Source organism: Rhodococcus sp. AD45-ID, from assembly GCF_003023755.1.
Taxonomy (GTDB): Bacteria; Actinomycetota; Actinomycetes; order Mycobacteriales; family Mycobacteriaceae; genus Rhodococcus_F; species Rhodococcus_F globerula.
The window spans coordinates 796,098-853,768 of sequence record NZ_PYHL01000002.1 but is presented as its reverse complement, the minus strand read 5'-3'; the positions used below and the strand labels follow the sequence as shown (position 1 = coordinate 853,768).

Here is a 57,671-nt window from a genome sequence, read left to right as displayed (position 1 = left end):
AGCCGGCGGGACCACGACGCTGGCATCGTTCTCCCTAACGAACCGCTGGGAGAGTTGCGAGTACGAGAAGTGGCGGTGACGGATCAGTTCGTGGGTACAGGACCGCGAGATTCCGGTGATGTAGAAACTGACCGTCGCATGTTCGAGGACAGACGAATGCCCGACTTCTAGGAGATGTCGAATGTATCCGGCGTTCGTGGCTGTGCGCGGGTTGGGCTTGGACCAACTCTGATAGCAGGCGCGGCCGGCGAATTCCGCAAGTGCCTCACCGCCGTCGGCATCGGTTTCCCAGTCGATGTCGTCCGGCGGGAAGAACTCGGACTTTGCCACCATCTGCACTTTCAGTGACACCGTGTGCGGCACTACATACTCCTCGAGTCCACCGGACACTTCCGGCTGTCAGGCCAACCGGACGCTTCCGGCCTTGCTGCGCGGCAACTCTATAGGCAGAAACCACCTGGGAAGCCCTGACGCCAAACGGCACCTTGACTGACGTCACTTTTGACGTCACAGTGGTGTCATGGATATTTCGGAGTACACCGCAAAGCTGCACGATGACCTCGTCACGGCGGCCGAACTCGGCGACGACCACACCCGTCGCATCGCGGCGTCACTCGCGGCCGCCATGGAACCGTCGATACGCCTCGTTCTGCTGGCCGCGGCAACCGAGCTCGCCAAGGAAATCGGGGCCGAGATCGAGGACCGCGACGTCAAGGTCCATCTCGACGGCAACAACATTCTGGTCGACGTCCAGAAAGCATCGAAGGATTCCGGGGCCGAGGAGCCCGCCAAGGAAAACGTCTACTCGTTCGACGACGTCAGCGGCGACATCAGCCGGGTCACCCTGCGCATGATGGAGCAGATCAAGGCCCGCGCCGAGGAAGCCGCAAATCAGAACGGCGTCTCCTTGAATTCGTGGGTGTCGCAAGCCGTACAAGGCGCTTTGCGGGATCAGATGCGTAAGAACGGCATGGACTGATCTAATTGCGTCCGAGCAAGTCCACGAAGTTGTTGCCGTCAGGCATGTAAGGAGTAAGACGTATGGCCGTTTCGGGCGTCAAGGAATTCGAGATCAAGGCCGATCCGGCCACGGTCATGGCAGCGGTTGCAGCGGTGGACCGGTTGCCCGAATGGTCGTCTGCGCACAAGAAGATCACGATCGAGACCACACATGACGACGGTCGGCCGCATCGCGTCCGGATGGCCGTGTCGATTCTCGGCATCAACGACGAGCAAGTTGTGGACTACACCTTCGACGGTGACGAGAAGGTGAGCTGGACCCTCGTCGAGAGTGGACAGCAGAACCAGCAGGACGGCTCGTACACCCTGACCCCGACCGACGGCGGAACGAAGATCAGTTTCGAACTGACCATCGACCCCAAGATTCCGCTGCCGGGATTCCTGGTGAAGAAAGCCCAGAAGACGGCGCTGGAGACCGCCAGCAAGGGACTGACGAAGTTCGTCGAAAACTTCTGACAGTCAGCACTATTCGCGCGCAACCCTCGCCTCCCGCAAGCTCGGACGCGAGGGTTGCCGCATTTCACGAACCCCCCGGACCTCCGCACTCGACGGAAAGTCCTTGGTGAAGTTCATGATTCACTGCCGCGACGGATAGTCGCGGGGTAACGTCGGCCTCGTGTCCGACGCGGCAGCACCTCCTCGCACCCCCGCCACCGTGCGTGTACTCGTCTTCAGCGACGACGCCCATACGCGCGAACAGGTCCGCCTCGCCCTCGGCGAGCGCCCCCATCCTGATCTCCCACCGATCGAATACGTCGAGGTGGCCACAGCACCGGTGGTGATCGATCGACTCGACCGCGGCGGCATCGACCTCGCCATTCTCGACGGCGAGGCAAGCCCGGCCGGGGGCATGGGCGTCGCGAAGCAACTCAAAGACGAGATCGCGAACTGCCCGCCGATCGTGATTCTGACCGGTCGACCCGACGACGCCTGGCTCGCGTCGTGGTCACGCGCGGAAGCTGCCGTTTCCCAACCACTCGACCCGATCGAACTGGCGTCGGCCGTCATTCGTTTGCTCCGCGTTCGCCTGAACCTCTGATCGGCCGGCGCCTACACAGTTCCCTTGCGGCGGCGAGCACTTCGGCATCTCGGGAGCAAAACTCCACAGTTCGAAAATCAGCCCCAATGTCGGAGGCACCACCTAGGGTAAGTGTCACAGGTCACACGATCGGCGAGATGCTGGCAGTATCGATCTGGCAGGGACAGCAGGGCCTTCTGGGGCAGCGTCATTCACGGGGCGTCACGCTAAACGGAGAGAGGTTCGGTGCGACATGAACGCGTATGTGCCAATTCTCGTTCTGGGTGCCATTGCGATGGCCTTTGCCGTGGTGTCAGTCGTTCTTGCCTCCGTCGTCGGGCCTCGCCGGTACAACCGCGCGAAACTCGAAGCCTACGAATGTGGCATCGAACCGGCGCCCCGCGCCGCCGGTGGCGGACGGTTTCCCGTCAAGTTCTATCTGACGGCCATGCTGTTCATCATCTTCGACATCGAAATCGTCTTCCTCTATCCCTGGGCAGTCCATTTCGATTCGCTCGGTTTGTTCGGACTCGCGGCCATGGGTTTGTTCATCGTCAACGTCTCGGTTGCGTATGCCTACGAGTGGAGACGAGGCGGTCTGAGTTGGGACTGACCTGATTTCCCCGCAGTTGCAAACACAGCAGCTGCGCACACAGCGATTGCACACGCATCCGACGGCAACTCTCACGACGGAAACGAGTCGAATATGGGTCTTGAAGAAAAGCTTCCGAGCGGTTTTCTCCTGACAACTGTCGAGGGCCTGGCCGGCTACTTCCGTAAGGGATCGCTGTGGCCGGCAACCTTCGGACTTGCGTGCTGCGCCATCGAGATGATGTCGACTACGTCCGGCCGATTCGACTTGGCGCGCTTCGGCATGGAAGCCTTCCGCGCGTCACCCCGGCAGGCAGACCTGATGATCGTCGCCGGACGGGTCAGTCAAAAGATGGCGCCGGTCCTGCGGCAGGTCTACGACCAGATGGCCGAACCCAAATGGGTGCTCTCCATGGGTGTCTGCGCGTCGTCGGGCGGAATGTTCAACAACTACGCGATAGTCCAGGGTGTCGATCACATCGTGCCGGTCGACATCTACCTGCCTGGATGCCCGCCACGTCCGGAGATGCTGCTCAACGCAATTATCGAACTGCACAAAAAGATTCAGGACATGCCACTCGGTGTCAACCGCGAAGAAGCACGCGCCGCTGCCGAGCGCGCCGCACTGGCGTCCACTCCCCTGATCGACATCAAGGGACTGCTGCGATGACCGATGAATCCTCCGACCGCCGCGGAATGTTCGGCGCACGCGGCAGTGGCGACACATCCGGGTACAACCGGTTGGCCCGCCCTGCCGCCGCACCGGATGCTGCGACGCGGCCATATGGCGGATACTTCGACGAGATAGCGGACGGATTGTCGGCTGCACTGTCGGACAACGGAACTGCCTTCGACGACGCGGTCGAGAAGGTGGTGATCTTCCGCGACGAGTTGACGTTGCACATCGAACGTTCGCACCTACCCCAGGTGGCCCGGCGTCTTCGCGACGAACCGGACTTGCGGTTCGAATTGTGTCTCGGCGTCAACGGCGTTCACTACCCACAGGATGCCGGACGCGAACTGCACGCGGTGTACCCCTTCTCGTCGATCACCCACAATCGTCGTATCCGGTTGGAGGTGTCGGTACCGGATTCCGATCCGCACATTCCCTCGCTGGTGGGCACCTACCCGGCCAACGACTGGCACGAACGCGAAACCTACGACTTCTTCGGCATCATCTTCGACGGCCATCCTTCGCTCACTCGCATCGAGATGCCGGACGACTGGCAGGGCCACCCCCAGCGCAAGGACTACCCACTGGGCGGAATCCCCGTCGAATACAAGGGAGCACACATCCCGCCACCCGACGAGCGCAGGTCGTACATCTGATGAACAACATGGCTGACACACCATCACAGGAGACGGTCTACACCGCCTCGGGTCAGGACTGGGACCAGATAGTCGCCGCGGCGGCAGCGGGCCGATCCGATGCCGGTGCCGAACGCATCGTCGTCAACATGGGGCCACAGCACCCGTCGACGCACGGCGTGCTCCGTCTCATTCTCGAGATCGAGGGCGAGACGGTAATCGAGGCGCGATGCGGAATCGGCTACCTGCACACCGGAATCGAGAAGAACCTCGAATACCGGAACTGGACTCAGGGCGTCACTTTTGTCACCCGTATGGATTATCTGTCTCCGTTCTTCAACGAAACCGCGTACTGCCTGGGCGTCGAGAAGCTACTCGGTATCACCGATGACGTCCCGGAACGCGCCACCGTTGTGCGCGTGATGTTGATGGAACTCAACCGGATCTCCTCACACCTTGTTGCGCTGGCTACTGGCGGTATGGAGTTGGGCGCTGTCACTGCCATGCTGTTCGGGTTCCGCGAGCGCGAACTGATACTCGACGTCTTCGAGACCACCACCGGTCTTCGGATGAATCATGCGTTCATCCGTCCAGGCGGACTGGCTCAGGATCTACCCGCAGGTTCGATTCCGAAGATCCGCGAACTGTTGAAGGTTCTGCCGAATCGTCTGCGCGACATGGAGTTGATGCTCACCGACAACACGATCTGGAAGGCGCGAACCAGCGGCATCGGATACCTGGACCTCACCGGATGCATGGCGCTCGGCATCACCGGTCCGGTACTTCGGGCCACCGGCCTCCCCCACGATCAGCGTCGAGCGCAGCCCTACTGCGGTTACGAAAACTACGAGTTCGACGTCATCACACACACCGGGTCCGATTGTTACGGAAGGTACTTCATTCGGGTGGAGGAGATGAAGGAGTCCTTGAAGATCGTCGAACAATGCCTCGACAAGCTGGCCCCGGGACCGATCATGGTCGACGATCGGAAAATTGCGTGGCCTGCAGATCTCCAGGTAGGTGATGACGGACTCGGCAATTCGCAGAAGCACGTCGGCAAGATCATGGAGTCGTCGATGGAAGGCCTCATCCACCACTTCAAATTGGTGACCGAGGGTATCCGAGTTCCGGCCGGTCAGGTGTACGTGGCCGTGGAATCGCCACGCGGAGAACTCGGCGTTCACATGGTGTCCGACGGCGGCACCCGTCCATACCGAGTGCATTTCCGGGATCCGTCGTTCACGAACCTCCAAGCGGTAGCTGCGATGTGTGAGGGAGGCATGGTGTCCGATGTGATCGCGTCGGTGGCCAGCATCGATCCAGTCATGGGCGGAGTGGACCGATGACAGACTCCACGAAAAACGGTGGCACCCGCGTCTTCCTCGAACTCGGTCCACGGCCCGAAGAACCCACCCAGTTGGTGCGACCAGGCGCTCGAAGCAGCTACCCTGCCGACGTCCTGGCACAACTCGACGCCGATGCCGAGGCCGTCATTGCGCGATACCGTGACGATTCGGCAGGCGAAGGCGCGATTACCAGCAGATCCGCGCTGCTGCCACTACTGCATCTTGTCCAATCCGAGGACGGCTACATCACGCCGGCCGGAATCGACTTCTGCTCAGGCAAACTCGGCTTGACCGGTGCCGAAGTCGCGGCAGTGTCCACCTTCTACTCCATGTATCGGCGCGGACCGACGGGCGAGTACCTGGTAGGCGTCTGCACCAACACTCTGTGCGCGATCATGGGCGGCGATGCCATCTTCGAGGCGCTCGAGGAGCACCTCGAATCGGCGGGCTCGCGTGACGAGGCGTCACATTCGATTTCCACGTCGGACGGCAAGATCACGCTCGAACACATCGAGTGCAATGCCGCCTGCGACTACGCACCGGTGGTGATGGTGAATTGGGAGTTCTTCGACAACCAGACGCCCGAGTCTGCACGCACGTTGGTCGATGCACTCCGTAGCGGCGACCGTGTCACCCCCAGTCGCGGTGCCACGCTGTGTTCTTTCCGCGAAACCGCCCGCACCCTGGCCGGATTCGCGGATTCCCGCGCCGAAGCTGCCGAGGCCCAGACCAGCGGCGCCGCAAGTCTCGCGGGACTGAGAGTGGTCGCGGCGCACTCCACCGACAATCCCAGTTCCGGCGAAGGGAAATGACATGGCACTTGCGCCTGTACTGAGCCGGTACTGGGACGAACCCCATTCGTGGACTCTCGACGCCTATCTTCGGCACGACGGTTATCAGGGGTTACGCAAGGCACTCGCGGGCACCGCCGACGACGTGATTGCCACCATCAAGGACGCGGGTCTGCGTGGCCGTGGTGGCGCCGGATTCCCTACCGGTTTGAAGTGGAGTTTCATCCCGCAGGGCGACAACAAGCCGCATTACCTCGTGGTCAATGCCGACGAGTCGGAACCCGGCACGTGTAAAGACATACCGTTGATGATGGCAACTCCTCACACGTTGGTCGAGGGAGTCATCATCGCGGCGTACGCAATTCGCGCGGCCAAGGCGTTCATCTACGTGCGCGGCGAGGTTGTCCCGGTGCTACGACGCCTACAGACTGCGGTTTCGGAGGCCTACGCGGCCGGTTACCTGGGATCCGATATCCAGGGTTCCGGCTTCGATCTCGATCTGGTGGTGCACGCCGGCGCTGGCGCGTACATCTGCGGCGAGGAGACCGCGCTGCTCGATTCATTGGAAGGGCGGCGCGGGCAACCGCGATTGCGGCCGCCGTTTCCGGCGGTGGCGGGCTTGTACGCGTGCCCGACAGTGGTCAACAACGTCGAATCGATTGCGAGCGTGCCGGCCATCATCCAGAACGGCCCCGAATGGTTCAAGTCGATGGGTACGGAAAAATCGCCCGGATTCACGCTGTACTCGTTGTCCGGTCATGTCACGAGTCCCGGGCAGTACGAGGCGCCTCTCGGCATAACGTTGCGCGAACTGCTTGGTTACGCCGGCGGCGTCCGGGCCGGCCACACTCTCAAGTTCTGGACACCCGGCGGATCGTCGACACCGATCTTCACCGACGAACACCTGGACGTTCCACTCGATTACGAGGGTGTCGGCGCCGCCGGATCCATGCTGGGCACCAAGGCTCTGCAGATCTTCGACGACACGACGTGCATCGTGCGGGCGGTGCTGCGGTGGACGGAGTTCTATGCCCATGAATCGTGCGGCAAATGCACTCCCTGTCGCGAAGGCACGTACTGGCTCGTGCAGATTCTGCGTCGCCTCGAAAGTGGAGGCGGAACCGAGTCCGACCTGACAAAACTGCTCGACATCTCCGACACCATTCTCGGAAAGTCCTTCTGTGCCTTGGGCGACGGGGCGACCAGCCCGATCATGTCGTCGCTGAAGTACTTCCGCGACGAGTACCTGATGCATTTCGATCAAGACGGCTGCCCGTTCGATCCCGCGCGGTCCGTTCTGGCGACAGGAGCGTACACCTCATGACTGCAGCGGCTGATGTCGAAACCGGTGACGTAATCCCGTCGGACCTCGTCACCCTCACCATCGACGGCACCACGGTCCAGGTTCCCAAGGGCACGTTGATCATTCGCGCCGCAGAGATGATCGGTACTGTCATTCCCCGATTCTGCGATCACCCCCTTCTCGATCCCGTGGGCGCGTGCCGACAATGCATCGTCGAGGTCGAGGGCCAACGCAAGCCGCTTGCGTCCTGCACCACGACGGTCGCGGACGGAATGGTTGTCAACACCCAGGTCACCTCGCCCGTCGCCGAGAAGGCGCAGCGCGGAGTGATGGAGCTGCTCCTGATCAATCACCCTCTCGACTGCCCGGTGTGCGACAAGGGCGGCGAGTGCCCGCTGCAAAATCAAGCGATGTCGACGGGCCGGACCGAATCCAGGTTCGGCGAGGAGAAGCGGACGTATCCCAAGCCGATTCCCCTCTCGTCGGAGGTTCTGCTCGATCGGGAACGGTGTGTACTGTGCGCGCGGTGTACCCGGTTCTCGCAGCAGATCGCAGGTGACCCGTTCATCGACCTCCTCGAGCGCGGTGCATTGCAGCAGGTCGGGATCTACGCCAACGAACCCTTCGAGTCGTACTTCTCCGGAAACACCATTCAGGTGTGCCCCGTCGGCGCTCTCACCAATACGTCGTACCGCTTTCGCGCTCGTCCCTTCGACCTGGTGTCCAGCCCCAGCGTCTGCGAACACTGCGCTGACGGGTGCGCCCAACGGACCGATCATCGCCGCGGGAAGGTACTGCGGCGCCTCGCCGGCGACGACCCGGACGTCAACGAGGAGTGGAACTGCGACAAGGGGCGATTCGCCTTCTCATATGCAACACAACGCGACCGGATCACCACTCCATTGATCCGCGACCGCGAGGGCGCACTGGTTCCCGCGTCGTGGCCGTTCGCCCTTGACATGGTGGCCCGGAAGTTTGCCGAATCACGGGGCAATGCGGGCGTACTGGTGGGTGGACGGTCCACCATGGAAGACGCGTACGCATACAGCAAGTTTGCACGTATCGCATTGGGCACCAATAATATCGACTTCAGGATTCGCGCCCAGTCCCAGGAGGAATCCGAATTTCTCGGCGCTCACGTCGCCGGCCGATCACTCGATGAATCTGTCACCTACGCAGACCTCGAAGCTGCCCCGGTCGCACTTCTGGTGGCACTCGAACCGGAAGAGGAATCGCCCATCGTCTTCCTTCGCCTCCGCAAGGCTGCGCGGACACAGCAGACTCGGGTTCTGTCTCTCGCTCCTTTTACAACCCGAGGTCTACAGAAAATGGCCGGCACACTTCTGCAGGCGTCACCAGGGGGCGAACCTGTCCTTCTGGATTCACTGAGTGATCCCGACGGCGAAGTCGGCCGGCTGCTGCGTCAGCCTGGTGCGGTCATTCTGGTCGGCGAAAGACTTGGCGCCATCGACGGCGGACTCTCGGCGGCACAGCGATTGGCCGAAACCACCGGTGCACGGCTCGCGTGGATTCCGCGTCGCGCCGGAGATAGGGCCGCCGTCGAAGTCGGCGCTGTGCCGGGACTGCTCCCCGGGGGCAGACCGGTATCCGACCCTGCTGCTCGCGAAGATATTTCCTCGACCTGGTCGGCGGAACTACCCACCGAGCATGGACTGAGTGCAACACAGATGTTGGGATCGGACTCAGCGCTGGGCGCTCTGCTGATCGGTGGGGTCGATCTTGCCGACATGCCGGATCCCGACGCTGCCCGCGCCGCCGTTCAATCCGCCGGCTTTGTCGTCAGCCTCGAGATTCGGCATAGCAGCGTCACCGAACTGGCCGATGTTGTGTTCCCGGTGGCGGCCATCGCCGAGAAACCTGGCACATTCATCGACTGGGAGGGCCGCGAGCGTCCCTTCGAGACTGCCCTGCGGACCACCGGTGTGATGCCTGATCAACGAGTCCTCCAGGCGATTGCGACCGAGATGGGCATCAGCCTTGGACTTCCCGACGCTGCCACCGCGCACGCCGAGATCCTCGCGCTCGGAACGTGGTCGGGCAAGCGGGTACCCGCTCCCCGCTCCCCCGCGTCGGCGCGTCCCGAACCACAACCCGGCGAAGCCGTCCTGTCGAGTTGGCACCTACTTCTCGACCGAGGACGACTACAGGACGGTGATCCCAACCTGGCCGGAACAGCCCACGAACCGGTTGTGCGGCTGTGCGCGAGCACTGCCACGGAGATCGGAGCAATCGAAGGTCAGCCTGTGTCGGTCAGCTCGGGCCGGGGAACTATCACGCTGCCACTGGCCATCACGGATCTGCCGCCGCGAGTTGTCTGGCTCCCCCTCAATTCGACCGGCAGCGAAGTCAATCGAACGCTGGGAGTATCCCCAGGCGACATAGTCACGATCTCCAATCAGGTGCCGCAATGAGCACTGTCACGTTTATCGCTGAACCCGTGGATCTTTCGGCGTTCGGGCACGATCCACTGTGGCTGGTGATCGCCAAGGCGCTCGTCATCTTCGTGTTCCTGTTGCTCACGACGCTGATCGCGATCTACGTCGAGCGCAAGGTCATGGCCCGAATGCAGATGCGTGTCGGCCCCAACCGGGTTGGCCCGCGCGGATTGCTGCAAAGCCTGGCAGATGGCGTGAAACTGGCTCTCAAGGAAGGCATCACACCCTCCGGCGTCGACAAACCGATTTACATGTTGGCTCCGATCATTGCCGTCGTTCCCGCGTTCATGGCATTTGCGGTAGTCCCCTTCGGCCCCGAAGTGTCGATCTTCGGGACGTGGTCGCCGCTGCAACTCACAGACCTTCCCGTCGGTGTTCTGTACATCCTCGCCGTCACCTCCGTCGGGGTGTACGGAATCGTTCTTGCCGGGTGGTCGTCCGGATCGACCTATCCGCTGCTCGGCGCTCTTCGATCCACGGCGCAGGTCATCTCGTACGAAGTGGCGATGGGCTTGTCGTTTGCCGCCGTATTCCTTTACGCCGGAACCATGTCCACGTCCGGGATCGTCAGCGCCCAGGAAGGATCCTGGTACGTCTTCCTGCTCCTTCCCTCGTTCCTCATCTACGTAGTTGCCATGGTCGGCGAAACAAACCGCGCGCCATTCGACCTTCCCGAAGCCGAAGGCGAACTGGTAGGCGGATTCCATACCGAGTACTCGTCACTCAAGTTCGCGATGTTCATGCTCGCGGAATACGTGAACATGGTGACGGTCTCGGCCCTGGCCACGACACTCTTCCTCGGCGGCTGGCACGCGCCGTTCCCGTTCAATCTCTGGGACGGCGCAAATTCGGGGTGGTGGCCGGTGCTGTGGTTCATCGGCAAGGTCTGGTTCTTCCTCTTCATCTTCATCTGGCTCCGCAGCACGCTGCCCCGGTTGCGCTACGACCAGTTCATGAATCTCGGGTGGAAAATCCTCATCCCGGCAGCATTGGTGTGGGTCATGGCAATCGCCTCGGTACGCGCCTTCCGCAACGCGGGGTACAACACCTGGCTGGTGCTGCTGTGCGTCGGTGTGGTTCTGGGCGGCACGCTTGTTCTTGCAGTCGGTGGTCTCTACCGGGGCCGTCGACGCGACGTCGAGCAACCACCTGCCGCAACCGCAACCGCGCCTTTCGATCCCACGCCGTTCGATCCCATGGCCGGCGGCTTCCCTGTGCCGCCGATGCCTGGTCAGACGGTTTCTGCATTCAGCCGAACCGGCGTTACACCCACCGAGACAGCTGCACCCACCGAAACATCGGAGGACTCCCATGCCTGAATTCCTCGGACCCCTTGCCGGATTCGGCGTCACGCTTTCAACCATGTTCAAGAAGCCGGAAACCGAGTTCTATCCGGAAGAGAAGCGGCCGACGGCGCCGGGTTATCACGGTCGCCACCAACTCAATCGGTATGCCGACGGTCTCGAGAAGTGCATCGGCTGCGAGCTCTGCGCGTGGGCGTGCCCCGCCGACGCGATCTACGTCGAAGGCGCGGACAACACCGAAGACGAGCGATACTCCCCCGGTGAACGGTACGGCCAGGTGTACCAGATCAACTACTTGCGGTGCATCGGTTGCGGATTGTGTGTGGAGGCGTGCCCCACCCGTGCGCTGACCATGACCAACGAATACGAGATGGCCGACGACAATCGCGCCGGTTTGATCTACGAGAAGGACCGCTTGCTCGCACCCCTGAAGCCCGACATGGATGCGCCTCCGCACGCATTGCGCCCGGGAACCACGCAGGACGACTACTACCGCGGCGACATCGCGGCGGCCGGCCAGGAGCCGGAACAATGATCAGCGCGATCACCGCGGAGGTTCTCGCACAGGGAACGCTGACGTCGACGTCGACGGGTGAGGCCGTGCAGTTCTGGATTCTCGGCACTCTCGCCGTGATCAGCGCGCTCGGAGTTGTTGCGGCCCCGAAAGCTGTGTATTCGGCGCTGTTCCTGGCGATGACCATGATCATCCTGGCCGTGTTCTACATAGTTCAAGGTGCCTTGTTCCTCGGAGTTGTTCAGGTTGTCGTGTACACGGGTGCGGTGATGATGCTGTTCCTGTTCGTGCTGATGCTGGTAGGCGTCGACTCCTCGGACTCGCTGGTCGAAACTCTGCGGGGACAACGCGTCAGCGCGTTCGTGATCGGTCTCGGCTTTGGTCTGCTGCTGATCGGCGGACTCGGCAACGCATCGATCTCGGGATTCACCGGGTTCACCAACCTCGAGCAGGGCAACATCGACGCGCTCGCCGATCTGATCTTCATTCGCTACGTCTGGGCCTTCGAATTGACCGGCGCACTGCTTATCACGGCCACACTGGGCGCGATGATGCTGGCGCACCGGGAGAAGATCGAGGCGTCGATGAGTCAACGCGAACTCTCGCAGCAGCGATTCAAGTATTTGGGCAGCGACGAGCACAATCCCGAAAAGGGCTCGGCCACACCGCTGCCCAGTCCCGGCGTCTATGCCCGGAACAACGCTGTCGACATACCGGCGCGGCTGCCCGACGGCTCGCCGTCGGACATCTCGGTCTCGAGCGCCCTCACGCCGCGCATGCAGGATCCGACAAGCAGAGAGGAGAACAACCGATGAATCCCGAGAACTATCTCTACCTGTCGGTTCTGCTGTTCACCATCGGCGCGGCCGGAGTTCTCCTACGACGCAACGCCATTGTCGTGTTCATGTGCATCGAACTGATGCTCAACGCCGCCAACCTCGCGTTTGTCACGTTCGCGCGGATGCACGGCAACCTCGACGGCCAGATCTTTGCGTTCTTCACGATGGTTGTGGCCGCCGCGGAAGTGGTTGTGGGCCTGGCAATCATCATGATTATCTTCCGATCTCGGCGTTCTGTATCCGTCGACGACGTAGACCTGCTGAAGTACTGATATGTCAGGAGGAATCACGTCCGCCATCTGGTTACTGCCTGCCCTGCCGCTGTGCGGCGCTGCCGTCCTACTCCTTGCCGGTCGTCGCACCAACACCTGGGGGCATCTGTTCGCGTGCGTCATGGCGTTGGCGTCGTTTGCCGTGGGAGTGGCGTTCTTCGTCAGCATGCTCGGCCGCGACACCGCCGATCGGAGCATCAACGAGCACCTGTTCAGCTGGGTGCCCGTTGACAGTCTGCAGGTCCAGTTCGGCCTCGAACTCGACCAACTCTCCATGTGCTTTGTTCTCCTCATCACCGGTGTCGGCTCGCTGATCCACATCTACTCGGTCGGATACATGGACCACGACCCCGAGCGCCGCAAGTTCTTTGCCTACCTCAATCTGTTCCTGGCGGCGATGCTGCTTCTGGTCCTCGCCGACAACTTCCTCGGCCTGTACGTCGGCTGGGAAGGCGTCGGATTGGCGTCGTACCTGCTCATCGGGTTCTGGCAGCACAAGCCGACGGCAGCGACCGCGGCAAAAAAGGCGTTTGTGGTCAACCGAGTCGGCGACATCGGCCTGATGATCGCAATGATGGTGATGTTCAACACTTTCGGATCGCTGTCGTTCACCACAGTTTTCGGCAACGCCTCAGGCGCAAGTGAAGGGGTTCTGACGGCCATCGGTCTCATGTTGTTGCTCGCGGCGTGCGCGAAGTCCGCGCAGGTGCCGTTGCAGTCCTGGCTGGGCGACGCGATGGAAGGCCCGACACCGGTGTCGGCGCTGATCCATGCGGCAACGATGGTCACTGCGGGTGTCTACCTCATCGTGCGTTCCAACCCGATCTTCAACCTGGCACCCGACGCCCAAACAGTGGTGGTGATCGTCGGAGCGGTCACGCTCCTGTTCGGCGCGATCATCGGCTGCGCGAAGGACGACATCAAGAAAGCTCTCGCCGCGTCGACCATGAGCCAGATCGGGTACATGGTGCTCGCAGCCGGTTTGGGGCCCGCCGGATACGCGTTCGCGATCCTGCATCTCATCACCCACGGATTCTTCAAAGCCGGTCTCTTCCTCGGCGCCGGTTCGGTGATGCACGCAATGAACGACGAAACCGACATGCGACGCTACGGCGGACTGCGAGCATTCATGCCGTTGACGTTTGTCACGTTCGGGCTCGGATACCTTGCCATCATCGGTGTTCCGCCGTTTGCGGGCTTCTTCTCCAAGGACAAGATCATCGAAGTTGCCATCGGCGACGGCGGGGTCAAGGGCATAGTCCTCGGCCTGGTCACGTTGCTGGGTGCCGCACTCACCGCGTTCTACATGACCCGCGTGATGCTCATGACCTTCTTCGGGAAACCTCGATGGGACAGCCAGAATCCACACGAATCCCCTTCCGTGATGACGTCTCCGATGATTGTGCTCGCGGTGGGATCCGTCGGCGCCGGCATGCTGCTGACCATCGGGTCCAGCTTGCAGAACTGGCTCGAACCCGTTGTCGGCGCCCATCACGTGGAGCCGCCGATACCCGCGTGGACCATCACCCTGATGGCACTGGTCGTAGTCGCGCTCGGCGTCGGAGTTGCCTACCGCGAGTACGCAACTCGGGAAATCCCGGTGGAGGCGCCGACTGCCGTGTCCGCGCTGACCGTCGCCGCCCGTCGTGATCTGTACGGCGACGCATTCAACGAAGCGGTGTTCATGAAGCCCGGCCAACAGCTCACCCAGACGTTGGAGGTGGTCGACACCAAAGGCATCGACGGTGCGGTCGACGGCTTCGCCGGGGCGGTCAGCGGACTTTCCGGCCTGGTCCGCAAGCTGCAGACAGGCTTCGTCCGTTCCTACGCCTTGGTGATGTTCGTGGGTGCAGCGCTGGTGGTCGCGACGATGATGGCGGTGACACTGTGGTGAACGAATCTGTGACAAACGCCGGCTTCCCCGCTCTGACATTCCTGTGGCTACTCCCCCTGGTTGGCGCCGCCGTGGTGGTCGCACTTCCGGCCCGGATGTCTCACATCGCCAAATCCGTTGCTCTTGCGGTGTCGTTGGGTGTCCTCGCGATCGGTGTGGCCCTCGCCATCACGTTCGACCGCGGCGGACAGCAGTTCCAATTCGTCGAAAGGCACAGTTGGATACCCGCATTCGGGACCAGTTACAGCCTGGGACTGGACGGCATCGCGCTTGTTCTCGTTCTACTGACGGCAGTACTGGTGCCGCTGCTCTTGGTTGCCGGATGGAACGACGTCCCCGCGGTGCCGGCGGAGACCCCGGACGAACCGCCACGACGCTTGCCGCACACGTACTTCGCCTTGATCCTCGTAGTCGAATCGATGGTGCTGCTGTCGTTCAGCGCGCTCGACGTTCTGCTCTTCTACATTTTCTTCGAGGCAATGCTGATACCGATGTACTTCCTGATCGGTGGTTTCGGTGGTGCCAACCGGTCACGCGCCGCGGTCAAATTCCTGTTGTACAACCTGCTCGGCGGGTTGGTCATGCTCGCGGCAGTCGTTGGCCTCTACGTGGTGACCGCCCGCGCGGAGAGCCCATTCACCTCAGGAACTTTCGACTTCCAAGCCATCGCCGCAGCAGCTGCGAACGGCGACCTGGGTGTCGGGCCAGGTGTACTCAACGCACTGTTCCTCGGCTTCATGTTTGCGTTTGCGGTCAAGGCCCCACTCTGGCCGCTGCACAGTTGGCTGCCGGATTCGGCGGTGGAATCCACGCCGTCGACAGCTGTTCTGATGATGGCCGTCGTCGACAAGGTGGGTACCTTCGCGATGATTCGCTACTGTCTGCAACTGTTTCCGGAGTCGTCCGCGACGTTTGCGCCATGGATCATCACGCTCGCAGTGATCGGCATCGTCTACGGCGCGATTCTCGCGATCGGGCAGACCGACATCATGCGCCTGATCGCGTACACGTCGATTTCGCACTTCGGGTTCATCATTCTGGGGATCTTTGCGATGACCAGTCAGAGCCAGGCCGGTTCCGCTCTGTACATGGTCAACCACGGAATCTCGACGGCCGCACTGTTCCTGATCGCGGGTTTCCTTGTCTCGCAGCGTGGTACACGCGCCATCGCGGCGTACGGCGGTGTGCAGAAAGTTGCACCGGTTCTTGCCGGCACCTTCCTCGTTGCCGGACTTGCCACTCTCTCGCTTCCCGGCCTGGCGCCGTTCATCAGCGAATTCCTGGTCCTGATCGGCACATACACGCGCTATCACGTCGCTGCCATCATCGCGACCAGTGCGCTGGTCCTGTCTGCGATCTACATCCTGTGGCTCTACCAGCGGATCATGGGTGGTCCCGAGAAAGAAGGCTCCGACAAAATCCGCGATTTGGTTCGCCGCGAACTTGTTGTGGTGGCGCCGTTGATCGCGCTCCTGCTCTTCCTGGGCATCTACCCCAAACCGGCTCTCGACATCATTACCCCTGCGGTCAGCCACACCGTCGTCGATGAGGTGCCCACACCCGTGATCGCCGATGCCGATGCCGATGCCAGTACCGAGGAAGGTGCCCACAAATGAGTTCCTTCGACGGATTGGCCGTTCTCGCGGAGCCTGCATCCCATTCCACGAGTGTCGAATACAGCCTGCTGTCACCGATGCTGATCGTATTCGGTGTCGCGGTGGTGGGAGTGCTGGTCGAAGCGTTTGCACCTCGCTCGGTGCGCTACCCCGTCCAGTTGGTCCTCGGTATCGGCGGATTGGCTGCGGCATTTGTGGCTGTCGTCGCACTTGCGGGCACTCGATCACTGGCAATGGCGGGATCCGTTGCCGTCGACGGTCCAACCCTGTTCTTGCAAGGCACCATTCTGCTGGTTGCGATTCCGGCCGTGTTGCTGATAGCCGAGCGCGGATCAGGCGATACGGTGCCTGCCGAAAATCACGAGGACGCGCTGGGGAGTTTCACGCCTCAAGCGTCGAGCGTTCCCGGCAGCGTTGCCGAACAAGAAGCAACCAAAGCCGGTGTTGCACAAACAGAAGTGTTCCCACTGACGCTCTTTGCGGTGGGCGGAATGCTCCTCTTCCCCGCATCCAACGATCTCCTGACGATGTTTGTTGCGCTCGAAGTGTTCTCACTTCCGCTGTACTTGCTGTGCGGATTGGCGCGACGACGCCGTCTCCTGTCGCAGGAAGCGGCGATGAAATACTTTCTGCTCGGGGCATTCTCGTCGGCGTTCTTCGTGTTCGGCATTGCCCTGCTCTACGGCTATGCCGGCACGGTCACGCTCTCCGGTATCGCCGATGCGGCACGAATCGGAACGGAGAACGATTCCTTTTTGTGGCTCGGCACCGCCCTGCTGGCGGTAGGTCTGTTGTTCAAAGTCGGCGCAGTGCCCTTCCATTCGTGGATTCCCGACGTGTATCAGGGTGCACCGACCCCGATCACCAGTTTCATGACTACTGCCACCAAGATCGCCGGCTTCGGAGCCATCCTGCGAGTGTTCTACGTGGCCCTGCCCAACGAGTACGTGAATTGGCGTCCACTGATGTGGGGCGTTGCGATCGCCACGATGGTTGTCGGTTCCGTTGTCGCTCTCACGCAGACCGATATGAAGCGAATGCTGGCGTACTCGGCCATCGCACACACCGGATTCATCCTGACCGGGGTGGTCGCCGATTCGGATGCGGGTCTGTCTTCGACGATGTTCTACCTACTCGCCTACGGATTCAGCACGCTCGGCGCTTTTGCGGTGGTCACTCTGGTGCGTGACACTGACGGCGAAGTTGCCACACTGAATCGCTGGGCCGGATTGGGTAGGCGCTCACCGTTGATCGGAATCGTGTTTGCACTGTTCCTCCTAGCTTTTGCCGGAATTCCCTTGACCAGTGGATTCATCGGCAAGTTCGCGGTGTTCCAAGCCGCCGCGGAGGGCGGCGCGGCCCCACTCGTGATTGTCGGTGTCCTGTGCAGCGCGATTGCGGCGTACTTCTACGTGCGAGTCATCGTGTTGATGTTCTTCACCGATCCTGTTGACGACGCCCCGAGCGTCGTTGTTCCGAGTGCGCTCACCAGCACTGTCATCGGCCTCGGCGCCGGCGTGACACTGATCCTCGGAGTGCTGCCGCAACCGGCACTCGATCTTGCCGAGCGAGCAGCGGAGTTCATCCGTTAAGTCCCGATACGGTGGATCGATGACAGTGGAAAAGCTCATCGTGCGGAGTCCGTGGTTTGTTGCCTTCGCGATTGTTGCCGTCGCGCACCTGATCCTCAACGGCGCGGACGTGACGCCGTGGGATGGCATCACAAAAGTGATGCTTGCTCCGCTCCTTGCCGCCTGGGTTCTGGTGGATCACGGACCGAAAATTATCGCCGCCGCGCTTATCGCGTGCGCCTTCGGCGATCTGTTTCTTCTCTGGGACGGCACCTTCATCGTCGGAATGGCGGCCTTCGCGATCGGCCACCTCTGCTTCATCCGTTTCTTCATCTCGCGCGGAGCACTGCAAGGTATCCGTAAAAACCCGTGGGTTCTCCTCGCCTACACCGCCGCCGCCATCGCCCTTGTTGGTTACAACTGGTCCGGCCTCGGCGAACTCCAGATTCCCGTCCCGATCTACGCCGCAATCCTGGTCTGCACCGCGGCAACCTCATTGGCTTACAACAAGACTGCAGGATTGGGCGGAGCACTCTTTCTCTTCTCGGACGCCATTATTCTGTTGGGCCAAGCAGACAAGTGGCAGCCCGAACCCACCGACATCTGGATCATGGCGTCGTACATCCTCGCGCTGCTCCTCCTGACGGTTGGCATCCTCAGTCAGGAGAAAATGAGGCTCGGTACCATCACAAGATGACTGAACCGGCCCCCAGCCAGCGCACACCCAGCCAGTGGGAAGAAATCACCACTGCCGACCCATCACATTCCACGCGGTACATCGAACGCTTCCGGACCATGGCAGCGGAAGGCAATGACATTGTCGGTGAGGCTCGGCTGATCGACGCAATGCTCGGCCGCGGCGGCCGGGTTCTCGACGCAGGCTGTGGGCCGGGACGCCTGGGAGGTCACCTGCAGAAAGCCGCCCACGAGGTTGTCGGCGTCGATGTTGATCCGGTACTGATCGCCGCAGCGGAAGCGGACTACCCCGGACCCACGTGGCTCGTCGGCGATCTTGCGGAGTTGGATCTGCCCAGTCGTGGAGTTGCGGCCGATTTCGACGTCATCGTGTGCGCCGGCAATGTGGTGACCTTCCTCGCGCCGTCGACCCGACGGACCGTGCTGGCCGGGTTCGCCCGTCATATCTCCCCGACCGGACGCGTGGTCGTCGGTTTCGGCGCCGGCCGCGACTACGAATTCTCGGACTTCCTGGCCGACGCGTCAGCCAGCGGGCTTACGGTTGATCTGCTGCTCTCCACGTGGGACCTACGACCGTTCACCGACGATTCCGGCTTCCTGGTAGCGGTGTTCTCCCGCGCAGAATAGTCGGCTCTATCGCTGATAGCGAGCCAGTACCGCACGACGGCGACGATCGAGCATCGATCTTCTTTCGTCCGCCGAAATCCGTTCGACCCCGGGTAGTTCCTCCGCCAGCCCAGCAAACTTCACGACTCGCACGGTGGGCGTCGGCAGATCGTCACTGCCGGCGAGCCACCATCGGTACACGCAACGAGTGAAGCGGTTTCCGGCCGTGTCGAGCCAATTGGCCACTCCCGGATCACGATGTGCAAGAACGGCCCGAAAGACCCCACCGTCGAGCACTGCTTGGTGTCCGTTGAGCGACGTCTGGCGGAACGTGTAGTCCAGCGACTGGCCCCAGTAGTCGCCGAGATGGATATTCCAGAAATGGCAGTCCGGTGGTGTCACCTCGATGATGACGGCTTCGTCGTCGCCGATCTCGAAACTTCCTCCGCCGTAGGCGATGTACCCGGTATCGGAAGCGTAGGTCTCACTGACAGGTGGCTGTGTTCGCAGTACGTTGCGCTCACCGGCGCGGGCCGCATACATTGCTGCCCAGTAGTCCGAGAATCCGTCGACGAACTCACCGACTCTCGTCACCTGACTGGCGATCACCACGGGGTCCGGCACCGGACCCGTTCCTGAAAAGTCCAGCCGCTCGAGCGAAATATGATACGGCTCTTCATTTTCCCAGTCGTAGAAGTACTGACGGATCATCAGCTTCGTCGCAGCGGCGTCCATCGGCAGCCAGTTCCCGTCATGGCGCTCAGCACTGATGATCACCTCGAAGTCGCCGTTTGCATCCAAGGTGATTCCGCCGGGATTCGACATCGCGCCAAGGGTGCCGGCCGTCGCGGCTTTGAACGCTGCCGCAAAATCTCTGCGCTCGAGCGCGGCGCGGTCCAGGTTCTCGTACAGATTGACGGAGTCGTACAACGTCAGCCCAAGATATCGCGCGCACCCGCCGGTACCTGTCAGTCGATATGTACCGGCCGCATCGAGAGTTGCGTGACCGAACAAGCAATCCGGAGACTCTGTCGCATAACGCTTCGTATTGTCTTGGAGGTGACCGACTTCCGGGTATTGCGGGTCGGCACTGAACACCATCTGCTCCAGCCCCGCATTGAGAAGATTCAGCAAGTATCGGTATCCCGCCGAGCGCATCGTGGGATCGACTGCCACCGGGTCACGTGCCACAAGAGTGCCTGCGGACCGCAGGTCGTCACACATTTTTGCCCAGGCTGCATCCAACGCAGCATTATCGGCTTCGGAACGAGAGGAAACGTCCATCTTTGCTCATTTCTGTTTGTCAACAGTCACACTGATTGCCCAGCAGACAACGCAGCAACAGCCACCACCAGGACATGCTCGACATAGTCGTCGAAAGTTGCTGAAGCAGAGCTGATTCCGAGCGCACGACGTCTCATGTGTAGAGCGATCGCCGAGAACGCCATAGTGAACATCATCTCGACTCGCTCAGCAGCCTGATTCTCCGTCAGATGTGTCAATGAAGACACCAACCTTTGATGGATTTCCCGGTTCACATTGCCGGGGGAATCAAGATCTGGACCAAAATAGTCCACCGTAGGAAGGAGTCTGACAATGAATTCGGCGTAGTTCGCGCCGTCGACGGATCTGCTCACCGAGGATGCAAAAGGAACGATCGAGGCCTCGACGAGTGCTCGCAATTCGCGGCCACGGCCGGCTGCGTCGATTGTCGCCAAGAAGGCACGTCGGTCCTCTGCGATTGCCACCATTCGGCGACGGAACACTTCAATGAGCAGTTGATCGCGTCCACCGAAGTGATACTGCACCGCGGACGTATTGCGTTGGCCCGCAATGTTTGCCACATCTCGCATCGAGAGCGCGTCGACTCCCTGGGTGCCGAGCAGCCGCTCGGCGACATCGACCATTGCACTTTTGGGATCTACTGATGCCATGCGAGGACGCTATAACGCACTGCATTAAATTGTCAATGCAGTGCGTTAATTCTGGGTGGCGTTCAATACCGCGTGTAGTGCTGCATGCTCACGTGCTCATCCGGGCAGATGCATTTTCGGTCGAGGTTCCGGTCCGAAGTCACGCGGCAGAATCGAACTCCGAGGGGATCGTGGGATTCCAGACTGTGCCCACAAGCCGGACAGGACGGCGTCGAATCTGCCGATCCTTGCGCCTGCTGCGCGGCAGGTGACTGGGAAACGTCGACAGAATTCGACACATCGGTCGGGTTCGAGGCCATGGCGGTTCTCCATTCTCGACCATTCAACTTCCGGCCGATGTGGATGCCGAGGACGACGTGGCGTGACGGCACACATTCGATTTGCCCTCGGCATCCTCCACGCTACCCGCTTCGGTCTCGGCGTCGTCCCCTACCGGCCTAAGCCACTCGCTTAGCGGTACGCCCGCCGAATTCCAGCATCACAGCGCGTCCGGTGTCGTCGGTGACGAAGCGTCCCAACGCCCGAGTGGTGTCCGCACGAGCGGCGAAGTTGTTGTCGTTGACGAAGGCAATCGGGATCGCCGGCGGCCAGACGATGTCCTCGTACTCGCCGAGGTCCTTTGCGCTACCCATCCGGATGCCGATTCCCTCGTCACCAGGGGCGACTGTCATTGTCAGCGAACCCGCCTGATACTTGCCCAGGACCGCGTCGACCGCAGCGGGGGTGAGGTCGACCAGGTCGAGCGAAACGGGCGTTGGCAGTTCCGCGATGTTGCTCATGCACCAATCGACAATCTTCTTGGCGATTCCTCCACCGAGTGCATTGGTCAGAACGGTGATGGCGAAGTTCCTCTCGGGCACCGTCATGAACTCGGAGACCTGGAGATTGCTGACGTTGCCGCCGTGCCGGACGACCTGTGTGCTGCCGTACCTGGTCAGCAGCCACCCCAGACCGACCTCTTCGAACATCATCGCCGCCGGCCGCTGCGGTGCCTGCATCAGCAACCGTGTGGACTCGTCGAGCGGCTGTCCCTCGCCGGGGTGCTCGCCCGAGAGTGCGTAGCGCGCCCAGACCAGTTGATCCCGCACCGAGGACCACATTCCACCGCAGGGCGTCATGCCGCGGTCGAGCCCGGTTTCATTGGAAACAAACGGGACACCGTCGCGAATGTAATGGCCGAGCGCAAACCGATGAGTCATCACATCCCAGGGCAGGAAGGCCGAATCCTTCATGCCGAGAGGTTCCAGGACTCGCTGTGTGACCAACTCTTCGAAAGTCAGCCCGCTGATCTTGGCCACGACGTGTCCGGCGAGTACAAAACCGGAGTTACTGTACGAGAAGACCTCACCGACCGGGAATTCTTGTCGTAGCTCCTTCAGTCGCGAAACCGAGCGAACCAGTGCGTCTTCGCCCCAGCCTGCCGAAAGGCTGGCGTCGCCGGTGAATCCTCCGGTGTGGGTGAGAAGGTGGCGCATGGTGACTGTACGGGTGGCTTCTTCGTCGGCGAGGACAAGCTCGGGTACGTATTCGACCACCGGGGTGTCGAGGTCGAGCAAGCCGTCCTCGACGAGCGTCATGGCAGCAGTCGAGACGAAAACCTTTGTGGTGGAGCCGATCATGAACATGGTCTTGTCGGTGACCGGAAGTTGTGTCTCGACGCTCTCGATACCGCTGGTGACGACGATGTCCTTGTCACCGTGCACGATACCGACCGATACGCCGGGGATGTTCGCCTCGACCCTCCACTGGTCGACAAGTTCCTGCAACTGTTCTTGCATCTTTGATTCCTCGATTTCGCCGGCGTTCTGTATTGCTGCTTCTTCGGTCGGTGTGAGTCGGCTTACTGGTAGAGATGCGACGCAGATCCGTTGAGTGCCTTACCGCTTCATGCTACCTCCGTGAAAAAGCTTGGGCCCGAGCGATAATCGATTGGACGCGACTGAGTTACCGACTGCTATTCTCGACGGTCGGCGTGATGCGTGTCTCGGCCGATTCACAAAAATACCAAGCCGCTTTTTGTTCTGGGCCACCAAACCCGAATCGTCATCAACCGCCAGACCCCGTAATCAACTGTGGTTCAAACTTTTCCGGCCCGTATGGTATCGACACCGAAGGTGCCAGTGCGAGCGGGCGACCCTACCTTCCGTGTTGTCGACATTCATGTTTCCATCTCACCAGCCGTCTCACCGCTACACATCGGCTTGCGGTGCAGAGTTACTCAGCCTGAAGTACGCAATCGTGTAATCCTCAAGTACCGTCGGCCGGGTTTGGTGGGACCGGACGAAATATGGCTTGATTTTCTTGAGGATCGACCGAGACACGCGTCACGCCGATCGTGGAGATTTAGCAGTCAGTAAGCCAACCCGCGTTCAACCGATTCACTCGGACCCGCGCTCTTTCACGGAGGTACTATGAAACACCGGTCCTATCCAACACTTGCGGCGGCCGCCGGGCTCGCGCTCGTGTTGTCCGCTTGTGGCTCAGGAAGCACCACTGCAGGCGGCTCCGGTGGCGATCCCGTCACGGACGGTACGTTCCGGTTCGGACTTCAGGCGGATCCCGGCTCACTCAACCCGATCATGGCAGCTTCGACGGCCACGGCGGAGATCTCGAAGCTGGCGTACGACTACCTGGTCTTCCAGGACCCCGAAACCAGCGTCGTCGGACCGTGGCTTGCCGAGAAGTGGGAAGAGACGCCCACGTCGGCGACCTTCACCATTCGTGACGGGGTGACCTGTACGGACGGGTCCATCCTGACCGCCCAGACCGTCGCCGACAACGTCAACTTTGTCGCGGACCCCGCCAACGGCTCGCAGATGCGCGGAACCACCGTTCCGTCGACTGCAACGGCCACGGCAGACGTCGCGACCCGCACAGTCACGGTGACCACCCCGGCGGCCAGCCCGTTCCTGCTGCTGAACCTCGCCAGGTTGCCCATCGTCTGCGACGGCGCATTGAAGGACCCGACTGCCGCGAACAAGGCTTCGCTCGGTACCGGCATGTTCAAGGTGACGGAGGTCGTTCCCAACAACCACTACACGTTCGAACGCCGCGACGGCTACAACTGGGGTCCGGACGACACCACCTCGGAGACACCGGGTGTCCCCAAGACGGTCATCGCGTCCATGATTCCGAACGTGAGCACCGCAGCCAACCAGCTGCTGAACGGCGAAATCAACGCCGTGGCGATCTCCGGACCGGACAAGGCCCGTGTCGACTCCGCCAACCTGACCGTCGTCGAGCGTCCGGTTCCGGCCGGTCAGATGTACTTCAACCACCTGGCCGGTAACCCGACCAGCGACCCTGCCGTGCGTAAGGCTCTGGTTCAGGCCGTCGATCTCGACGACATCACCCAGGTTCTCACCGCTGGTAACGGAGTCCGTGCAACCAGCTTCGTCGCCCTCGAACCCCGCGCCTGCATCTACAACTCGGTGGACGGCAACCTGCCCACGTTCGACCTCGACGCTGCCAAGGCGACCCTGGACGCCGCAGGCTGGACCGCCGGATCGGACGGCAAGCGCAGCAAGGACGGAACCGCCCTCGAGCTCCGCATGTACTACGACGGCGTCGACGACTCGCGCAACGCAGCAGTCGAGATGGCACAGACCGCCTGGAACGCTCTCGGTGCAGTGGTCGAGGTGACCGGTGGCGATTCCAACAAGGTCATTGACGTCATGCTCAGCGGCAAGGACAACTCCGCCTGGGACATCGGCTGGATTCAGATCAACAACACCCTGCCCAGTGCGTTCACCGGCTTCTTCGCCGGACCGGTTCCGGCAGCGGGCAAGAACTTCTCCGACATCAGCAACGCCGCATACGAAGCAGGCGCAACCGAGGCCTCCAACCTGACCGGCGACGCAGCGTGTGATGCCTGGGCAGCCGCCGAGTCCGAAATCGTCAAGTCGGTCGACGCCGTTCCGTTCGCGAACTCGGTCAACAACACCTATTTCTCCAAGTCGGGACTCGCATTCGGTAAGACCTACATCGGGTCCGCACTGCGCGTCTACCAGTAGGCCGATTCACCGTCCCAGCATCCCGCCCCTCGGAAAGACAGCCCATGAGTCAAACAATTGAAGCCGCGACACCACACGCGGCACCGTCGGCTCGAAAGAAGTTATTCGAGTCCGACAGCTGGCCTGCGTACCTTCTGCGCCGCCTCGGCACGTTCGTGGTCTCTCTCTGGGCGCTGGTGACGGCTGCCTTCTTGATGCTCCAGCTGATTCCGGGCGATCCCGTCCGGTTGGCATTGGGACTGAACGCCCCGGTCGAGCTTGTCGAGTCGACCAGATCTCAACTCGGATACGACCTTCCGCTCTACCAGCAGTACTTCCGCTTCATCGGTGGTCTGCTCACTGGCAATCCAGGTGACTCGATCACCTTGAGGACTCCGGTCCTCGAGGTGATCGGGACCCGGTTGCCCGCCACACTCGAACTGGCTTTCCTCACGGTCATCACCGTGCTGGTCATCGGCATCCCGCTCGGGCTCATTTTCGCGGCGCTGACGCGAGGCGGCCGACGCCGCGGAGTCGAAATCGGTTACACCGCAACGTCGGGCACCATCGCCGTCATTCCGGAGTTCATGTTCGGTACGGCATTGGTCTACCTGTTCGCCGTCACGTTCCCAATCCTTCCGGTCGCCGGACGAGGCGGGCCGGAAAGCTACATCCTCCCGGTTGCCGCCATGTCCATCGGCACCATCGCCTCCATGTCGCGGATCGTGCGCGCCGAGGCTCTCAGCGTGCTCGACATGGACTACATCCGAACGGCACGCGCCAAGCGGATGTCCGCAGCGCGCATGTACTTCCGTCACGCAATGCCCAACCTCCTGACCTCCACGCTGACGCTGGCCGGTCTCCTGCTGGGTGGCCTCATAGCCGGAACCGTGCTCATCGAAAGCATCTTCGCGTGGCCGGGAATGGGATTGGCCTTGGTCAAGGCCATCACCGAGAAGGACTATCCACTCGCCCAGACACTGGTCGTGATCTACGGCAGCATCGTCCTCTTCATCAATTTCATCGTCGACGTGGTGCTCGCTCTGATCGACCCACGATCCACCATCCGGGAGAACTGAGTGAGCACCTCACCTACAGTCGAAACGGCCGCAACGACGCCTCCTCGTCGGCACTGGCTGGTCCAGACTTTCCGCACTCCCCTGGGAATATTGGCTCTCACCTTTCTGACCGGGCTGATCGCACTGGTGATCTTCGGACCGATCATCTGGGGCGACGCCGCCGTCGTCGCCAATCCCAAGGCACTCTCCCAGGGGCCGAGTTCCGAGCACATCTTCGGAACCGACGCCGGTGGACGAGATGTCTTCGCCCGCACCATGACTGCTGCCCGGTTGTCCGTCCTCATGGCGCTGAGCGCCGTAGGCCTCGGCGTCGCATTGGGCTTGTTCCTCGGAACACTCCCGCTGCTCGCTCCCCGCTGGATCGGCCGGTTCGTCGTGGCGTTCCTCAACTTCGCCATCGCCTTCCCCGGTCTACTCCTGGCCATCTTCCTACTGGTCGTGCTCGGACAGGGCTCCGGCAGCGCCGTGATAGCGATCGGTCTCGCCATGGCGTCACCGTTCGCCCGACTGACCTACGCACTGTCTTCCTCGGTGAACGGCCGCGACTTCATCGATGCCGCACGCATCCTCGGAGTCACCAAGCCCGGCTTGCTGTTTCGGCACATACTTCCCAACATTCGTGAACCCCTCATCGTCAACGCCAGCATCTCCGTCGGCAGCGGACTGGTCGTCTTCGCCGGCCTGTCTTTCCTCGGCCTGGGTATCCAGCCGCCGTCCTTCGACTGGGGCCGCATGCTCAACGAAGGCCTGTCGAAGATCTTCGTCAACCCCGCCACCGCACTGGCGCCCGGCATCGCCGTCGTGCTCTCCGGTCTGACCTTTACCTTGGTCGGCGAGGCCATCGCCCGCGGCGCGGGTATTCGCAGCCCGATCAGCAGCAAGCTCCCCAGATGGAACCCGATCAACACGGCCACAAGCGAGTCCCCTTCGGCTCCGGTGGACGACAACGCTGTTCTCACCGTCCGCAACATGTCCGTCGCGGTTCCTGCCGGCAACGTATGGCGTCGACCTGTCGACAACATCAGCTTCACAGTCCATCGCGGTGAAACCGTCGGGATCGTCGGCGAATCCGGTTCCGGAAAGTCGCTCAGCTGCATGGCGATCTCGCAGCTGACCGATCACCCGACGGTCGTCGACGCCGGTCTTATCGAATTCGACGGCACCGTCCTGATGAAGGACGGAAAGCGGCCGGAAGGTTCTGCCGCACGCAAGATCGCCCGCCAACTCGGAACGCGCATGTCCATGGTGTTTCAGGACCCGATGTCCTCGATGAACCCGTCCCTCAAGGTCGGGTACCAGGTCGCCGAGATCGGCTGGCTACACGAGGGAATGAGCAAGGCCGAAGCCAAGAAGGCTGCCATCGACCGTCTCACAGCGGTGAAAATCCCCGACGCTCCTCACCGCGCGAAGCAGTACCCACACGAGTTCTCCGGCGGTATGCGTCAGCGCGCCATGATCGCCATGGGTTTGATGGGCAAGCCTGCATTGATCATCGCGGACGAACCCACCACCGCACTCGACGTCACCGTCCAGCGTGAGGTTCTGGGACTGCTGCACGAGGTTCGCGAAGAGACCGGTGCCGCAATCCTTCTCATCTCGCACGATATGGCCGTCATCACCGGAATGTGCTCGCGCGTCCTGGTCATGTTCGCCGGAAACATCGTCGAGGACATCTCCGTGGACGATCTGGTCGCCGGACGCTCACAGCACCCCTACACCCGCGCGCTGATCGCCGCGGTTCCCACCATGACCACCGACCGCGACAAGCCGCTCGCCACAGTCGACGAAGTCTGGCAGGTCGAGAGCCTCGGCACCATGACGAGCACCGCAGATGCCGAATTGCAAGAACTGGTTGCCGCTGCAGAGGAGATCCGATGAGCAGGCTGGAATTTCGCGACGTCAACGTCCATCTCGGCAACGGCACCAAACGATTCCACGCCGTCAAGAACGTCGACCTCGACATCCCTTCGGGATCGATAGTCGGACTGGTGGGCGAATCCGGTTCTGGAAAGTCCACTCTGGCACGGGCAACGGTCGGTCTGGCCGAGCCGAGTTCCGGTCAGATTCTCCTCGACGGTGTCGACGTCGCCCATGCCCGTGGGGCGACGGCACGCTTACGCCACACAATCCAGATGGTATTCCAGGATCCGTACTCCTGCCTGGACCCCCGCATGACAATCGGCCAGTCCCTGGCCGAGGCGCTGCGATCCACCGAACGCCGCGACCGCGTGCGTCGTAGCCGCAGCGACCGGGCTGTCGAAGTCGCTCGACTGCTCAGCACGGTCCAACTCCCGGAGGAGAAGGCGTACGACTACCCGTCCTCGTTGTCGGGTGGTCAGCGCCAGCGTGTGGCGCTGGCAAGGGCACTCGCTGCTGCGCCGTCCGTGTTGCTTGCCGACGAGATCACCTCAGCCCTTGACGTGTCCGTGCAGGGCGCAGTCCTGAATCTCTTGGTAGATCTACAGAAACAGCTAGGTCTGACGGTTCTCTTCGTCAGCCATAATCTTGCAGTGATCCGCTACGTCTGTGACCACGTCGCAGTCATGCTCGGCGGCGAGATCGTCGAGCACGGACCGATTCTCGACGTGATCGATTCTCCTCGAGAGGCATACACGGCCAAGCTGTTGTCTGCGATTCCGCAATTCGGAGAGCCGATGTTCCGATGACACACTCGATCCGGCCGGCTTCACCCGGCGCCGGTGCGCCCGCGCTCTCCCCTGCGATTGAATTTCGAGAACTGGTCGACAATCGCGAAATAGAGAATCTCTCTGCAGTTTTCGACGACATCTGGGCCACCAGTCCTGGACCGGCCCATTTCGGCACAGCGATGCTGGTTGCCCTTCACCACGGCGGACATTACGTAGTGGGAGCCTTTTCCGGCGACAACATGATCGGCGGATGCGTCGGATTCTTTGTCGAGCCACTCGGCGAGGTTCTGCACTCGCACATCGCGGGGGTTCTACCGGGATTCGCAGGCAAGGGAATCGGCCGTGCATTAAAGCATCACCAGCGGGACTGGTGCATCGAGCGCGGAGTCCGAACGATCCGGTGGACTTTCGACCCCCTCGTCGCACGGAACGCCTACTTCAACATCGCGCGCCTCGGTGCCGAACCGGCCGAATACAATCCGGATTTCTACGGATCGATGGCCGACGGAATCAATGCCGGCGATGCCAGCGATCGCATGCTGGTGAGTTGGGACTTCGACGCCGAATCTGCTCCGAGTTCCACTGTGGCCGTTGATGATATCTTCACAGTGCTCCAACCCGCCGAGGACAATACGCCTCGGATGCTCCCGATCCCGCCCGGCTGCGTCGACATCGCAGTGGGAATACCTCGGGACATAGAGCATCTGAGAACGGTCGACCGCGCCTGCGCCTTCGCCTGGCGCCATGCGTTGCGCGAGCACCTCGAACCACTCATCGCGTCGAAAGAATGGCAATCGACCGGCTTCGACCCCGGCGGCTACTACACGTTCACGAAAATCTGCGAGACAACCGGAGAAGAGCAAATCCATGCACATTGAGTCCGTCGAATTGCGCGAACTGCGCATCCCTCTCGTCTCCCCTTTCACGACGTCCTTCAGCACCCAACTCGAACGCAACACCCTCGTTCTGAAGGTGAGCGGCACCACCGAGGGCCCAAACGGTGCGGTCTCGACTGTCGGCTGGGGCGAGTGCGGTTCACTGAGCGATCCGTACTACAACTCGGAGTACACCGCAGGTGCGCGTGCGATGCTGCGCGAGTATCTTGTTCCGACGCTGCGTAAATCGCAGACGGATCAGCCGCTCTCGGCCGAGACTGTCGGCAACGTGCTTCACCCCGTCGTGGGCCACCAGATGGCCAAGTCGGCCATCGAAATGGCGATCCTCGACGCGGAATTGCGTGCTCGCGGACAGTCTTTCGCCCGCTACCTCGGTGCCACGCGTACGCGAGTTCCCTCCGGAGTATCCGTCGGTATTCAGGACAGCATTCCGCAGTTGCTCGATACCGTCGGCGATTATCTGTCGCAGGGCTACGTGCGAATCAAGCTGAAGATCAAGCCGGGCTGGGACATCGCTCCCGTGGCCGCGGTGCGCAAGGAGTTCGGCTACGACGTCCCATTGCAGGTCGACGCGAACGCCGCGTACACCCTCGTCGACTCCCAACTACTACGCCGGCTGGACGAATTCGCGCTACTCCTCATCGAACAGCCGCTGGCCGAGGACGATCTGGTGCAGCACGCCAAGCTCGCGCAGACGCTATCGACTCCGATCTGCCTCGACGAGTCGGTCGAGTCCGCCAAGGATGCAGCGGATGCGATCATGCTCGGCGCCGCCTCGGTCATCAACATCAAACCGAGCCGTGTCGGCGGGTACCTGGAAGCCAAGCGCATCCACGATCTCGCCTCCGCTCACGGTATTGCGGTGTGGTGCGGCGGAATGCTCGAAACGGGGATCGGCCGCGCAGCCAACACCGCTCTCGCAGCCCTGGACGGCTTCACGCTCCCCGGCGACATCTCGGCGTCGGATCGCTTCTACAAAGAAGACATCACCGAACCGTTTGTCATCGAGGACGGCCACATCGCCGTGCCGCAGGGACCCGGCTTCGGCGTGACTCCGCGTGAGGACGTCATGGAGCGCTTCACCGTCGCCACCGAGATTCTGTAAGTTCCGCACATTCAAACAGCCGCCTCCACTGTCATCCAGTGGAGGCGGCTGTTTGAATGTGCGCCGGTACTGCGGGTGAGCCTAGTTAAGTTCGTCCATGAACGTCGTGAAGTGTTCGGCGATCTCCTTCGATTTGGTGTGGTGCAGGTAGTGGTCCCCGTCGAGCAGCACCAACTCACCATGATCGACGGAGGCTGCCTGCCCTTCGTGGAGCGCTGTCCAACTCTGGACCTTCGAATTCTGTACCGCAAACAACAGAATCGGAAGGTCGGCCGGGAACGTCTTGCCGATCGACGCAGCGAAGTTGCTGGAAAGATGGTCCATCTCGTTGAGGTAGGTGTCGCTGAAGTTGTTCTTCGCGACCAGACGGCTCATTTCTTCCTTCTCCGCGTCATCGAGGTACGCATCTGATTCTTCGTTACCCGCAAACTTCGCCAGAACGTCGGAGAAGCCCAATTGCTTTGCAACCCTGAATGCTCCGATCGGAAACTTCGTGTCCATGTTCGGCTGCCCGGGGACGCTGCTGTCGATTCCCACGAAAGTGGTGACCTCGTCGCGGTACTTCGCGGTGTAGTCCAGAGCATAGATTCCTGTGATGGAGTGCCCCATCAGGACGTATTCGTCAATCCCCAAAGCCTGCACAGCGGCATGTATTTCTTCGACGATGTTCTCCGTGGTGCGGTCCTTGTCCGTTGCGTCGCTGTATCCATAGCCGAAGGGTTCGATCGCAACAACCCGGTAGTTGGGCGCGAGTTCGTCGATCAGCGGCTTGAAGTCGAGAATCGGTGCGGACGTTCCGAACCCGGGTAGAAGCACGATGGTCCGATCGCCATTTCCACGGATCGAGACGCTCATGTTCTTTCCGTCGACGGACACGAACTGATTGCCCGCTTCCCCACTCGGGACGTTTGCCTTGCTGGAACCGAGGTTGAACACGAGCGCAATGGATACAACTACAACCAGAACAACGGACACCGAAGCAAGAGCTCTCAGTGCAACAGTACGAATCTTCTTCATTCTCATTCTCATCCTCATCTTCTTTGGCGTCGCTACAACTAGGATAGGTTTGACAGCGAGGCCACACTGGTCTCGTCGAGTACACGCAACACGTTGTTGCCCATCAGCTTTGCCAAATCTTCGGCAGACCAACCGCGCTCGGCGAGACGATCGATCAATACTGCGAATCCCGATACATCGTGCATGCCGTCCGGAAAGTCGTCGAATCCATCGTAATCACTGCCCAATCCGATGTGATCGATTCCGGCAACCTTCCTGGCATGTTCGACGTGATCTGCGAGATGGTCGACCGTCATCGCCGGCCGATCGCCGACGCGTCCGCCCGTGAACCATTCGTTGTACTCTGCCGAAAGGAACATGGGGACAAAGGCGATCATGATCACGCCGCCGTTGGCAGCGAGCAACCGCATGACGTCGTCGGGAACGTTGCGTGGGTGCCCGCATAGCTGTGAGCAGGACGAATGACTGAAAATCACCGGCGCTGACGACGCCTCGACGGCATCACGCATGGTTTCCACCGAGACGTGCGACAGGTCGACGAGCACGCCGAGCCGGTTCATTTCTCGCACGATCTCCCGGCCGAAGTCGGTGAGACCGCCGTGAACTCGCGAATCCGTCGCGGAGTCCGCCCAGCCGGTGTTGTCGTTGTGCGTGAGAGTCATGTACCGAAGACCAAGGCGCGCCATCATTCTCAGGACGCCGAGCGAACTTCCGATGCTGTGGCCACCTTCCGCACCCAACAAGGATGCGACCTTGCCCGCGCTCCAGATACGACGCACGTCGTCACCGGTTCGCGCGAATTCGAATGTATCCGGATACCGCTCGATCATCCGGTACACGTAGTCGATCTGTTCGAGGGTGTACTGAACTGCCTCGGGTTCGGTCATGTCGCACGGTGCGTACACCGACCAGAACTGCGCACCCACACCCCCGCGCCCGAGCTTGTCGATGTCTGTTTGGAAGATGGAATCCTTCTCGAGATTCTCCACCGAATAGCCTGCGATCTGACGAGCCGTCCAGGCCAGATCGTTGTGACCGTCGATGACCGGGGCAAGACCGTAAGCATCGAGTGCAGCAGGATGATTCACATCCGGAAAGGGAGCGAGAGGTTTCAGCACGAGTTCTCCTGGATAAAGTAGTGTGGGCAGGTCGAGGGCCCTCATCGCCCTCGACCTGCCCGAAATTTCATTCAGCGGAGAGAATCACCTCGCCACGGCTATTCCGGTATTTTCTTGAAAAGCCTTGTCATGTAGAGATATTCCTCACCATCGATCGTGAGATGAGCCATCTCGCCCGAGGCACTTTCACTGCTGATCGCAAACCGTGAAGCAGACAACGGCACGACCTTGGTGGGCGGGGACGGGGGCTCACCGTCGATCTCGACCTTGGCGAAGCTCTGGACCTGGAAGCCACCGTCATCGCCGCGCGTGAGTTCGATTCGCACGGTGGTCGATTCATAGGTCCCGAGAATGGGCGACAGATCTATGCCGGCAGCATCCCGTTCGGACTTCGGCTCGGGCAGAACAAGATCGAATTCCTGAGCGATCTCTTTCTCGATCTCGTGAGCCAGAGCTCCGCCGCCGCGCGAATTCGTGACGACCGCCATGGCCAGGCCGAGCTCGGGAAACGTGTGGAATCGGGTGATCTGGCCGATGGTCGCGCCGCCGTGCTGCGCGGACGTGACTCCGCCCCAGTCGGACAGAATCCAACCCAGCCCCCAGGCCTGATCGACGCTCGACACCGCTGTCAGGTCGAACTGCGGGGTCCGCATCAAACGCGCCGATTCTTCGGACAGGATGCGCTCGCCCGTCAGAGCCAGGCCGTCACGCATGTGTGCAGCACCGAAGCTCAGCAGAGAGCTGACGGATCCGAGGATGATGCCGGCCGGTCCGATGCCGCGAGGAAGCAGCCACTGCTTCGTCGGAACCACCGTGTCCGGTGAAGTCCGATCCGGGTTGCCCACGTGGCCGACGGCGGTGCGGAACAGCGGGGCGTCCTTGGCCTTGGTGATGATGTGCGTCAATCCGAGTGGCTTCCAGAGGTATTCGACCAACGCCTCGTCCCACGTCATCTCACGTAGAACCTCGACGATGCGGCCGGCCACTGAGAAACCTGCGTTGCTGTAACTCAGATGTCCGCCCGGCTTGGTCACGCTGATCGCGGTCGCGAGTTCGTCGACGTACTTCTCGACGCAGTCGTCACCGTCGCCGGTGTCGTTGAACAGGTCTCCGTCGATACCGCTGGTATGCGTCAGCAACTGGCGAATCGTAATTTCCTTCGTGTTGGACGGGTCCGCGATCGTGAACTCCGGAAGAACCTCCACCACAAGGGTGTCCAGCGTGAGCTTGCCCTCGTCGACGAGCTGCATGATCAGCGTTGTCGTCCAGATCTTGGTCGCGGATCCGTACTGGAACAGGGTGTCGGCATCCACCTCGACGCGGGTGTTCAAGCTGGTCAGCCCGGTGGTGATCACGCGGATATCCGCAGTTCCGTCGTCAGACAGCGCGATCACTCCCACTTGGGCGCCCGGCACCGCATGCTTCTCGGCCAGTTCGTCGAGTCGTGCCTGCCACTTCGGGGCGACAAGTAGGTCCTTGGGCAATTCGGTCACTGGTCGAACTCCTTCGATCATGAAGTCAATGGCATGGATGCGATCCACCTTGTGGTGCAGAACGTCTCGCAAAATCGGTCCTGCTCCACCAGCTCACTCTTCGACGTGCGAGGCAAGCGGAACGTAAAACCATCAGTCGATGATCTCAGCGCGGCTGCAATTTCGTCCTGGTCGATTGCACTGAACATGCACCCGAAAATGGTGCGATTCGACGAGCCTCGAGTGCCGCAGGGTTCGTCGTCGGGCAAGCAGCTACGAGAGTCCGCCGCCGTCGATTTCGAAAACGAACTCGACCTCGACGGCGCAACCTCGAGGCAGTTCGGCCAACCCGACCGCGGATCGTGCGTGCCGACCGGCACCCCCGAAAACGTCGAGGAGCAGGTCGGAGGCGCCGTTGATGACTTGCGGTTGCAGCGTGAACCCGGGACCGGACGCAACAAAGCCGACGATCTTCACGACGCGGACGACCCGATCGAGGCCGACGAGCATGTCGACCGCGGCGAGTCCGTTGAGTGCACACAGTCGCGCAGCCGCGGCGGCGTCCTCGACCGATACGTCCACGCCCAGCTTTCCGGTACAGGTGCTGACGCCATCCACCAATGGCAACTGCCCCGATGTATAGACCAGGTTCCCGGTACGCACAGCAGGCACGTATGCGCCCGCCGGTGTCGCGACCGGCGGCAGGGATAGCTCGAGATCTCGCAGGCGGTCTGTCCAGGTCGTTGTGCCGGTCATCGGGCTACCTCTCGTTCGAGCTGTATCGGCGAATTACTCTCGGAGTCAGATGATCCCGGGAGGATGTGCGGGTTGAGCATGCCTGCTGGATCCAGCGCAGTCCGGATCGAGGCCATGAGGTCGAGGTCGACATCGCTCCGCCCGAGGGTGATCCAGCGGGCCTTCGCGCGGCCCACTCCGTGCTCGGCACTGATGCTGCCGTCGTGTTGGGTGACCAATCGAAGCACGAAGTCGGTGACGGCATCTCGTTGATCGCCGGTGACGTCGAGCAGATTGACATGAATGTTGCCGTCGGCGATGTGCCCGAAGCAAATCGGGTTGACACCGGGGAAAGAGATGGCAAGCCCTGCGGTCAAGGCCTCGAGGAAGGGTTCTATCTCTCGCAGCGGCGTCGCGATGTCCAACTTCACTGGTGGAGTGGATGATTCGGCGCTGACCGATTCGGTGTGACTTTCACGGTACTGCCACAGCTTTGTTGCCGGCCCGGTCTCGACGACGGCGCCCTGCACCATACCCTCAGCTTCAGCGAGCACCCCGAGCAGGAGTGACTGCGCTTGCGTCGGTCCGGAGACCTCGACAAGTACGTAGAACGGTGCATCCGCGTCGAGCGGCGGTCGCAAGTGCCGATGCTTCCGGACCAGCCCGATACCTGTGCGAGTCATCAACTCGGCAGCTTCGAGCGTGAGTCCCGCGCGCTCGAGCCTATGGATCAGTTCCAGACCGGCACCCACCGATTCGACCCCGGCCATCACTACCTGCGTGTGAGCAGCCGGAACCACCAGACGCATCAGGACCCGGGTGACGACCGCGAGGGTACCTTCGGCGCCGGCCAGCAGACCCGGCAGGTCGTAGCCGACGTTGTCCTTCGTCAAGGCCTTCCAACGCGAGAGCACCCGGCCGTCGGACAGAACAGCTTCGACGCCGAGCAACCGTGATCGAGTGTTGCCGTACTTGATCATTCGCACGCCGCCCGCGTTGGTGGAGACAATCCCTCCGAGCGTCGCAGAATCACGTGAGGCCAGGTCGATACCGAGGTCCAACCCGTGTTCGCGGACAGCCTGCTGCGCCTGCGCGATCGTGACACCGGCGCCGGCTGCCAGCGTGCGACCGACCTCGTCGATTTCCTCGATGACGGCGAGGCGGGTCGTGCTGAGCACCACCTCACCGCGCATCGGCACCGACCCACCGACCAGCCCGGTGTTGCCGCCTTGCGGCACGACGGCGACGCCGGCGCGGTGACAACAGGCGAGGACCGCGGAGACTTGGCCGGTGTCGGCGGGCCTGACCACAGCAGTGGTAGCGCCGTGCCAGTGCCCCGTCCAGTCGGTGACATATCCCGCAACCATGTCACGATCTGTCAAGACGTGTGCCGGCCCGACAATGCGGGCGAGTTCGTCGACGAGCGTCGTGGTCGATGCGATCACGCTGCGCTCCTCTCGAGCAGGCGGCCGCCGCGGTGGCCGGTGAGGTCTCCGCCGCTCACAGTCGGTATGCCGTTCACGAACACGTCACGTACACCGCGGGCGAGCTGCCACGGTGCGTCGAAGGTCGAGGTGTCCTCGATCGTGTTCGGGTCGAGGATCACCACGTCGGCAGCCATGGAAGGAGCAAGAAGGCCGCGGTCGGTCACCCTGATTCGGGATGCCGGCAGCGATGTCATTTTCCGGATCGCGTCCTCGAGCGTCAGAGTGCGCTCGTCGCGGACATACCGGCCGAGTACTCGCGCAAAGGTGCCGAAGCTGCGTGGATGCGGGCGGCCGGGACCGGCCGGGGCGAGCATCGCGCCATCGCTGGCGACGGATACCTGCGGATGTGTCAGCACCGACCGCATGTCATCCTCGCTCATCGCGTGGTTGACGATGCTCACCGAACCCTGATGTGCGGCAAGTACATCGAGAGCAGCATCAGCGGCGTCGGTACCGCGGTCCGCGCCGATCTCGGATAGCGAGTGTCCGATGTAACGGTGGAACTCTCCGCTAGGCAGAGCCGCGATCACGACGCCGTCCGGGTCGATATCTCGGCCGAACCTGGACCTCAACTCGTCCGCAATGCGTATCCGGGTCTCGGGGTCCGCCAGCCGTTCAAGCAGCGCCGAGAGGCCGCCGTCGACGGCCCATCTCGCAAGCCTCGAGGACAGGTCCGTGCTCGACGCGGTGTACGGATAAACATCTGCGGTGACGTCCACTCCGCGTATCCGGGCTTGATCCATCAGTTCCAGGGCGCGGTTCACCGTCCCCCAGTTCTCCGGTCCCATCGCCTTGAGATGCGAAATCTGCAGACGTGCGCCGGCCCGCTCCGCGGTCTCGATGGCTTCCTCTACCGCAGCGGCCAATTCCGACGTTTCGTTGCGCATGTGCGTCGAGTACAACAGTCCCGCCGTCGCGGCGGCTGCCACCAGAGTGCACAGTTCGTCGGACTGTGCAAAAAGGCCGGGGATATAGATGAGGCCGGTCGAGAACCCGACGACGCCGGGCGCCGTCGCAGATTCGGTAATGATCGCGCACATCTGCCCGAGTTCCGCCGTCGTCGGAGGCCGATCCTCGTTGCCGATCACAGCAACCCGCAGTGTGTTGTGCCCTAACTGTAAGCCCACATTGACAGCCGGTCGTGCTGCGGTGACTGCGTCCCCGAATCCGTACGCGTCGGGCCACTGCGCCCCTGCCTGTCCGCTGTCGTGCGACGGGAACGGTGACAGTCCGCAATTTCCGGTGACGAGCGTCGTGACGCCCTGTGCCAGTTGCGTTTCGGCGCAGGGGTGGCCAAGTACGGTGAAGTCGGCGTGCGAGTGTAGGTCGATAAAGCCGGGAGCCACAATGCAACCGGTCGCGTCGATGGTCTCGGTAGCCGGGAACGGACCCGGACCGATCGCCGCGATCCGATCGCCGACGATGGCCACGTCCGCCGTGCGTCGTGGTGATCCGGTTCCGTCGACAACCGTTCCCCCGGTTATCGCGAAGTCGTAGTCCATGATATTTCCTATCGTGTTTCGATGACCATGATCAGCAGGTACACGTGGGAGTCTTCTGCCATATGTGGGTCCTCGAGGGCTTCGGCCCGTCCGATTTCGACAGCGTGTCGATCAGCACTCAGCATGCCTCGGCGCGCACACACTGTCCAAGTCGCATTCCCGCTTGTTCGATCATCTTCACTTATAGTTACAGCGTGAACCTGCAGCGGGCGCGATATCTGGTGGCAATCGCGGATCACCTTAACTTCACGCGCGCGGCCGCTGAGCTACATGTTGCACAATCCGCACTGAGCCAACAGATCAAAGTCCTCGAACGTGAGCTCGGCGTAGTGCTCTTCGATCGGCGAGGGCCCAGAATCAGCCTGACGGATCCCGGAATCGTCGCGGTTCGTGAAGCAAAATTCCTGCTCGAATCAGCCGACCGAGCCGTCGAACGGATCCGAGCCTCAGCGCTCGGGTCCGAGGGTGAACTGCGCATCGCGCACACGCGATCATGGGCCGGCGGGGCAGTTGCACTGGCCGTCAACCAATTTCGCGCCAGATACCCAAAGGTCGCGATTACCGAGCATCGCGGCTATACCACCCGGAATACGGCGCTTGCCGCCGACGGGGCTGTGGACATCGCGGTGGTGCGGCCGCCTCTTGACCAGTCGAAGCTGACGGTTCGCATTGTGGACCGTGAGCGACTCCTGCTCGCGGTACCGTCCGGACATCCACTCGCCGCACTCGACGTCGTCGAACTGGCACAACTTGCGGACGAGCCGGTGGTGTTCTGGCCCCGGGCGAACGGACCAGGCATGTACGACGCCATCGTCGAAATGTTCTGGCCCACAAGGGCACCGAACGTGGTCAGACGCGAGGCCGATGACGAGCAGGTACTGCACGCGGTAGCGGCCGGCGTCGGGGTAGCGCCGATGCCCGCCGGACGCGCCGCAACCTACCGGGTTCCCGGGGTTCATATGTGCGAGATCGACGGACCGGCAATGTATCTGACGGTCGGTCTCGCGTTTCGAGCCGACAACCCGAACCTCGCGCTCCGGCTTTTCCTCGAAGTAGTGGACCAGATAGTGGATCACCACTGAAACCAGTGCCAACCTTCGTCGATTCACACAAGACCGGCCTTCGGGATCTCACTATCCTCAGATCTACGGACACCGACGAAAGGCCCCTCGAATGACCGACACTGCCACCCACGTTGACAGCGCACAGCAGGAGATCGCTGCTGTTCTGGCCGAAGCGAAGACCGACGCGTTCGTGCACGTACGTGACATCGATTCCGGCGAAGAGTTCGGCTACGGCGCTGACGACGGTGTCATCCTCGCCTCCGTCTTCAAGATTCCCGTCGTCCTCGAGTACGCCCGCGCAGTAGCGGCCGGAACCCTCGATCCGACCGAGCACGCCACAGTGACGGCCGAGTTCCGCTCGGGCGGCATCGGTATCGGCGGCTGCGCCGACGACGTCACCGCCAGCTGGCGAGACCTCGCTCTGCTCATGATGAGCTTCAGCGACAACGCCGCCACCGACTTCATCTACAACCGACTCGGGCTCGACAACATCGTATCTACGCTGCGTAGTCTGGGTCTGGAGAAGACCAACTTGGTTCGCGACTGCCGCGGCCTGTTCAAGACGGTCTACGAAGATCTCGGAGTCGACGCTGGCACCCTGCTCGAATACCCCGAGATCGAAATTCTTCGGACGATTTCCGTTATGGATCCGTCCCGCACCAATTCCAGTACTCCTCGCGAGATCACACAGTTGCTGGCTGCAATCTGGCGCGACGAAGCCGGCCCCGCATCCGCCTGTGACGAGGTCCGAACGATCATGAGCAAGCAGGTCTGGCCGCACCGACTTTCTTCCGGTTTCCCCGACGAGGTCACTGTCGCCGCCAAGACCGGCACCCTGGGATTGGTACGAAACGAAGCCGGTGTCGTGACGTACCCGGACGGCAAGCGTTACGCCGTCGGTGTCTTCACCAAATCCCACGAACTCACCAAACGGGCGCCGAAAATCGACGCCTCGATCGGAACCGTCGGCCGCATCGCTGTCGAAGCACTCCGCAACAACAGCTGACCAGAATCCGCTGACAAAAAATGCGGGTCGCACTGAAAGATCAGCGCGACCCGCATTTTTCGGCTTTCGAGCTAGCGCGGCCCACGCAGTCGAAGGTGCACCATCAGCCGGAAGCGCACGTTCGGATCATCGAGATCCAGTGCCGCCATACTCTTCACCTTACTGAGACGGTACCGAAATGTGTTGGGATGCACATGCAATGACGCTGCCGCGTCACCGACATCACCGAAGGCGTTGAGCCACGCATCGAGAGTGTCGACAAACGAGGTCGCATGAGCAGCGTCGTGACTGGCGATTGCCTCGATCGGCCCGAGGTCCGAAAACCCTTCGGCAGCGACCTCCGACGCGATCTCCAACAGAATGGCATCAACGTGGACACTGCTGAAGGTGGCGACACTGCCGGACGCTCGTCCCGCCAACAACACTTCGAGTGCGTGCTCGGCATCGCGCTTCGATCGGCTCAACTGAGCCGGTCTGGTCACGACCCGACCGATCCCGATAATCGTATCGCCGGACGCTCCGGTGCGGTCCAGGAAATCCGAGGCCACACGAGACGCCTGCAACTCGGCTTCTGCCGGGGAGTGCCCGCGAACGGACAGCACCGCGTAGCCGGTTCCGTTGACCAGGGCAGCCGCCGACTGCGAGTGAACGGCACCGAGGTGCATCGCCAGAGCATCAGTCAATCGCACGATATGGGCGGCGTCATCCGGCTTCGATGACCCCTCGAAAGACCTTCGGCCCAAAGCCATTACGAGAGTAGGACCAGTGCCGAGGCCGAGCCGATTCATCGCGTCGACAGCACCGGCCCCTCCGTCGAGTAGAGTCGCGATCAGGTCTGCGCGCAGTCGACGCTCGGCGTCGGCGCCGCCGCGCAACCGCAACATCTGCAAAGCGATCATCCCTGCCGAATCGAGCAACGCGCGCGTTCGGTCTTCCGACAACGGCGCGACCAGTGCCACCCACATGGAGCCGAGGAACTCGTCGCCGGCCCGAATGGACACTGCGATACGTCCCATTTTGGTACCGAGGGTCTCCGCCGGCACCCACACCGGATCGTCGCTTCGATAGAGCCGGTCGAATACCCCTGCCTCTTCGAGCACTCGAATGTACTGGTCAGGGACCTGCCGTTCCAGAACGGTCGCGATACGCGGACCGTCACCTTCCTCCTGACGACCGGAGAACGCTATGACCCGTGAGCTTCTGTCTTCGATCGTGATCGGCGCGTCCAGGAGTGCGCTGACCGCGTTGGCAAACGCAAACAGATCCCCAGCCGGGCCACCTCCGCGAGAATGTATGTGGCCGACTTCGTTACGAGCTTCCAGCACCGAATGCAGCAGGCTTGTCAACTGAACCCACGAGACTCCTCTGGCCAGCGCCAACACGACAACACCCGTGGATTCGATGGTCTCCCGGTCCACAGAGCTCAGGTCGGAGCTGACACGCGCGACCACCACCGCTACACCACGCTCGGCCAGATCGACGACGGATTCCGCGATACGTTCACCGCCACTGATCCCGACGAGCAATACCATCGAGTCCGAGGTCGACGGCGAATCGTCTTCGGGATCGTGAATGACGACGGACGCAACCTCGTCCATCGACTGCGGATCACCGACAACCGCGTTCAGCACCGTGGTTCCCACGTCTTCGAGAAGCCGCACCAAACTGATGCGAGGTCGCACGGTGCCCACGTCCATCACTCCTTCGTCCTGTGAACGAAGTGTGTCATACGGTCCGACGCCGATACCTGAGCCTCCCGCAACGCCTGGGCCTCCCGGAACACCTGGGCCTCCCAGACCCTTCACGAAGCAACCTCCACTGTCGCCTTGACGAATTCTGATCCCGGCGCACGATCCAGCACGTACTTCCCGCTCCGGGTGACGGCAACTACCACCCCGTTCTCGGCGAGCACGCCACCGAGAGCGTCGCGGACAGCCAATCGCCAATCGTTCGCCACCGTCGGGTCCGAATTACGCAGTGCATACACGTCATTCGGCGTAGCCACGGTGACAAATCGATTCTCGGTCGCTTTCATCACGGGCAGACCGGCTTCCGAGACGGACAGCAGTTCGCTCGTTCCCAAGGACTCTGGAGTCGGAACCTCGCCGGCACCGGAGACGACATCCGAGACCTTGCTACTGCCGATTTCCCAGTCGATCAGCAACCTGTCGCTGTCGGCACCGCCGTTGAGACCGTCGTTCATCGGCGCGTAGAAACGCGGCAGATACTGGATCGGGAGCGCACCGAGTTTCGAGACGTTGAAGTAGGCATTGCGCGCGACGAGGGGATCGAAAGTCCACCGCACGTGGAGAATCCCCCGTTCCAGCGCCCACGCCCGCTGGAACAGTTTCAATGCAAGGCCAATATGACCGTTCTGGACAGTCGGGAGGATCCCCGTGATGTGAGAATGCAACGAACGGTGCTGCGGTTCCTCGAAGAATGCGACCGACGCACCGATCAGGTCTCCACCACGAAAAGCGCCGGCTACGTAATTACCGGAGTGCGCGAGTGCCTGCATCATGTCCCGGTGCACGGGCGGATTTCCGCTCTCCGGCTGCCATACCTTCTCGAACAGGTCGAAAACCTGTTCCAACTTGGCATGCCCGGTAACGGTTTCGATAGTCACACGCGCAAGCACAGCGGCATGTTCGGCTTGGCTGATATTCGGCGATGTCATCGTCACAGTCCTCCCTCCAGGACTCGAGTCACCAAACCGGCCAACAACGCGGCGCGCGGGATCATCTGATCTATCTCTACGTGTTCGTTTGCCGCGTGGGCGCCACCGCCGACGGCACCGAGGCCGTCCAACGTGGGGGTTCCGACTGCAGCGGTGAAGTTTCCGTCCGAGGCACCGCCGACCGCGCAGTCGCGCAACATCCCCAGCCCGTTCTCGCTACTGATCTGATGGGCGAGGAAGTACAGCTTCTCCGACGACGCGGCCTCGAGGGGACCCCGGTTGGGTCCTCCGGTCACCGAGATCCGGCTTTCGGCCAGTACTGGCACCAGCTCGCGAACCGAACGATCGATGCGTTCCTGTTCCTTCGCGGACCACATCCGAACGTCGCACCACAGTTGCGCTTGCGCTGCAACAGTATTGGTGGTGGTGCCACCACTGATGACCGACGGGACCACTGACGTTCCCACCGCCGGATCCGCGAGTTCCGCCACGGCCAGAATCTGATGCGCGAGTTCCACGACAGCGTTCACACCCCGCTCGGGTTCCAGGCCTGCGTGCGCAGCGCGTCCCTCGATAGTGATGCAGTAGAGCGACATGCCCTTTCGCGCTGTCTTCACCGCGCCGTCGGCGGCGGCTTCGAGGACCAGCACCGCCTCGACCTGGCGCGCGTGCTCCTCGATCAGGGCGCGCGAAGTCGGGGAGCCGATTTCTTCGTCGGAGTTGAGGAGCACGACTACGCCGTCGAGCGACGGGAGAGATGCGAGCGCATGAAAAAGCTGAACGATGCCGGCCTTCATGTCGAAGACTCCGGGTCCGGTGGCGATGTTGTCGGTGACGGACCAGGGCAGTTCGGTGAGTGTCCCGAGCGGCCACACGGTATCGAAATGCCCGAGGAGCATCACCTTCGGCTCCGGGCCGAATACCCACCGCAAGTGCTGCCGTCCGTCGATACGGATGCGTTCCGGCGCACTTCCGAGATGGCGTTCCCCGATCTCGGCAACCACATCCGCACAGGCGTCGACCGCCGCGAGATCTGAACTGGGTGACTCGGCGATCACCAAAGCGGCCAAGTCCGCCACCATTGTCTTCTTGTCCACTCTCAGGTACTCCTGTCACCGACGTCGACTACTCCCGTCAAGCTTGGCCGAACCGACTACTGCAGGTCTTGTCCAGGACTACTGTCCTTCCGACTCGAATTCGTCGTACGCCACCAATTGCTTCCCCGACGGGACATCGGCGAATCAGGTTCGATTGGCAACCGTCACAATCGGCTTGACCCCGACTGCGGCCAATCGTGAGTTGACAGTGATCAATCCGAGTATGTCGTCGACACTGCCCAGAGTGTGCGCGATGGTACGGTCTGCGATCCTCCTCGAACCGGGAACAGCCTCCGCAAGCTCGGCAGCCGTAGTCGTGGGGTGAACGATCTCGAGCGTCCATTCATCCTGGAGCGCTACGGGTTTCAGCGTGTCGGCCTTGCGCACCGCACGTTCCGCTCCTGCCCTGATGTGCTCGCACGCGAGCGACGGAGGCAGCGAGTTTGCAGCCGACCATCCATGCGCCTTCTTCACCTCTACGGTCTCTGTCGTCGGCGACGCTGCGTCCACCAGGGCGCAGATGATGTCGTCGCCGGTTACCAGACCTACCGGAACACCTTGCGTCGCCGCGTACAGAGTGTTGACATCGGTCTCGGACACCGACTTACCGTCGAGTCGAACGTCGGCGAACAGACTCGAGAAAGTATGCGCCAGGACGCCGGGCCCACCCGCAGGCGCGTGATAGCCGACAAAAAGTGCAACGTCGTGATCCGACGTCAGACCCTCGGCCATGCACTGCAACTTCGGAGACCCGAAAATCACCCGAGCTCGAGGATCCAGATCAGCATGAAGCAGGTTGTCCATCGTTCCATGGCTGTCATTGACCAGGACGCTCGTCGCGCCACCGTCGAACGCACCGGCAATCGCAGCATTCGTCTCTGCGGTCATGAGCGCCTGCGCCCGCAGATACCCGCCACCGCCGCGAACCGTCTGATCGAGCGTCGCGATACCCGCGATACCTTCCATGTCCACCGAAATATAGACGTGCATCCGTGCCCTCCATCGAATCTGTTCCCGCCGTGTTGGTCGTTACACCTCACCTTCACATTCGTGCGTGTCAGATTCTTGTTCCGCCGAACGGTGAGCACACCTCAATTTGGGACGTTCACACCAGAATCCGGCACTGCACCCGTGAAACCATCGGGACACTATCGACCGACGACAGGAGTGCAACGCTTATGCAGGTCCACGACATCGTGTTCACCGGCGGCCGCGTGGTCGATCCGGCATCGGGCACCGACGAGGTTCGCAACATCGCGATCACCGACGGCACGGTTTCGGCTTGGGGCCACGACGCGATCGAAGCCCTCCGGACCATCGATGTGACAGGTCAGGTGATCTGCCCCGGATTCATCGACATGCACAGCCACGGACAGGAAATCGCCGAGCAACGGCTGCAGGCGATGGACGGCGTCACGACGGCCCTCGAACTGGAGGCCGGCGTCATACCCGTCGCGAAGGCATACGCGCGAGCGGCTTCCGAAGGACGCCCGATCAACTACGGGTACGCAACATCGTGGGCACACGCCCGCATGATCGAGCTCGCCGGCGCCGATCCCGACGGTGACATCCGAACACTTCTGCATCACCTGGGTGCGCCGAGCTGGCAGGGCGAGCCGACGTCGGCGCAGCGCGCACACATTCTCGAACTCATCGACAGTGACCTCGCCGCAGGAGCTCTCGGGATCGGAGTCGTGGTCGGATACGCCCCGAAGTCCGACCCCGCGGAATACCTGGAGGTCGCGGCACTCGCTGCCCGGGCGGGTGTGCCTACCTATACTCATGCGCGTCCGCTCATTTCGATGGATCCGTCGAGCCCGGTGGACGGTGCCGTCGAAATCGCCCGTGCTGCAGCCGAAACCGGCGCACATATGCACTACTGCCATGTCAACAGCACCTCCGGTGCGCACGTCGACCAAGCTCTGGCGGTGGTGGCGCGCGTTCAGGAAGCCGGCTCACGTGTCACCACCGAGGCGTATCCGTACGGTTCCGGGTCGACGGCAGTCGGAGCGGCCTTTCTCGATCCGGACAGGCTGCATCTGATGAATCTGACGACGCAATCACTCACCTTCGTTCCCACCGGGGAACGCATCGAGAACCGCAAGCAGTTGGAGCACCTCCGTGCCACCGATCCCGGCGCCTTGGTTCTCGTCGAGTTCCTCGACGAGACCGACGACCCCACACGCGAGATCCTCGAACGGGCAATGACTTTCGATCGAGCCGCAATCGCCAGCGACGCTATGCCGCTGACCTGGCCGAGGCGCACCCCGGCCGATGCACTGCAGTGGCCACTGCCCCCGACTGCACTCGGCCATCCTCGCGGCGCCGGTACCTATGCACGCGCAATCCGCACGCTGTATCGCGAGCGTCAACTACTGTCGCTGTCGGACATCATCGCTCGCTGCTCGTTGATCCCAGCCCAGATTTTGGAGGAGTCAGTTCCCGCAATGTCGTCCAAGGGGCGGATCAGCCCAGGCAGCGACGCCGACATCGTCGTTTTCGACCCCGATAGAATTACCGACAACGCCACGTACGTCGACGGTACTCGGCCTTCCAGTGGAATCAGCCGGGTACTGGTCGGCGGAGTACCCGTCGTCGAGGGAGGAATCCTCGTCGAGGATGCACTGCCAGGTCGACCAATTCGCCGCTCGTGACCGGACAAGCTCTGACAGAAAGTCTTTTACTCATGAACATCGCCGATACGACCGACCACACGAACCCACCGATCGGCTGGCAGCACAAAGCCTTCGGAACCGACCTCAACGGTCTGCGCAGTTCCGACCTCGAAGCGTTGGGGATCTCCGCTCTCGACGGCGACCTCCCACTCCCGGTGATGACACTCGATCGGGAGGCGATCTCACACAATGTCGACCTCATGGCAAAGTTCTGCGCCGACCACGATGTCGACCTGGCACCTCATGCCAAGACCACGATGAGTCCGGAATTGGTTCGTCGACAACTCGACGCCGGAGCGTGGGGAATGACCGCGGCGACGGTCGCGCAGGCCCGCATTCTCCGCGAGTTCGGCGTGGACACCATCATCATCGCGAGCCAAGTACTCGACCCGGCGGGCATTCGATGGATCTGTGATGTGCAGCAAACAGATCCCGGGTTCTTCGTCGCTACCCTGGTCGACTCGATCGAGAGCGTCCAACTCATGGAGAGCTTGATCGCGAAAGTCTCACCGAGCAGCAGAATCCGAGTACTCGTCGAACTCGGCTACGACAACGGTCGCGCCGGGGCACGCACACTCGACCAGGCACTCGACGTCGCCCGCGCAGCGTCACAGACCCAGTCACTCGTCCTCACCGGAGTCGAGGGGTTCGAGGGCATGATGCCGGGCGCGTCAGTGGCTGCCCGCCGAATCTCTGTCGATTCGTATCTCAGATCCGCGCGAGTATTCACAGAAATCTGCGTGGCGGAGAACCTGTTCGAGAACAACTCGACACAAGCCCCGCTCCCCCTGGTCACCTTCGGCGGCAGCGCATTTCACGATCTGGTAGTCCGCGAGTTGGCCGGCCGTTGGGCAACAGGTAACGGTGTGCGCGTCGTACTGCGCAGTGGTTGCTACATCACTCACGATCACGGCCTCTACGCCGATACCTCGCCATGGGCCGATGGTCCGCGGACTTTGCGGGCAGCTGCCGAGGTCTGGGGCGTTGTGCTCTCCCTACCTGAGCCGGGCCGGGCGATCCTCGGCTTCGGTCGTCGCGACGTGGGTTCCGACGCAGGCTTTCCCACAGTACTGTGGCGACGCCGAGAGGGCTCCAATCAGTCGGCTCGGGAACTGTCCATCTCTGCACTCAACGATCAGCACGCTTACGTCGATCTGCCGGGAAATTTCGACGTGCGTGTCGGTGATCTCCTGGGCTGCGGAATCTCGCACCCGTGCACAACTTTCGACAAGTGGTCACTGATTCCCGAGGTAGATGCACGTTATCGCGTCGTAGGGTCAGTCCACACGTTCTTCTGAAAACCCGAGAAAGGCGTCCCCGCGGGGACGCCTTTCTGGTTCAGTCTTCGTCGTCCTCGTCGAAATCTGCGACGCCACGCTTCCAGTAACCCGTTATCAGGTAGTCGCCTTTGTCCAACTTCAAGTTGTCGCGAACGAACCTGCGAAGCGGCTTGAGGCTCGTGGCTTCCCCGGAGATCCAGGCGTAGATACGCTCATCTTCAGCAACGGTGACAGTTCGCACTGCCTGCTCGAGCAGATCGGAATGTCCGGCCGGAACGTCACCGCGGTGCAGCCACCGGACCTCGACACCCTCCGGGACCGTCAACTCGATTTCCTGTGAAGCATCGGTAATTTCGATGAACGCCCACCCGGATGCAGCTTCCGGCAGCATCTCGAGCCACCGGGCGATCGCGGGCAGCGCCGTGATGTCGCCGGCGAGGAGGTACCTGTCGTACGTCCACGGCACGATGACGCCACCGGGCGGACCTGCCACATGGATCCGGGTACCCGGCGTCACGGCCTGGGCCCAATCGGAGGCGAAGCCACCTTCGTGCAGGGCGAAGTCGATGTCCAATTCCGCCAGATCCGGGTCGTACCGACGGACGGTGTATTCACGCGAGATCGGAAGTGGTCTCGGCCATTTCAGCATTGTCCCATCACGCTCGGGCAGGCGAAGTGTTCCGTCCTCATTCGGGTAGACCAGCCGCACATGTTCATCCGGAGCGTGCGACTCGAACCCTTCGAGTTCGGGTCCACCCAACGTCAACCGCAACAACCCTGATCCGACCATGGTGCTACGAACAACTTCGAGTTCACGAATGCCGATGGGGTACGGCACTTTTGCGCCGCTGGTTCCCGCCAGCACGTCGGCAATGGTCGCGAGATGGTCTCCTCGATTCATGAACTACCTTCCTTTTCCCGCGCAGCAGTGGCCACGGGCACCGCATTTTCTGGGTGAGAGTCTGGGCGATCGAGCACGATTACCTCTGAAGTTACCCGCCGCACCGAACCCAGTGTTGCGAGGAGTATCAGTCCCAACGTCAGGCCTGCAATACCCAGGGCCAGCAGTGCAGTTCCCGGTTCGAGCCACTGGCCGAGGAATCCCGCTGCCATGGACCCGATCGCCGTACCTGTGACGGCCTGCACCATCCACAGACTCGACACTCGTCCACGCAATTCGTCCGGCGTGTTCTGTTGCAGGACGGCGAATCGCAAGATGTCGTTGAGGGCTCGTCCGAGTCCGAATCCGGCAAGGCCGAGGAAGGCGAGGAATACAGCCCCCGAAGCCCCGAGAATCACCAAACCGAGCGGCATGAGCGCGACCGATATCAACATAGCCGCGCCGTTGCGGTGAACGCGCCCAGTCCATCCGCTGGTCAGCGAACCGATCACCGCGCCCACTGCCGGTGCCGCGTACAGCAGACCCAGCATCGTTGGGCCACCGCCGAGTACGTCGTCGACAAAGGCCGGAAGCAGGACCATCGGACCACTGACAAACATGACCAGTAATCCGCTGATCAGGATTCCGCGGATCACGGTATGGGTACCCGCGAACTTCACTCCGGTCACGAGAGCGCGGACGGGGCTTTCGTGGTTGGTGCCGGGCGCCGGCGCCGGTCCGACAGCTTGGAAGAGAGTAACCGTGCCCGCCGTGGCCGCGGCGGCCACGAAGTACGTCACAGGAATACCGCCGGAGGCGATGATCACTCCAGCAATCGCCGGTGAGATCATCGTCCCGACATCGGTGGTCAACGCCACCAGTGCGCCGGCTGCCGCCATCTTCTCGCGGGGCAGCAGCGTCGGCATCAAAGCCATCAGGGCCGAGCTACTGACGCCGCCGGCCAAGCCGTCGATCGCCGCTGCGACATAGATGACCCACATGGACGGATGCGGAAGCAGAGCGTTGCACCCGAGGATCACAAATCCGAGACCCGCAGCGCTGCGGGCAAGTTGGATAGTGCGTCGCCGATCGTATCGATCCGCGAGCACCCCACCGAACAGGCTGCCGACGAACATGGCGACGGCCATCGCCGTGGACACTCCGGCAACCTGCAAGGTCGACTTGGTGAGCTGGTACGTCTGCGCGGGAACGGCTACGACAAGTAGTCCGATCCCGAGCAGCGAGATCATTCGCGCGGAGAACGCGTACCGGAAGGGACGGCTGGTCCGCAATGGTGATACATCGATGACCAGCCCACCGAGTCGGGTCATGCGAAGGTCTGACCGATCAGGTCGAGGGTCGCCATTGCGCCGTCGTAGTCAGGACGGTAGCTGGTGGCGGGAAGCTCGAACGTCGTTCCGGCTTTGAAGGAAGGAAGCTGCGAGTACAGCGGATCGGTGGCAAGTTCTGCCATCGGGCGTCCGGATACCGGAATGACAAATGCGACAGGGGCGTCGGCAACCTGCGAGAGCATTTCCGGGCTGACCTCGAACGAGTCACCCGAGCCGAAGAGCTGCGGGTTTCCGGCCTTGGTCATGACGTCGTCGGCCTTGAATCCGAGTTCTGCAAGCATTGCGGGCAGAGCGGCAGTCGGCGGCACGAGGTACGGCTTGTTGTTCGCGAGCGAGAGGATGTAGACGACGTTGCCCTCGGGAACGGTGATCTTGCCCTTTACCTCTTTGACCTTGGCGTCGTATGCATCCATCAGAGCCGGAACCTGGTCGGAGCGTCCGGCTGCGTCGGCGACGATCTCGAGCTGCTTGTCCCATGCGGCAACGGTGCGCGGCACGAGGACGGTCGGCGCAATTGCTGTGAGCTGGTCGTAGAGCTCCTCAGCCTGCACCGAGGTGACACCCTGTCCGCCACCGATGATCAGGTCGGGCGCAGCTGCGGCGACGGCTTCGATGTTGAGCTGCTCACCGGCGGGCAGTTCCTTGGTGCCCTGGGCCTTTGCATCCGCTGCCCAAGCCGGCGGGAAGCCGCCGTCGAGGTTCGTCACACCCAAAACGCGTGTGTCGGTTGCGACTACGGGTGCGTCGAGTGCATAGAGGTAACCGGCGAGGCCACCGCTGAGCACCACGATCCGTTCTGCCGACGCCGGTACGGTGACAGAACCCTTCTCGGTTTCGATCACACGCGTCGTAGGTTCGTCTGCCTTTGCAGGCTCGTCCGAGGACGCGCTGCTGCAACCGATCATCGCAACGAGTGCAACGATCAACAGACCCGCAATCGCGACGAATCGTCGCCAACTTCGAATCGCGAGGGGCGGTGTGGACTTCATCATTCAACTCCCATTGTGTTTCCAACTGTGTGGTTTGTGGGCTGCGACAGATGACTGTCGAGCAGTGGCGCAATTGCCGCCCAACCGGCTGGGGTCACCAATCCGGCGTGGTCGAACGGTAGGTGGTGGACTGAAAGTTCCTGGTCCCCCCGGATTGTGCGCCAGCGATCGGCCAGCACTTCCCCGGACACACCCGTGTCAGCGGTGATCAGAGTAACCGACCCGGCGTAATTCGGGTCCACCGATCCCGACGCCAGTGAACGAGTGGCATCAAATCCGGTTCGCACCAACTCGACCAGGGCGGGTGCCTGCGCAAGGAGTTCCGGCGGGAGTGCCGCTGCCAAGTCCTGTTCGGTGCTGCGGTCTTCCCGGTTCTCAGCGGACCGGGTTCCGAGCGGGTGGGTGTCGATCAGACCGGTGAACCCTACCGCGTGTCCCGCCTCCGCCAACTGCGCAGCCATCGCGTGAACGACGTTGCCACCGAACGAGTATCCGAGAAGGTGATAGGGACCGTCCGGTTGCACGCCGCGAATCGTCTCGACGTACATCGATGCCAGTTGATCCACGTTCGTAGCTTCGAGGGTGTCGCCCGCGAGCGTCGGCAACTGCAGGCCCAACACCGGACGATCAGCCTCGAGCACCCCGGTCAGCGGTGCGAAAGGCCACGCGAATCCGCCCGCCGGGTGAACACAGAACAACGGTTCGGCGGCGCCTTCCGACCGTAGCGACACCAGGTGATCACGGCTGAGGTCCACGTCAAGGGGGCTTGCGATATGAGCAGCAAGTTCGGCAACGCTCGGGCGAGCCATCAACGTTCCCACGCCCACTCCGACGCCGAGTTCGTGTTCTACTTCGCCCACTAAACGCATGGCACGCAACGAGTCTCCACCGAGGTCGAAGAAGCTCTCTTCCGGATCGACGGTGTCGACACCGAGAACATGCGCGAAGACCTGGCACAGTTGCCTTTCGGTCTCGGTGCGAGGCGCGCGCGCCGCTGCCCGGGTCGGCGGCGCGGGCAAGGCCGCTCGATCCAGCTTTCCGTTGGGTGTCAGCGGAATCGAAGCGACGGTGACGATATCCGACGGAACCAGGTGCGCCGGTACACGTTCCCGCATGACCGCCCTGAGGTCTCCCGGTGCACAACCCGTTTCGGGAATCACGTAGCCGATCAGCCGTGGCGCTGAACCGTTGTCACGCCGAACGGTCGCCGCGGCGCGAAGCACTCCGGGGCACGCTGCCAGTGCAGATTCCACTTCTCCCAGCTCGATCCGGATTCCTCGGATCTTCACCTGATGGTCTGCGCGTCCGAGGTATTCGAGTTCGCCGTCGCGCCGTCGACGCACCACGTCACCGGTCCGGTACATGCGCCCGCCGACGCTGAAAGGGTCGGCGACAAATACCGACGACGTCAGAGCGGTCCGATCGAGGTAGCCCATCGCTGTTCCGTCACCGGACATGTACAACTCCCCCGCCGCCCCTAGCGGGACTTCGCGCAGGCCTGAATCAAGCACCCGCGCCGACGCATTGAGGATCGGCCGCCCCAAGCACGGAGTGTCACTTGCCCGAACTGGCGAGCCCATCGCATTGATCGTGAACTCGGTGGGGCCGTACAGGTCGTAGCCGTCGACGCCGTCCTGATCACGCAACCGCGACCACAATTCCGCGGGAACCGCTTCGCCGCCGAGCATGACCAGCGCCGGAGTGTGATCACCGTCGAGAAGTCCGGCCGCCATCAATTCCCGTGCATACGAGGGCGTCACGTTCACCACATCGATGCCGACGGACTGGTAGTGCTTGACCAACGACACCGGATCCAGCCGCGCCTGCTCGTCGATCACATGAACCTCATGACCGGCGAGGAGCCAGAACAGTTCTTCCCACGACATGTCGAAGGAGAAGGACACCGTGTGCGCGATACGCAATCGTCGCCCGGCAGCGCTGTTTTCGGTCGGCGTGAAGATTTCGGCCTTGTGGTTGTGGTACATCGTGGTCAGGCCGCGGTGGCCCACCACGACGCCCTTTGGTTTGCCCGTGCTGCCCGACGTGTAGATCACGTAGGCAGGCTGATCCGCCGATGTCGGACCGCCTACCGCTGCATCGGCAACAGTGGGTGTCTCGGCGCGGCCGTCAAGAATGTCAACGATGCTCGGCAGGTCGATGACAATGCTTGTCCGACCCTCGGCAGCGACGAGATCGTGTTGATCGGCGGTGGTGATCACCACGGCCGCATTGCTGTCTTCGATCAACTCCCGCAGCCTGGCGGCGGGATGCGCCAGATCCAACGGAAGGTAGGCAGCTCCGGCTCGCATGACGGCAAAGATCGCCACCACGTGATCCGCTGTCCGCGGAAGTGCAAGCGCAACAACGCCGGACGGCCCAGCGCCGGACGACGCAAGTATTCGCGCCAACCGATCAACTCGCGTATTCATCTGCGCAGCGCTCAACGTGACATCGCCGAATACGAGTGCGGTGTCGTCCGGTGTCGCCAACGCTCGTTCTCGCAGCAACGCGTCGACGCTGCCGCCAGGCTCTCCGGGAAGGGGCATCGTGACGTGCTGCGACACGAACTCGGTGGGCGTCTGGGCGCGCGGAACCGCCGTGTCGGCCACTGTCGCCGCCTCGGAACGCGCCATCAGTTCGAGGATGGCTTCGGTACGAGCCAGAACGTCGTGCGCCACATCGCCCGGAACCAGATCCGGCCGGTTCTCGAGAACAAGCGCCATCGACGCGTCACCCACACCGGGATCAACATCGAGTGTCAGCGCGTAGTGGGTGCCGTCCACCGCGTCGAATCCGACGATTCCACTGCGCCCGAACGTGTCCTGGCGTGCCTGTTCGTCGCGAGGGGTATTACGGAAAACGTAGAGCGTGTCGAACAGTGCGGCAAATCCGGCCGCGCGCTGAACGTCGCCGAGACCCACATGGTGATGTTCGAGGAGTGAACCCTGCTCGCGGAACAACCGTCCGAGGAGGTCGGAGATCCGCTCCCCGGGGCGAACATTCATGCGCACCGGAATCGTGTTGAGCGCCAGACCCACCATGCGGTCCGCGCCGTCCACCTCAGGCGTACGTCCGGACACCGTCGAACCGAAGACCACGTCGTCACGACCGGTCACTGCTCGCAGAGCCAGTCCCCAGGCCGCGGAGACAACCGTAGACAGGGTCACACCGGTCCTGCGCGCAAGGTCCCGTACGTCACTACTGATGCTCTGTTCCAACACAACTCGCGTGAACACCGGAAGAGGCGCACTACCGCCGGAACCGGTGCCACCGACAAGCGTCGGCTGTTCGAGGTCTGCCAGATAGTTCTTCCACGACGAAAGAGCTTCCGGGCGATCTGCCTCGGCGATCCAGCGCAGGTGATCACGGAAATCCGCCGGGGTTTCCAACGCCGAGTCGAGGTGGACGGGATCTGTGCCGTTCGAACGAGCATATTCGTACAGCGCAAACAGTTCCGCGTACATCAGCGTCTGCGACCAACCGTCGGTCAGCAAGTGATGCTGGGTGAATACGAGATGCGCGCCGCCGCCCGGCAACCACGCCAGAACCATTCGGATCAGCGGTGGAGCGCTCAGATCGAAGACGGTGGCGAACTCTTCTTCGTCGAGTGCCTGTACTGCACCCTCGATCTCGCCGACCGGAGTAGTGCTCAGGTCAACTTCCCGGAAAGGCATGCGGGCTGCCAGCGGAACAAACTGAACCGGAGCGTCGAACCCGGCGTGAGTGAAGCCGGCACGCAGGTTCGGGTAGCGGCGCAGAAGTGCATCACCCGCCGCACGCAGCGCAGAAATGTCCACATCGGCCTCCGCCGAGAACGTGAATTTCGGCTGCATGTGGTAGACGTCAGTGCCGCCGGCACCGTCGAGTACCGATTGGAAGTACATGCCTTCCTGCAACGGGCCGAGAGGCAACACATCCCGCCAACCCGGACTGAGAATGTCGAGACGTATCCGCCGATCGGAGTCGACGGTCACCAAGGGGTGCCGCAACCGATCCGGCGCCGTTTCGGGAAGTGCCTTGCGGTCGACTTTTCCGTTGAGCGTCAACGGAAGCGCATCCAGCACCGTCAGTGTCTGCGGCACCATGTGTTCGGGAAGCAGCAGCGCAACTTCCTTGCGAACCAAAGCCGAATCGAGGCCGGTACCGACTTCAGCCACCACGTATCCGTGCAGAGTACCGATGCCTGCCGCATCTACTCGGACGGTGGCCGCCGCACGAGATACACCGCTCACCGCGCAGAGCGCGCCCTCGACCTCACCGAGTTCGATACGGAACCCGCGGACCTTCACCTGATCGTCCGCACGTCGCAAGAAATGCAACAAACCGTTCCTGCGTCGAACCAGATCACCCGTGCGGTACAGGCGGGCGCCCGGCACACTCGGATCCGCCACAAACCTGGTGACCGTCAGATCGGGTCGGTTCAAGTATCCGCGTACCACCTGCGAACCGCCCAGGTACAGCTCGCCTGCAACACCTTCCGGAACGTTCCGCAGATCGTCGTCGAGTACCCGAACGTGGACGTCGGTCCACGGCCACCCGATCGTGACCCGATCACCGCGATCGAGTACCGCCGATGTCGCCCACACTGTCGCTTCCGTTGGTCCGTACACGTTGCGCACCGAGGGGCAGAATGTCACCAGATCATCGGCCAGGTCTTGCGGAAGTGCTTCTCCACCCACCAACGCTCGAACCTGGAGAAGGCGGTGCGCATTCTCGTGTTCCGTGACAACTCGCCACAGCGACGGAGTTGCCTGCATGACGGTGGCACGGCTTTGCGTGATCAACTCGAGCAGGGCATCCGGATCACGGACCGTCCCCCGATCGGCGAGCACAACGGTGGCACCGGCAGCCAGCGGACACAACAATTCCAGCGCGGCGATATCGAACGACACCGTCGTCACCGCAACAATGCGATCGCCTGGCCTGATCCACTGATCGCCGATCACAGTCTCGGCGAACGCCGCGAGATTGGCAGTGCTGACCATCACTCCCTTGGGTCGACCCGTCGAACCCGAGGTGTGGATGACGTAGGCAAGGTGCTCACCGGCCGGTCGCGGTTCTGCAAGAACAACATCGGAACTCGTCCGTGCTGCGTCCACGAGCACCACCGCGGGCACAGTCGAGGGAAGTTGCCCTGCCACATCGGAACTCGTCAGAACACAAACAGGTGCCGCGTCCTCGATCATGAATTCGAGCCGCTCGGCCGGATAATCGACATCGAGTGGCAGGTACACCGCGCCGACGCGCAGAACAGCCAGCAGTGCTGCGACCAGATCCACGGATCGGTCGAGGGCAACGGCAACAACCTGCTCCGGCCCGGCACCGGCGGCAACAAGTTCGCGCGCCAATTCGTCTACCCGGCGCGATAATTGGAGGTAGGTGAGCGTCGACTCGCCGGAGACCAGCGCGATGACGTCAGGTGCTGCGACGACATTCCGCTCGAACAGGATCGATATTCCCGCTGGAGCGTCAACTCGCCGCGGTGGGTCGTTATGCGGACGAGCCACCGTCGGCAGCAATTCGGGAACGGGAAGGTCCCCGTGCCGGGCGCCGCGCTCGAGTACCGAGATCACGGTGTCGAGGAGGGCGTCCGCGGTGGATCCGTCGTACACCTCGGCATTGACGGTCAGGTGAATCTCGGAACCAGCGCGCACAAACTCGAGATCGACGACTGCGTCGGCACGCCCCACGCGAGCGGCACACAGACTTGCCCGAGAACGATCCAGTAGGTTCGCGAGTCGATCGAGACTCACGTCGGAATGCAAACCGGCGCCGGACATGGCGTTCTCGACCCGGTCCACGACCTGGGTAAAGGTCGGTCGGCCGCTCAGATCGACCCGGATGATCGACTCCGCTTCGGCGTCGACCAATCCGACCGCTATGTCGCGGCCGGCACCGAAGGTACTCAGCGCGGCGGCAACTGCAGCGAGCAGCATCGAATCCCGGTCGACGGTTTCGCCCAGCTGCCGAATGTACGTGTGGGCACGGTACGCCGGGGACGGAGTTCGATCGTAGGGAAGATCCACGTCGAGCGGCAGACCGCCGAGCACCTGAACCCAGTACTTTTCGTCGTCAGGATTTCCCGGCTCGGCGCCGCCGCGCGGCGCCTCGCTCTGATCCCCGACACCATCCACGGGCGCTGCCACGGTCGAGTCCAGCTCGAGCGCAACGAACTTCATGTTGTCAATCCGCGCGACGCCGGCCAGCCCCAACGGGGTCGGCGTATCGAACACATCCGAAACCGATACGCGTAAGCCCAGCTTGCGCAGGCTTCCCACCAAACGCATAGCGGTCAGCGAATGACCGCCGAGGGCAAAGAAGTTATCAGCCGGGTTCACTACGGGAAGGTCCAACACCGTTGCAGCGCAACGGCACAGTGCGTCCACGACGACAGGATCTACTGCGCCAGGCGCTGCCACATCCGACTTGATCGGCGCCGGGGAACGTCTGCGCATCGAAACGCGCTTCACGACGTCGAGGAGGTCCCCCGCGGGCAACGACGGCGAATGAACAACACCGCC

General features: G+C 62.0%; 48 protein-coding genes (2 of these 48 cut by a window edge). 29 read left to right on the top strand and 19 right to left on the bottom strand.

What is annotated here, in order from left to right:
• Nucleotides 1–363: the 5' end (the start) of an FAD-dependent thymidylate synthase gene (gene thyX / locus C7T36_RS20120; protein WP_033235005.1), read on the bottom strand. It extends 387 nt beyond the left edge of the window; only the first 363 of its 750 coding nucleotides appear in the window; its start codon is at nt 361–363; its stop codon lies beyond the left edge, outside the window.
• A gap of 157 nt (nt 364–520) precedes the next feature.
• Here thyX and C7T36_RS20115 point away from each other — a divergent pair, with 157 nt between their 5' ends.
• The 19 genes from C7T36_RS20115 (at nt 521) to C7T36_RS20025 (ending at nt 19,166) form a co-directional block, all read left to right on the top strand.
• Entirely contained in the window at nt 521–979 is a 459-nt protein-coding gene (locus C7T36_RS20115) for a toxin-antitoxin system HicB family antitoxin (protein ID WP_033234850.1), read from the top strand.
• A gap of 62 nt (nt 980–1,041) precedes the next feature.
• Nucleotides 1,042–1,476: an SRPBCC family protein gene (locus tag C7T36_RS20110; protein WP_033234851.1), complete on the top strand. Its 435-nt coding sequence runs from the start codon at nt 1,042–1,044 to the stop codon at nt 1,474–1,476.
• Between the two features lie 160 nt (nt 1,477–1,636).
• The gene (locus tag C7T36_RS20105; RefSeq protein WP_033234852.1) at nt 1,637–2,059 is read left to right on the top strand and encodes a response regulator transcription factor; all 423 of its coding nucleotides are present in this window, start codon (nt 1,637–1,639) and stop codon (nt 2,057–2,059) included.
• A 232-nt stretch (nt 2,060–2,291) separates the two neighbouring features.
• Complete coding sequence (locus C7T36_RS20100; RefSeq protein ID WP_045067371.1) at nt 2,292–2,651, top strand: NADH-quinone oxidoreductase subunit A; 360 nt, start codon at nt 2,292–2,294, stop codon at nt 2,649–2,651.
• A gap of 93 nt (nt 2,652–2,744) precedes the next feature.
• Nucleotides 2,745–3,299 (top strand): NADH-quinone oxidoreductase subunit B family protein, encoded by a 555-nt coding sequence (locus C7T36_RS20095; RefSeq protein WP_033234854.1) that lies wholly within the window; start codon nt 2,745–2,747, stop codon nt 3,297–3,299.
• A complete protein-coding gene (locus C7T36_RS20090; protein WP_045067368.1) occupies nt 3,296–3,958 on the top strand; it encodes an NADH-quinone oxidoreductase subunit C in 663 nt (220 codons plus the stop codon). The genes C7T36_RS20095 and C7T36_RS20090 overlap by 4 nt, the downstream gene beginning before the upstream one ends.
• Nucleotides 3,959–3,966: 8 nt before the next feature.
• Nucleotides 3,967–5,283 (top strand): NADH dehydrogenase (quinone) subunit D, encoded by a 1,317-nt coding sequence (gene nuoD / locus C7T36_RS20085; RefSeq protein WP_084702860.1) that lies wholly within the window; start codon nt 3,967–3,969, stop codon nt 5,281–5,283.
• Entirely contained in the window at nt 5,280–6,095 is an 816-nt protein-coding gene (gene nuoE / locus C7T36_RS20080) for an NADH-quinone oxidoreductase subunit NuoE (RefSeq protein WP_045067366.1), read from the top strand. Before nuoD ends, nuoE begins: the two co-directional genes overlap by 4 nt.
• Nucleotide 6,096: 1 nt before the next feature.
• Nucleotides 6,097–7,398, top strand: a complete 1,302-nt coding sequence (gene nuoF / locus C7T36_RS20075) for an NADH-quinone oxidoreductase subunit NuoF (RefSeq protein ID WP_045067364.1) — start codon at nt 6,097–6,099, stop codon at nt 7,396–7,398.
• Nucleotides 7,395–9,809 carry an NADH-quinone oxidoreductase subunit G gene (locus C7T36_RS20070; protein ID WP_033234859.1) on the top strand — a complete coding sequence of 805 codons (2,415 nt, stop codon included), beginning with the start codon at nt 7,395–7,397 and terminating at the stop codon, nt 9,807–9,809. Before nuoF ends, C7T36_RS20070 begins: the two co-directional genes overlap by 4 nt.
• An 86-nt stretch (nt 9,810–9,895) precedes the next feature.
• Nucleotides 9,896–11,152 (top strand): NADH-quinone oxidoreductase subunit NuoH, encoded by a 1,257-nt coding sequence (nuoH, locus tag C7T36_RS20065; RefSeq protein WP_375129330.1) that lies wholly within the window; start codon nt 9,896–9,898, stop codon nt 11,150–11,152.
• Nucleotides 11,145–11,672 carry an NADH-quinone oxidoreductase subunit NuoI gene (nuoI, locus tag C7T36_RS20060; RefSeq protein WP_033234861.1) on the top strand — a complete coding sequence of 176 codons (528 nt, stop codon included), beginning with the start codon at nt 11,145–11,147 and terminating at the stop codon, nt 11,670–11,672. Before nuoH ends, nuoI begins: the two co-directional genes overlap by 8 nt.
• On the top strand, nt 11,669–12,466 hold the full coding sequence (locus tag C7T36_RS20055) for an NADH-quinone oxidoreductase subunit J (protein ID WP_045067358.1): 798 nt from the start codon (nt 11,669–11,671) through the stop codon (nt 12,464–12,466). The genes nuoI and C7T36_RS20055 overlap by 4 nt, the downstream gene beginning before the upstream one ends.
• Nucleotides 12,463–12,762 carry an NADH-quinone oxidoreductase subunit NuoK gene (gene nuoK, locus C7T36_RS20050; protein ID WP_033234863.1) on the top strand — a complete coding sequence of 100 codons (300 nt, stop codon included), beginning with the start codon at nt 12,463–12,465 and terminating at the stop codon, nt 12,760–12,762. The genes C7T36_RS20055 and nuoK overlap by 4 nt, the downstream gene beginning before the upstream one ends.
• A 1-nt stretch (nt 12,763) precedes the next feature.
• Complete coding sequence (gene nuoL, locus C7T36_RS20045; RefSeq protein WP_045067355.1) at nt 12,764–14,656, top strand: NADH-quinone oxidoreductase subunit L; 1,893 nt, start codon at nt 12,764–12,766, stop codon at nt 14,654–14,656.
• Nucleotides 14,650–16,272 (top strand): NADH-quinone oxidoreductase subunit M, encoded by a 1,623-nt coding sequence (locus C7T36_RS20040; RefSeq protein WP_258190628.1) that lies wholly within the window; start codon nt 14,650–14,652, stop codon nt 16,270–16,272. Before nuoL ends, C7T36_RS20040 begins: the two co-directional genes overlap by 7 nt.
• Nucleotides 16,269–17,864, top strand: a complete 1,596-nt coding sequence (gene nuoN, locus C7T36_RS20035; protein ID WP_045067352.1) for an NADH-quinone oxidoreductase subunit NuoN — start codon at nt 16,269–16,271, stop codon at nt 17,862–17,864. Before C7T36_RS20040 ends, nuoN begins: the two co-directional genes overlap by 4 nt.
• 19 nt (nt 17,865–17,883) lie before the next feature.
• Nucleotides 17,884–18,540, top strand: a complete 657-nt coding sequence (locus C7T36_RS20030; RefSeq protein ID WP_045067351.1) for a lysoplasmalogenase — start codon at nt 17,884–17,886, stop codon at nt 18,538–18,540.
• Nucleotides 18,537–19,166 (top strand): bifunctional 2-polyprenyl-6-hydroxyphenol methylase/3-demethylubiquinol 3-O-methyltransferase UbiG, encoded by a 630-nt coding sequence (locus tag C7T36_RS20025; protein WP_045067349.1) that lies wholly within the window; start codon nt 18,537–18,539, stop codon nt 19,164–19,166. The genes C7T36_RS20030 and C7T36_RS20025 overlap by 4 nt, the downstream gene beginning before the upstream one ends.
• A 6-nt stretch (nt 19,167–19,172) precedes the next feature.
• Here the strand turns inward: C7T36_RS20025 and C7T36_RS20020 are convergent, their stop codons facing one another.
• The 4 genes from C7T36_RS20020 to C7T36_RS20005 form a co-directional block, all read right to left on the bottom strand.
• A complete protein-coding gene (locus C7T36_RS20020; RefSeq protein ID WP_084702764.1) occupies nt 19,173–20,429 on the bottom strand; it encodes a DUF1214 domain-containing protein in 1,257 nt (418 codons plus the stop codon).
• A gap of 26 nt (nt 20,430–20,455) precedes the next feature.
• Nucleotides 20,456–21,079, bottom strand: coding sequence for a TetR/AcrR family transcriptional regulator (locus C7T36_RS20015; RefSeq protein ID WP_045067348.1), 624 nt, complete (start codon nt 21,077–21,079; stop codon nt 20,456–20,458).
• 62 nt (nt 21,080–21,141) lie between these two features.
• Nucleotides 21,142–21,378, bottom strand: a complete 237-nt coding sequence (locus C7T36_RS30395; RefSeq protein WP_084702762.1) for an RGCVC family protein — start codon at nt 21,376–21,378, stop codon at nt 21,142–21,144.
• A gap of 138 nt (nt 21,379–21,516) precedes the next feature.
• A complete protein-coding gene (locus tag C7T36_RS20005; RefSeq protein ID WP_045067347.1) occupies nt 21,517–22,857 on the bottom strand; it encodes a serine hydrolase in 1,341 nt (446 codons plus the stop codon).
• A 633-nt stretch (nt 22,858–23,490) separates the two neighbouring features.
• Here C7T36_RS20005 and C7T36_RS20000 point away from each other — a divergent pair.
• From C7T36_RS20000 to menC, 6 genes are read left to right on the top strand one after another with little or no spacing between them, the layout of a single operon-like run.
• Nucleotides 23,491–25,092, top strand: a complete 1,602-nt coding sequence (locus C7T36_RS20000; protein ID WP_045067344.1) for an ABC transporter substrate-binding protein — start codon at nt 23,491–23,493, stop codon at nt 25,090–25,092.
• A gap of 44 nt (nt 25,093–25,136) precedes the next feature.
• Entirely contained in the window at nt 25,137–26,150 is a 1,014-nt protein-coding gene (locus C7T36_RS19995) for an ABC transporter permease (protein ID WP_084702760.1), read from the top strand.
• Nucleotides 26,151–28,028: a dipeptide/oligopeptide/nickel ABC transporter permease/ATP-binding protein gene (locus C7T36_RS19990; protein ID WP_239654717.1), complete on the top strand. Its 1,878-nt coding sequence runs from the start codon at nt 26,151–26,153 to the stop codon at nt 28,026–28,028.
• Nucleotides 28,025–28,816, top strand: a complete 792-nt coding sequence (locus C7T36_RS19985) for an ABC transporter ATP-binding protein (RefSeq protein WP_045067342.1) — start codon at nt 28,025–28,027, stop codon at nt 28,814–28,816. The genes C7T36_RS19990 and C7T36_RS19985 overlap by 4 nt, the downstream gene beginning before the upstream one ends.
• Complete coding sequence (locus tag C7T36_RS19980) at nt 28,813–29,676, top strand: GNAT family N-acetyltransferase (protein ID WP_045067341.1); 864 nt, start codon at nt 28,813–28,815, stop codon at nt 29,674–29,676. The genes C7T36_RS19985 and C7T36_RS19980 overlap by 4 nt, the downstream gene beginning before the upstream one ends.
• Nucleotides 29,666–30,799 carry an o-succinylbenzoate synthase gene (menC, locus tag C7T36_RS19975; protein WP_045067339.1) on the top strand — a complete coding sequence of 378 codons (1,134 nt, stop codon included), beginning with the start codon at nt 29,666–29,668 and terminating at the stop codon, nt 30,797–30,799. Before C7T36_RS19980 ends, menC begins: the two co-directional genes overlap by 11 nt.
• 81 nt (nt 30,800–30,880) lie before the next feature.
• Here the strand turns inward: menC and C7T36_RS19970 are convergent, their stop codons facing one another.
• The 6 genes from C7T36_RS19970 to C7T36_RS19945 all read right to left on the bottom strand — a co-directional run bounded on the left by C7T36_RS19970 (nt 30,881) and on the right by C7T36_RS19945 (nt 38,130).
• Nucleotides 30,881–31,816 (bottom strand): alpha/beta fold hydrolase, encoded by a 936-nt coding sequence (locus tag C7T36_RS19970; RefSeq protein WP_084702758.1) that lies wholly within the window; start codon nt 31,814–31,816, stop codon nt 30,881–30,883.
• A 38-nt stretch (nt 31,817–31,854) separates the two neighbouring features.
• A complete protein-coding gene (locus C7T36_RS19965) occupies nt 31,855–32,934 on the bottom strand; it encodes a dipeptidase (protein WP_045067337.1) in 1,080 nt (359 codons plus the stop codon).
• 98 nt (nt 32,935–33,032) lie between these two features.
• The gene (locus tag C7T36_RS19960; protein ID WP_239654716.1) at nt 33,033–34,427 is read right to left on the bottom strand and encodes a serine hydrolase; all 1,395 of its coding nucleotides are present in this window, start codon (nt 34,425–34,427) and stop codon (nt 33,033–33,035) included.
• 252 nt (nt 34,428–34,679) lie between these two features.
• Nucleotides 34,680–35,162 carry a RidA family protein gene (locus C7T36_RS19955; protein ID WP_045067336.1) on the bottom strand — a complete coding sequence of 161 codons (483 nt, stop codon included), beginning with the start codon at nt 35,160–35,162 and terminating at the stop codon, nt 34,680–34,682.
• A complete protein-coding gene (locus tag C7T36_RS19950) occupies nt 35,159–36,586 on the bottom strand; it encodes an FAD-binding oxidoreductase (RefSeq protein WP_375129120.1) in 1,428 nt (475 codons plus the stop codon). The genes C7T36_RS19955 and C7T36_RS19950 overlap by 4 nt, the downstream gene beginning before the upstream one ends.
• On the bottom strand, nt 36,583–38,130 hold the full coding sequence (locus tag C7T36_RS19945; protein ID WP_045067335.1) for an amidohydrolase family protein: 1,548 nt from the start codon (nt 38,128–38,130) through the stop codon (nt 36,583–36,585). Before C7T36_RS19945 ends, C7T36_RS19950 begins: the two co-directional genes overlap by 4 nt.
• 194 nt (nt 38,131–38,324) lie before the next feature.
• Between C7T36_RS19945 and C7T36_RS19940 the strand changes: the two genes are divergently transcribed.
• Together C7T36_RS19940 and C7T36_RS19935 are read left to right on the top strand one after the other, a co-directional pair.
• The gene (locus C7T36_RS19940; protein ID WP_045067334.1) at nt 38,325–39,212 is read left to right on the top strand and encodes a LysR family transcriptional regulator; all 888 of its coding nucleotides are present in this window, start codon (nt 38,325–38,327) and stop codon (nt 39,210–39,212) included.
• Between the two features lie 91 nt (nt 39,213–39,303).
• Entirely contained in the window at nt 39,304–40,200 is an 897-nt protein-coding gene (locus tag C7T36_RS19935) for a serine hydrolase (protein WP_045067333.1), read from the top strand.
• Between the two features lie 71 nt (nt 40,201–40,271).
• On the opposite strand, the gene C7T36_RS19930 is transcribed toward C7T36_RS19935, so the two are convergent.
• The 4 genes from C7T36_RS19930 to C7T36_RS19915 form a co-directional block, all read right to left on the bottom strand.
• A complete protein-coding gene (locus C7T36_RS19930) occupies nt 40,272–42,005 on the bottom strand; it encodes a CdaR family transcriptional regulator (RefSeq protein WP_239654715.1) in 1,734 nt (577 codons plus the stop codon).
• Complete coding sequence (locus C7T36_RS19925; RefSeq protein ID WP_045067332.1) at nt 42,002–42,877, bottom strand: GNAT family N-acetyltransferase; 876 nt, start codon at nt 42,875–42,877, stop codon at nt 42,002–42,004. Before C7T36_RS19925 ends, C7T36_RS19930 begins: the two co-directional genes overlap by 4 nt.
• A gap of 2 nt (nt 42,878–42,879) precedes the next feature.
• Complete coding sequence (locus C7T36_RS19920) at nt 42,880–43,974, bottom strand: M20 family metallopeptidase (RefSeq protein WP_052683512.1); 1,095 nt, start codon at nt 43,972–43,974, stop codon at nt 42,880–42,882.
• A 144-nt stretch (nt 43,975–44,118) separates the two neighbouring features.
• Complete coding sequence (locus C7T36_RS19915; protein WP_045067331.1) at nt 44,119–44,964, bottom strand: M55 family metallopeptidase; 846 nt, start codon at nt 44,962–44,964, stop codon at nt 44,119–44,121.
• A 188-nt stretch (nt 44,965–45,152) separates the two neighbouring features.
• Between C7T36_RS19915 and C7T36_RS19910 the strand changes: the two genes are divergently transcribed.
• Nucleotides 45,153–46,628 (top strand): amidohydrolase family protein, encoded by a 1,476-nt coding sequence (locus tag C7T36_RS19910; protein ID WP_045067949.1) that lies wholly within the window; start codon nt 45,153–45,155, stop codon nt 46,626–46,628.
• A gap of 32 nt (nt 46,629–46,660) precedes the next feature.
• Nucleotides 46,661–47,947 (top strand): alanine racemase, encoded by a 1,287-nt coding sequence (locus C7T36_RS19905; protein WP_045067329.1) that lies wholly within the window; start codon nt 46,661–46,663, stop codon nt 47,945–47,947.
• Nucleotides 47,948–47,987: 40 nt separating this feature from the next.
• Here C7T36_RS19905 and C7T36_RS19900 read toward each other — a convergent pair whose 3' ends face one another.
• The 4 genes in view from C7T36_RS19900 to C7T36_RS19885 are tightly spaced (each overlapping or abutting the next) and all read right to left on the bottom strand, a layout consistent with a single transcriptional unit that may run on beyond the window.
• Nucleotides 47,988–48,830 (bottom strand): siderophore-interacting protein, encoded by an 843-nt coding sequence (locus C7T36_RS19900; protein ID WP_033234871.1) that lies wholly within the window; start codon nt 48,828–48,830, stop codon nt 47,988–47,990.
• Entirely contained in the window at nt 48,827–50,140 is a 1,314-nt protein-coding gene (gene entS / locus C7T36_RS19895; protein ID WP_045067327.1) for an enterobactin transporter EntS, read from the bottom strand. The genes C7T36_RS19900 and entS overlap by 4 nt, the downstream gene beginning before the upstream one ends.
• Entirely contained in the window at nt 50,137–51,150 is a 1,014-nt protein-coding gene (locus C7T36_RS19890; protein ID WP_033235010.1) for a Fe2+-enterobactin ABC transporter substrate-binding protein, read from the bottom strand. The genes entS and C7T36_RS19890 overlap by 4 nt, the downstream gene beginning before the upstream one ends.
• Nucleotides 51,150–57,671, bottom strand: the 3' portion of a protein-coding gene (locus tag C7T36_RS19885; protein WP_045067326.1) for a non-ribosomal peptide synthetase. It continues 5,931 nt past the right edge of the window; only the last 6,522 of its 12,453 coding nucleotides appear in the window; the start codon falls outside the window, past its right edge — the gene reads right to left on this strand; its stop codon occupies nt 51,150–51,152. The genes C7T36_RS19890 and C7T36_RS19885 overlap by 1 nt, the downstream gene beginning before the upstream one ends.

Coding starts and splice junctions, on each gene's coding strand:
- C7T36_RS20005 (WP_045067347.1), bottom strand. CDS start 22,857: ATGCAAGAACAGTTGCAGGAACTTGTCGACCAGTGGAGGGTCGAGGCG.
- C7T36_RS19925 (WP_045067332.1), bottom strand. CDS start 42,877: ATGACATCGCCGAATATCAGCCAAGCCGAACATGCCGCTGTGCTTGCG.
- C7T36_RS19955 (WP_045067336.1), bottom strand. CDS start 35,162: ATGACCGGCACAACGACCTGGACAGACCGCCTGCGAGATCTCGAGCTA.
- C7T36_RS20020 (WP_084702764.1), bottom strand. CDS start 20,429: ATGGACGTTTCCTCTCGTTCCGAAGCCGATAATGCTGCGTTGGATGCA.
- nuoL (WP_045067355.1), top strand. CDS start 12,764: ATGTCAGGAGGAATCACGTCCGCCATCTGGTTACTGCCTGCCCTGCCG.
- C7T36_RS19915 (WP_045067331.1), bottom strand. CDS start 44,964: ATGCACGTCTATATTTCGGTGGACATGGAAGGTATCGCGGGTATCGCG.
- C7T36_RS20000 (WP_045067344.1), top strand. CDS start 23,491: ATGAAACACCGGTCCTATCCAACACTTGCGGCGGCCGCCGGGCTCGCG.
- C7T36_RS19935 (WP_045067333.1), top strand. CDS start 39,304: ATGACCGACACTGCCACCCACGTTGACAGCGCACAGCAGGAGATCGCT.
- C7T36_RS19910 (WP_045067949.1), top strand. CDS start 45,153: ATGCAGGTCCACGACATCGTGTTCACCGGCGGCCGCGTGGTCGATCCG.
- entS (WP_045067327.1), bottom strand. CDS start 50,140: ATGACCCGACTCGGTGGGCTGGTCATCGATGTATCACCATTGCGGACC.
- C7T36_RS30395 (WP_084702762.1), bottom strand. CDS start 21,378: ATGGCCTCGAACCCGACCGATGTGTCGAATTCTGTCGACGTTTCCCAG.
- C7T36_RS20055 (WP_045067358.1), top strand. CDS start 11,669: ATGATCAGCGCGATCACCGCGGAGGTTCTCGCACAGGGAACGCTGACG.
- C7T36_RS19985 (WP_045067342.1), top strand. CDS start 28,025: ATGAGCAGGCTGGAATTTCGCGACGTCAACGTCCATCTCGGCAACGGC.
- C7T36_RS20070 (WP_033234859.1), top strand. CDS start 7,395: ATGACTGCAGCGGCTGATGTCGAAACCGGTGACGTAATCCCGTCGGAC.
- nuoE (WP_045067366.1), top strand. CDS start 5,280: ATGACAGACTCCACGAAAAACGGTGGCACCCGCGTCTTCCTCGAACTC.
- C7T36_RS19995 (WP_084702760.1), top strand. CDS start 25,137: ATGAGTCAAACAATTGAAGCCGCGACACCACACGCGGCACCGTCGGCT.
- C7T36_RS20025 (WP_045067349.1), top strand. CDS start 18,537: ATGACTGAACCGGCCCCCAGCCAGCGCACACCCAGCCAGTGGGAAGAA.
- menC (WP_045067339.1), top strand. CDS start 29,666: ATGCACATTGAGTCCGTCGAATTGCGCGAACTGCGCATCCCTCTCGTC.
- C7T36_RS20030 (WP_045067351.1), top strand. CDS start 17,884: ATGACAGTGGAAAAGCTCATCGTGCGGAGTCCGTGGTTTGTTGCCTTC.
- nuoF (WP_045067364.1), top strand. CDS start 6,097: ATGGCACTTGCGCCTGTACTGAGCCGGTACTGGGACGAACCCCATTCG.
- nuoI (WP_033234861.1), top strand. CDS start 11,145: ATGCCTGAATTCCTCGGACCCCTTGCCGGATTCGGCGTCACGCTTTCA.
- C7T36_RS19970 (WP_084702758.1), bottom strand. CDS start 31,816: ATGAAGAAGATTCGTACTGTTGCACTGAGAGCTCTTGCTTCGGTGTCC.
- nuoK (WP_033234863.1), top strand. CDS start 12,463: ATGAATCCCGAGAACTATCTCTACCTGTCGGTTCTGCTGTTCACCATC.
- C7T36_RS20110 (WP_033234851.1), top strand. CDS start 1,042: ATGGCCGTTTCGGGCGTCAAGGAATTCGAGATCAAGGCCGATCCGGCC.
- C7T36_RS20100 (WP_045067371.1), top strand. CDS start 2,292: ATGAACGCGTATGTGCCAATTCTCGTTCTGGGTGCCATTGCGATGGCC.
- C7T36_RS19900 (WP_033234871.1), bottom strand. CDS start 48,830: ATGAATCGAGGAGACCATCTCGCGACCATTGCCGACGTGCTGGCGGGA.
- C7T36_RS20015 (WP_045067348.1), bottom strand. CDS start 21,079: ATGGCATCAGTAGATCCCAAAAGTGCAATGGTCGATGTCGCCGAGCGG.
- nuoD (WP_084702860.1), top strand. CDS start 3,967: ATGGCTGACACACCATCACAGGAGACGGTCTACACCGCCTCGGGTCAG.
- C7T36_RS20095 (WP_033234854.1), top strand. CDS start 2,745: ATGGGTCTTGAAGAAAAGCTTCCGAGCGGTTTTCTCCTGACAACTGTC.
- C7T36_RS20115 (WP_033234850.1), top strand. CDS start 521: ATGGATATTTCGGAGTACACCGCAAAGCTGCACGATGACCTCGTCACG.
- C7T36_RS19945 (WP_045067335.1), bottom strand. CDS start 38,130: ATGGACTACGACTTCGCGATAACCGGGGGAACGGTTGTCGACGGAACC.
- C7T36_RS19980 (WP_045067341.1), top strand. CDS start 28,813: ATGACACACTCGATCCGGCCGGCTTCACCCGGCGCCGGTGCGCCCGCG.
- C7T36_RS19905 (WP_045067329.1), top strand. CDS start 46,661: ATGAACATCGCCGATACGACCGACCACACGAACCCACCGATCGGCTGG.
- C7T36_RS19890 (WP_033235010.1), bottom strand. CDS start 51,150: ATGAAGTCCACACCGCCCCTCGCGATTCGAAGTTGGCGACGATTCGTC.
- C7T36_RS20090 (WP_045067368.1), top strand. CDS start 3,296: ATGACCGATGAATCCTCCGACCGCCGCGGAATGTTCGGCGCACGCGGC.
- nuoN (WP_045067352.1), top strand. CDS start 16,269: ATGAGTTCCTTCGACGGATTGGCCGTTCTCGCGGAGCCTGCATCCCAT.